56 protein-coding genes, 3 tRNA genes and 1 pseudogene (1 of these 60 only partly in view) are annotated in these 54,987 nt (G+C 70.3%); 26 read left to right on the top strand and 34 right to left on the bottom strand.

Annotation, left to right across the window (positions count from 1 at the left end; all coding sequences use genetic code 11):
* Positions 1-396 carry the 5' portion of a helix-turn-helix domain-containing protein gene (locus tag ACTIMO_RS16135; protein WP_448183044.1) on the bottom strand. 222 nt of this gene lie to the left of the window's left edge, so the window shows 396 of its 618 coding nt (coding positions 1-396); it begins with the start codon at positions 394-396; its stop codon lies off the left edge, out of view.
* Between the two features lie 91 nt (positions 397-487).
* On the opposite strand from ACTIMO_RS16135, the gene ACTIMO_RS16130 reads away from it, so the two are divergent.
* From ACTIMO_RS16130 to ACTIMO_RS16115, 4 genes are all read left to right on the top strand, one after another.
* Positions 488-1,591: an NAD(P)/FAD-dependent oxidoreductase gene (locus ACTIMO_RS16130; RefSeq protein WP_448183043.1), complete on the top strand. Its 1,104-nt coding sequence runs from the start codon at positions 488-490 to the stop codon at positions 1,589-1,591.
* On the top strand, positions 1,581-2,210 hold the full coding sequence (locus ACTIMO_RS16125; protein ID WP_448183042.1) for a class I SAM-dependent methyltransferase: 630 nt from the start codon (positions 1,581-1,583) through the stop codon (positions 2,208-2,210). Before ACTIMO_RS16130 ends, ACTIMO_RS16125 begins: the two co-directional genes overlap by 11 nt.
* Before the next feature lie 70 nt (positions 2,211-2,280).
* Entirely contained in the window at positions 2,281-2,709 is a 429-nt protein-coding gene (locus tag ACTIMO_RS16120) for a hypothetical protein (protein WP_448183041.1), read from the top strand.
* A gap of 29 nt (positions 2,710-2,738) precedes the next feature.
* Positions 2,739-2,912 (top strand): hypothetical protein, encoded by a 174-nt coding sequence (locus ACTIMO_RS16115; protein WP_448183040.1) that lies wholly within the window; start codon positions 2,739-2,741, stop codon positions 2,910-2,912.
* 86 nt (positions 2,913-2,998) lie between these two features.
* Here ACTIMO_RS16115 and ACTIMO_RS16110 read toward each other — a convergent pair whose 3' ends face one another.
* Positions 2,999-3,829: an endo alpha-1,4 polygalactosaminidase gene (locus ACTIMO_RS16110; RefSeq protein WP_448183039.1), complete on the bottom strand. Its 831-nt coding sequence runs from the start codon at positions 3,827-3,829 to the stop codon at positions 2,999-3,001.
* Between the two features lie 118 nt (positions 3,830-3,947).
* Here ACTIMO_RS16110 and ACTIMO_RS16105 point away from each other — a divergent pair, with 118 nt between their 5' ends.
* Complete coding sequence (locus tag ACTIMO_RS16105) at positions 3,948-4,211, top strand: hypothetical protein (protein WP_152812481.1); 264 nt, start codon at positions 3,948-3,950, stop codon at positions 4,209-4,211.
* Positions 4,212-4,278: 67 nt separating this feature from the next.
* On the opposite strand, the gene ACTIMO_RS16100 is transcribed toward ACTIMO_RS16105, so the two are convergent.
* From ACTIMO_RS16100 to ACTIMO_RS16070, 7 genes are all read right to left on the bottom strand, one after another.
* Positions 4,279-4,352: transfer RNA gene (locus ACTIMO_RS16100), tRNA-Met, on the bottom strand.
* 54 nt (positions 4,353-4,406) lie between these two features.
* Positions 4,407-4,478, bottom strand: a tRNA-Thr gene (locus tag ACTIMO_RS16095).
* 128 nt (positions 4,479-4,606) lie between these two features.
* Positions 4,607-6,523: a DEAD/DEAH box helicase gene (locus ACTIMO_RS16090; RefSeq protein ID WP_448183038.1), complete on the bottom strand. Its 1,917-nt coding sequence runs from the start codon at positions 6,521-6,523 to the stop codon at positions 4,607-4,609.
* A gap of 337 nt (positions 6,524-6,860) precedes the next feature.
* Entirely contained in the window at positions 6,861-7,517 is a 657-nt protein-coding gene (locus tag ACTIMO_RS16085) for an MOSC domain-containing protein (RefSeq protein ID WP_448183037.1), read from the bottom strand.
* 36 nt (positions 7,518-7,553) lie between these two features.
* Positions 7,554-8,228, bottom strand: coding sequence for a response regulator (locus ACTIMO_RS16080; RefSeq protein WP_422390473.1), 675 nt, complete (start codon positions 8,226-8,228; stop codon positions 7,554-7,556).
* Complete coding sequence (locus ACTIMO_RS16075; protein ID WP_448183036.1) at positions 8,225-9,838, bottom strand: ATP-binding protein; 1,614 nt, start codon at positions 9,836-9,838, stop codon at positions 8,225-8,227. Before ACTIMO_RS16075 ends, ACTIMO_RS16080 begins: the two co-directional genes overlap by 4 nt.
* On the bottom strand, positions 9,838-11,271 hold the full coding sequence (locus ACTIMO_RS16070) for a glycosyltransferase 87 family protein (protein ID WP_448183035.1): 1,434 nt from the start codon (positions 11,269-11,271) through the stop codon (positions 9,838-9,840). The genes ACTIMO_RS16075 and ACTIMO_RS16070 overlap by 1 nt, the downstream gene beginning before the upstream one ends.
* A 148-nt stretch (positions 11,272-11,419) precedes the next feature.
* Here ACTIMO_RS16070 and ACTIMO_RS16065 point away from each other — a divergent pair, with 148 nt between their 5' ends.
* The gene (locus tag ACTIMO_RS16065) at positions 11,420-12,604 is read left to right on the top strand and encodes an amidohydrolase (protein WP_448183034.1); all 1,185 of its coding nucleotides are present in this window, start codon (positions 11,420-11,422) and stop codon (positions 12,602-12,604) included.
* A 10-nt stretch (positions 12,605-12,614) separates the two neighbouring features.
* Positions 12,615-13,031 (top strand): hypothetical protein, encoded by a 417-nt coding sequence (locus ACTIMO_RS16060; RefSeq protein WP_055767909.1) that lies wholly within the window; start codon positions 12,615-12,617, stop codon positions 13,029-13,031.
* A gap of 214 nt (positions 13,032-13,245) precedes the next feature.
* Here the strand turns inward: ACTIMO_RS16060 and ACTIMO_RS16055 are convergent, their stop codons facing one another.
* Together ACTIMO_RS16055 and ACTIMO_RS16050 are read right to left on the bottom strand one after the other, a co-directional pair.
* Complete coding sequence (locus tag ACTIMO_RS16055; RefSeq protein ID WP_422390477.1) at positions 13,246-14,409, bottom strand: cystathionine gamma-synthase; 1,164 nt, start codon at positions 14,407-14,409, stop codon at positions 13,246-13,248.
* 27 nt (positions 14,410-14,436) lie between these two features.
* A complete protein-coding gene (locus ACTIMO_RS16050; protein ID WP_448183033.1) occupies positions 14,437-15,813 on the bottom strand; it encodes a cystathionine beta-synthase in 1,377 nt (458 codons plus the stop codon).
* 188 nt (positions 15,814-16,001) lie between these two features.
* Here ACTIMO_RS16050 and ACTIMO_RS16045 point away from each other — a divergent pair, with 188 nt between their 5' ends.
* The 4 genes from ACTIMO_RS16045 (at position 16,002) to ACTIMO_RS16030 (ending at position 19,827) form a co-directional block, all read left to right on the top strand.
* The gene (locus ACTIMO_RS16045; protein ID WP_448183032.1) at positions 16,002-17,159 is read left to right on the top strand and encodes an SLC13 family permease; all 1,158 of its coding nucleotides are present in this window, start codon (positions 16,002-16,004) and stop codon (positions 17,157-17,159) included.
* Between the two features lie 135 nt (positions 17,160-17,294).
* A complete protein-coding gene (locus tag ACTIMO_RS16040) occupies positions 17,295-18,371 on the top strand; it encodes a tartrate dehydrogenase (protein ID WP_448183031.1) in 1,077 nt (358 codons plus the stop codon).
* 54 nt (positions 18,372-18,425) lie between these two features.
* A complete protein-coding gene (locus ACTIMO_RS16035; RefSeq protein WP_422390479.1) occupies positions 18,426-19,400 on the top strand; it encodes a DNA-3-methyladenine glycosylase family protein in 975 nt (324 codons plus the stop codon).
* Between the two features lie 136 nt (positions 19,401-19,536).
* Positions 19,537-19,827, top strand: coding sequence for a putative quinol monooxygenase (locus tag ACTIMO_RS16030; RefSeq protein ID WP_055767892.1), 291 nt, complete (start codon positions 19,537-19,539; stop codon positions 19,825-19,827).
* A 111-nt stretch (positions 19,828-19,938) separates the two neighbouring features.
* Here ACTIMO_RS16030 and trxA read toward each other — a convergent pair whose 3' ends face one another.
* The gene (gene trxA / locus ACTIMO_RS16025) at positions 19,939-20,331 is read right to left on the bottom strand and encodes a thioredoxin (RefSeq protein ID WP_448183030.1); all 393 of its coding nucleotides are present in this window, start codon (positions 20,329-20,331) and stop codon (positions 19,939-19,941) included.
* Between the two features lie 96 nt (positions 20,332-20,427).
* Between trxA and ACTIMO_RS16020 the strand changes: the two genes are divergently transcribed.
* On the top strand, positions 20,428-20,862 hold the full coding sequence (locus ACTIMO_RS16020) for a DUF1810 domain-containing protein (protein ID WP_448183029.1): 435 nt from the start codon (positions 20,428-20,430) through the stop codon (positions 20,860-20,862).
* Positions 20,863-20,887: 25 nt separating this feature from the next.
* Here ACTIMO_RS16020 and ACTIMO_RS16015 read toward each other — a convergent pair whose 3' ends face one another.
* Together ACTIMO_RS16015 and ACTIMO_RS16010 are read right to left on the bottom strand one after the other, a co-directional pair.
* Entirely contained in the window at positions 20,888-22,105 is a 1,218-nt protein-coding gene (locus tag ACTIMO_RS16015; RefSeq protein ID WP_448183028.1) for an MFS transporter, read from the bottom strand.
* Positions 22,106-22,257: 152 nt separating this feature from the next.
* On the bottom strand, positions 22,258-22,698 hold the full coding sequence (locus tag ACTIMO_RS16010) for a MarR family winged helix-turn-helix transcriptional regulator (protein WP_448183027.1): 441 nt from the start codon (positions 22,696-22,698) through the stop codon (positions 22,258-22,260).
* A gap of 65 nt (positions 22,699-22,763) precedes the next feature.
* Between ACTIMO_RS16010 and ACTIMO_RS16005 the strand changes: the two genes are divergently transcribed.
* Together ACTIMO_RS16005 and ACTIMO_RS16000 are read left to right on the top strand one after the other, a co-directional pair.
* Entirely contained in the window at positions 22,764-23,696 is a 933-nt protein-coding gene (locus tag ACTIMO_RS16005) for a hypothetical protein (protein WP_448183026.1), read from the top strand.
* Complete coding sequence (locus ACTIMO_RS16000; protein WP_448183025.1) at positions 23,693-24,193, top strand: DUF6314 family protein; 501 nt, start codon at positions 23,693-23,695, stop codon at positions 24,191-24,193. Before ACTIMO_RS16005 ends, ACTIMO_RS16000 begins: the two co-directional genes overlap by 4 nt.
* Here the strand turns inward: ACTIMO_RS16000 and ACTIMO_RS15995 are convergent, their stop codons facing one another.
* Entirely contained in the window at positions 24,194-25,162 is a 969-nt protein-coding gene (locus tag ACTIMO_RS15995) for an acyltransferase family protein (RefSeq protein WP_448183045.1), read from the bottom strand.
* 282 nt (positions 25,163-25,444) lie between these two features.
* Between ACTIMO_RS15995 and ACTIMO_RS15990 the strand changes: the two genes are divergently transcribed.
* Positions 25,445-26,443, top strand: coding sequence for an acyltransferase family protein (locus ACTIMO_RS15990; protein ID WP_422390484.1), 999 nt, complete (start codon positions 25,445-25,447; stop codon positions 26,441-26,443).
* 82 nt (positions 26,444-26,525) lie between these two features.
* Here ACTIMO_RS15990 and ACTIMO_RS15985 read toward each other — a convergent pair whose 3' ends face one another.
* The 3 genes from ACTIMO_RS15985 to ACTIMO_RS15975 all read right to left on the bottom strand — a co-directional run bounded on the left by ACTIMO_RS15985 (position 26,526) and on the right by ACTIMO_RS15975 (position 28,393).
* Entirely contained in the window at positions 26,526-26,849 is a 324-nt protein-coding gene (locus ACTIMO_RS15985; RefSeq protein WP_448183024.1) for a hypothetical protein, read from the bottom strand.
* Between the two features lie 923 nt (positions 26,850-27,772).
* A tRNA-Tyr gene (locus ACTIMO_RS15980) sits at positions 27,773-27,854 on the bottom strand.
* Positions 27,855-27,976: 122 nt separating this feature from the next.
* Entirely contained in the window at positions 27,977-28,393 is a 417-nt protein-coding gene (locus ACTIMO_RS15975) for a hypothetical protein (RefSeq protein ID WP_055767863.1), read from the bottom strand.
* A gap of 163 nt (positions 28,394-28,556) precedes the next feature.
* Here ACTIMO_RS15975 and ACTIMO_RS15970 point away from each other — a divergent pair, with 163 nt between their 5' ends.
* Positions 28,557-29,045: a YajQ family cyclic di-GMP-binding protein gene (locus tag ACTIMO_RS15970; protein WP_191931599.1), complete on the top strand. Its 489-nt coding sequence runs from the start codon at positions 28,557-28,559 to the stop codon at positions 29,043-29,045.
* Positions 29,046-29,121: 76 nt separating this feature from the next.
* On the opposite strand, the gene htpX is transcribed toward ACTIMO_RS15970, so the two are convergent.
* The 4 genes from htpX to ACTIMO_RS15950 form a co-directional block, all read right to left on the bottom strand.
* On the bottom strand, positions 29,122-30,003 hold the full coding sequence (htpX, locus tag ACTIMO_RS15965; RefSeq protein ID WP_448183023.1) for a zinc metalloprotease HtpX: 882 nt from the start codon (positions 30,001-30,003) through the stop codon (positions 29,122-29,124).
* A gap of 117 nt (positions 30,004-30,120) precedes the next feature.
* Complete coding sequence (locus ACTIMO_RS15960) at positions 30,121-31,407, bottom strand: MFS transporter (protein ID WP_055767857.1); 1,287 nt, start codon at positions 31,405-31,407, stop codon at positions 30,121-30,123.
* Between the two features lie 53 nt (positions 31,408-31,460).
* Complete coding sequence (locus ACTIMO_RS15955) at positions 31,461-32,054, bottom strand: hypothetical protein (RefSeq protein WP_448183022.1); 594 nt, start codon at positions 32,052-32,054, stop codon at positions 31,461-31,463.
* 53 nt (positions 32,055-32,107) lie between these two features.
* A complete protein-coding gene (locus ACTIMO_RS15950; RefSeq protein ID WP_448183021.1) occupies positions 32,108-32,812 on the bottom strand; it encodes an esterase/lipase family protein in 705 nt (234 codons plus the stop codon).
* Positions 32,813-32,905: 93 nt separating this feature from the next.
* On the opposite strand from ACTIMO_RS15950, the gene ACTIMO_RS15945 reads away from it, so the two are divergent.
* Both ACTIMO_RS15945 and ACTIMO_RS15940 read left to right on the top strand, forming a co-directional pair.
* Positions 32,906-33,394: a Fur family transcriptional regulator gene (locus tag ACTIMO_RS15945; protein WP_448183020.1), complete on the top strand. Its 489-nt coding sequence runs from the start codon at positions 32,906-32,908 to the stop codon at positions 33,392-33,394.
* Between the two features lie 7 nt (positions 33,395-33,401).
* Positions 33,402-34,889, top strand: a complete 1,488-nt coding sequence (locus ACTIMO_RS15940; RefSeq protein ID WP_448183019.1) for a catalase — start codon at positions 33,402-33,404, stop codon at positions 34,887-34,889.
* 66 nt (positions 34,890-34,955) lie between these two features.
* Here ACTIMO_RS15940 and ACTIMO_RS15935 read toward each other — a convergent pair whose 3' ends face one another.
* Both ACTIMO_RS15935 and ACTIMO_RS15930 read right to left on the bottom strand, forming a co-directional pair.
* On the bottom strand, positions 34,956-35,915 hold the full coding sequence (locus ACTIMO_RS15935) for an SDR family NAD(P)-dependent oxidoreductase (RefSeq protein ID WP_448183018.1): 960 nt from the start codon (positions 35,913-35,915) through the stop codon (positions 34,956-34,958).
* 41 nt (positions 35,916-35,956) lie between these two features.
* Positions 35,957-36,754, bottom strand: coding sequence for an SDR family NAD(P)-dependent oxidoreductase (locus ACTIMO_RS15930; RefSeq protein ID WP_448183017.1), 798 nt, complete (start codon positions 36,752-36,754; stop codon positions 35,957-35,959).
* Between the two features lie 101 nt (positions 36,755-36,855).
* Between ACTIMO_RS15930 and ACTIMO_RS15925 the strand changes: the two genes are divergently transcribed.
* The 3 genes from ACTIMO_RS15925 to ACTIMO_RS15915 all read left to right on the top strand — a co-directional run bounded on the left by ACTIMO_RS15925 (position 36,856) and on the right by ACTIMO_RS15915 (position 39,297).
* Positions 36,856-37,698 carry a helix-turn-helix transcriptional regulator gene (locus ACTIMO_RS15925; RefSeq protein WP_448183016.1) on the top strand — a complete coding sequence of 281 codons (843 nt, stop codon included), beginning with the start codon at positions 36,856-36,858 and terminating at the stop codon, positions 37,696-37,698.
* Positions 37,699-37,779: 81 nt separating this feature from the next.
* On the top strand, positions 37,780-38,790 hold the full coding sequence (locus tag ACTIMO_RS15920; protein WP_448183015.1) for an adenosine deaminase: 1,011 nt from the start codon (positions 37,780-37,782) through the stop codon (positions 38,788-38,790).
* Between the two features lie 117 nt (positions 38,791-38,907).
* Positions 38,908-39,297 carry a hypothetical protein gene (locus ACTIMO_RS15915; protein WP_422390496.1) on the top strand — a complete coding sequence of 130 codons (390 nt, stop codon included), beginning with the start codon at positions 38,908-38,910 and terminating at the stop codon, positions 39,295-39,297.
* Between the two features lie 98 nt (positions 39,298-39,395).
* On the opposite strand, the gene ACTIMO_RS15910 is transcribed toward ACTIMO_RS15915, so the two are convergent.
* From ACTIMO_RS15910 to ACTIMO_RS15890, 5 genes are all read right to left on the bottom strand, one after another.
* Positions 39,396-40,613: a glycerate kinase family protein gene (locus tag ACTIMO_RS15910; RefSeq protein WP_055767828.1), complete on the bottom strand. Its 1,218-nt coding sequence runs from the start codon at positions 40,611-40,613 to the stop codon at positions 39,396-39,398.
* 61 nt (positions 40,614-40,674) lie between these two features.
* Positions 40,675-42,204, bottom strand: coding sequence for an SLC13 family permease (locus ACTIMO_RS15905; RefSeq protein ID WP_082471253.1), 1,530 nt, complete (start codon positions 42,202-42,204; stop codon positions 40,675-40,677).
* Positions 42,201-42,860, bottom strand: a complete 660-nt coding sequence (locus tag ACTIMO_RS15900; RefSeq protein WP_448183014.1) for a response regulator transcription factor — start codon at positions 42,858-42,860, stop codon at positions 42,201-42,203. Before ACTIMO_RS15900 ends, ACTIMO_RS15905 begins: the two co-directional genes overlap by 4 nt.
* On the bottom strand, positions 42,857-44,533 hold the full coding sequence (locus tag ACTIMO_RS15895) for an ATP-binding protein (protein WP_448183013.1): 1,677 nt from the start codon (positions 44,531-44,533) through the stop codon (positions 42,857-42,859). Before ACTIMO_RS15895 ends, ACTIMO_RS15900 begins: the two co-directional genes overlap by 4 nt.
* The gene (locus tag ACTIMO_RS15890; RefSeq protein WP_448183012.1) at positions 44,533-45,096 is read right to left on the bottom strand and encodes a hypothetical protein; all 564 of its coding nucleotides are present in this window, start codon (positions 45,094-45,096) and stop codon (positions 44,533-44,535) included. Before ACTIMO_RS15890 ends, ACTIMO_RS15895 begins: the two co-directional genes overlap by 1 nt.
* Before the next feature lie 232 nt (positions 45,097-45,328).
* On the opposite strand from ACTIMO_RS15890, the gene ACTIMO_RS15885 reads away from it, so the two are divergent.
* The gene (locus ACTIMO_RS15885; RefSeq protein ID WP_448183011.1) at positions 45,329-45,790 is read left to right on the top strand and encodes an NUDIX hydrolase; all 462 of its coding nucleotides are present in this window, start codon (positions 45,329-45,331) and stop codon (positions 45,788-45,790) included.
* A gap of 23 nt (positions 45,791-45,813) precedes the next feature.
* Here the strand turns inward: ACTIMO_RS15885 and ACTIMO_RS15880 are convergent, their stop codons facing one another.
* Both ACTIMO_RS15880 and ACTIMO_RS15875 read right to left on the bottom strand, forming a co-directional pair.
* The gene (locus ACTIMO_RS15880) at positions 45,814-48,369 is read right to left on the bottom strand and encodes an MMPL family transporter (RefSeq protein ID WP_055767820.1); all 2,556 of its coding nucleotides are present in this window, start codon (positions 48,367-48,369) and stop codon (positions 45,814-45,816) included.
* A 44-nt stretch (positions 48,370-48,413) separates the two neighbouring features.
* On the bottom strand, positions 48,414-49,100 hold the full coding sequence (locus ACTIMO_RS15875; RefSeq protein WP_157365746.1) for a TetR/AcrR family transcriptional regulator: 687 nt from the start codon (positions 49,098-49,100) through the stop codon (positions 48,414-48,416).
* A 141-nt stretch (positions 49,101-49,241) separates the two neighbouring features.
* On the opposite strand from ACTIMO_RS15875, the gene ACTIMO_RS15870 reads away from it, so the two are divergent.
* A complete protein-coding gene (locus ACTIMO_RS15870; protein WP_055767815.1) occupies positions 49,242-50,216 on the top strand; it encodes an aldo/keto reductase in 975 nt (324 codons plus the stop codon).
* A 27-nt stretch (positions 50,217-50,243) separates the two neighbouring features.
* Here ACTIMO_RS15870 and ACTIMO_RS15865 read toward each other — a convergent pair whose 3' ends face one another.
* Positions 50,244-50,990, bottom strand: a complete 747-nt coding sequence (locus ACTIMO_RS15865) for a GAF and ANTAR domain-containing protein (RefSeq protein WP_422390503.1) — start codon at positions 50,988-50,990, stop codon at positions 50,244-50,246.
* A 129-nt stretch (positions 50,991-51,119) separates the two neighbouring features.
* Between ACTIMO_RS15865 and ACTIMO_RS15860 the strand changes: the two genes are divergently transcribed.
* The gene (locus tag ACTIMO_RS15860; protein ID WP_055767809.1) at positions 51,120-52,034 is read left to right on the top strand and encodes a cation diffusion facilitator family transporter; all 915 of its coding nucleotides are present in this window, start codon (positions 51,120-51,122) and stop codon (positions 52,032-52,034) included.
* Positions 52,035-52,036: 2 nt separating this feature from the next.
* Positions 52,037-52,360, top strand: coding sequence for an ArsR/SmtB family transcription factor (locus ACTIMO_RS15855; RefSeq protein WP_055769211.1), 324 nt, complete (start codon positions 52,037-52,039; stop codon positions 52,358-52,360).
* A 59-nt stretch (positions 52,361-52,419) separates the two neighbouring features.
* On the opposite strand, the gene ACTIMO_RS15850 is transcribed toward ACTIMO_RS15855, so the two are convergent.
* Positions 52,420-52,845, bottom strand: a complete 426-nt coding sequence (locus ACTIMO_RS15850; RefSeq protein WP_055767806.1) for a DUF779 domain-containing protein — start codon at positions 52,843-52,845, stop codon at positions 52,420-52,422.
* An 11-nt stretch (positions 52,846-52,856) separates the two neighbouring features.
* The gene (gene exaC, locus ACTIMO_RS15845) at positions 52,857-54,380 is read right to left on the bottom strand and encodes an acetaldehyde dehydrogenase ExaC (RefSeq protein ID WP_055767803.1); all 1,524 of its coding nucleotides are present in this window, start codon (positions 54,378-54,380) and stop codon (positions 52,857-52,859) included.
* Between the two features lie 107 nt (positions 54,381-54,487).
* Between exaC and ACTIMO_RS15840 the strand changes: the two are divergent.
* A pseudogene (locus ACTIMO_RS15840) lies at positions 54,488-54,987 on the top strand (hypothetical protein); the annotation flags it as partial.

Genomic DNA, 54,987 nt, shown 5'->3' with positions numbered 1-54,987 from the left:
GATGTAGAGCCACTCGTAGCCCTCGTGGACCTGGGGGTCCGGGTCCGCGCCGCGCGCGTCCCCGGCGAGCACCATCTTGAACGCCTGGACCCCGCCCGGTCGTCTGGTCAGCGGGATCGCCGTGATCCCCCGGTGCTCGATCGGACGGAGGTGGATGCGCGGGTCCCCCGTGGGGGGTGCGCCCACGAGGTCGTCGAGGGGCACCCCGTAGAGCTTTGCGATGGGCAGGAGCAGCTCGAGATTGGGGCGGCGCCGCCCCGCCTCGAGCCGCGAGAGGGTACTGACGGAGACGCCCGACGCCGCGGACACCTCGGTCAGGGTCAGGTTCCGCTGGGCCCTCAGGGCGCGGAGCCGGGGTCCGACGGCCCCGAGGACCGCGTCGAGTTCAGTCGTCATGCTGCCAGTTTGCCATAGCGGCAAGATACTTTGCCCTTCTGGTCGTGACTGCGGATGCTTGGTGGACCAGTACTTCCGAAGGAGAACGCGCATGCCACGCACCATCGACACCCCCAGCGCCCGGTACGACGTCGTCGTGATCGGCGGCGGCGCAGCGGGATTGAGCGCCGCCGTCACGCTGGGCCGGGCGCTACGCCGCGTCCTCGTCATCGACGCCGGTACCCCCCGCAACGCCCCCGCCGACGGCGTCCATGGGTACCTCTCGCGCGAGGGCATGAATCCTCTCGCCCTCCTCGCCGCCGGCCGTGCCGAGGCGGAGGCCTACGGGACGGCCGTCGTGACCGCCGAGGCAGTCGGTGCACGCCGCGTGGCCGAGGGCTTCGAGGTGGAGCTCGACGACGGCCGGACCGTGACGGGGCGTCGGGTCCTCCTGGCCACGGGCCTGCAGGACGGCCTCCCGGACATCCCGGGTCTCCGGGAGCAGTGGGGCTCGGGCGTCGTGCACTGCCCCTACTGCCACGGCTACGAGATCCGTGGGCAGAACATCGGCATCCTCGCGACCGGCGCCCTGTCCGCGCACCAGGCCCTCCTGTTCAGGCAGTGGTCGGAGAACATCACCCTCTTCCTGAACGACACGCTGATCCCCTCCGACGAGGAGTGGGAGAAACTGGCGGCGCGGTCCGTGCGCGTCGTCGACGGCGCCGTCGCCTCCGTGGACTCGATCGACGGCGGACTGACGGGGGTGACCCTGGCGGACGGGACGGGCTTCGACCTCCAGGCCCTCGCCGTCGGGAGCAGGATGAACGCCCGGGGCGGACTCGCCGAGGAGCTGGGCCTCGAGCTCCGGGACCACCCCACGGGCATGGGCACCTTCCTCGAACCCGGCCCCATGGGCACCACGGCGGTGCCGGGCGTCTACGTGGCGGGGAACGTCTCGAACGTCTCGGCCCAGGTGATCGTCGCGGCCGCGGAGGGCATGACGGCCGGGGCGATGATCAACGCCCACCTGATCGAGGAGGAGACGGCCTGGGCGGTCGAGGGCCGGAGCGGGCCCTTCTCCGCGGCGGTGGAGGCCGAGGTCTCGGCCGGTGTCCTTGGCGACCGGCGCCACGGGTTGGATGATGGGGCGGTCATCAGCGCCGCTGCGGGAGCGACGACGCAGTCACTGGACGAAGGAGTACGCCGTGCTGGTTGAGTACACGCAGGAGTTCTGGGACGAGAGGTACCGGCAGCGGGACCGCATCTGGAGCGGGAAGCCGAACCGGCATCTCGTGGCCGAGGTGGATGGCCTGCGGCCGGGCTCCGCGCTCGACGTCGGCTGCGGGGAGGGCGCGGACGCCGCCTGGCTCGCCGATCAGGGCTGGGACGTCCTCGGGATCGACGTGTCCGAGGTCGCCCTGGACCGGGCCCGGGCGCACTCGGCGGCACTCGACCCGTCCCTCGCGGATCGCCTGCACTGGCAGCAGGTGGACCTCCTGGCCTCACCGGACCTGCCCCGCGACCTCGACCTCGTGTCGATCCAGTTCATGCACCTGCCCGAGCCGCACCGCTCACGGGTCTTCGGGGAACTCGCGAGCCGCGTGGCCGTCGGGGGGACCCTGCTGATCGTGGCGCACGATCCCTCCGACCTGCACTCCGGGGTAGGACGGCCGCACCAGGCCGACCTCTACTTCACGGCCCAGGAGATCGCGGCCCTGCTCGACGACTCCTGGGATGTCCGCGTGTGCGAGTCCCGTCCGCGCGTCGAGCGCTCGCCCGACGGTCACGAGCACGCGATCAGCGATGCCGTCCTCCTGGCGGTGCGCACGGGCTGATCGGCGCGGGCGCCCGGGCCGGATGCGGCAGGGGCCCCTGAAGGGCAGGGGCGGAGACTACGCTGGCGCCATGTCCGCCCCAGCTCTCGCCCTGCCGCCGGATCCGATCGTCGTCGACCTGGTGTCCGACGGGCCGTCCTGGTGGGAGGTCGTCGGTGCGCTCGCGCCCTTCGCCGTCCTCCTCGCGGCGGTGCTGGCGACGCTGACGGCATTCGCGACCCTGCGCCAGCGCGCCGCGGCGGACCGCGCCACCCTCGACCAGAGACGGCGCGCGGACGACCGTGCGGAGTGGTGGCGGCGGACGCAGTGGGCGATCGACGCCGCGACGTCGCTCGACCCGGTACGGCAGGAAGCGGGTGTCGAGGCGCTGCTGCAGCTGTCCTACAGCGAGCTGGCCACCGAGGAGGACCGGCTGATCCTGGACGCGATCTGGGTGGGCAACCCCGTGGCCGATCCCGAGGGTGCGGGCGCTGGACTGCCAGACGGCGGTACCGGATAATAGGCGGGACGAGTGGAAGGAGGGGTCGCATGACCGACACGGCACCAGCACGGACACCTCCGCCTGCCGAGGGCACCTACCGACGGCCGGCCGACACACCGCGCGTCACGGCCGCCAAGGCCCGGCTGCGGGTCGCCCTCGACCAGCAACTCGGTCGCCCGACCCCGCAGTCCGTCAAGGACGCCGCCGAGGGCAAGCGCTAGTCATCACCCGAACGCATGGAGCCCGGCAGGAGGACCTGCCGGGCTCCGCCGTTCCCCTGCCCCGGGGCGGATCGCTGCAGACGCGGTCAGCACCTCCGGAACAGATATCCGACGTCGCCGGGCCTCGACAGCTCCCGGTCCCGCACCACCGTCGACGATGGCCGGTCCCCATCCGCACAGGCGTCCGCCGTGGGTCCCGGATACTCGACGGCGAGCACCGCGTCTCCGTACTGCGCCGCGTACTCCCCGCACTCACGGAACTCCACGCACTGCTCGGCGATGGCGAAGTCGAAACCGACGCCGGCGAGCTCCGCCGTGTCCTCCGCCGCGTTCTTCTGGCCCACCAGCAGCCCCAGCCCCTGTGCCGCCGCCACGAGCGTCGTCGCCAGCGCCCTGTTGTCGTCGAGGACGAGCAGCCCGTCCGACCGGACGTAGGAATCGAGATTGTCCAGTTCGACGGCGTCGAAGCCACGGTCCGCGCATTCCTTGAGGACGGCTCCGGTCCGGGCGGCGATGGCGGTCCGCTTCGCCTCCGTCCCCGTGTCCAGCAGGTACTCGTCCGGCCAGTCGGGGTCGGCGAGCGGCTCGCCGTCGATCGTCAGGACGAGGCCGTCGGCCAGCCACCCGGAGGACGCGCCGGGCTGCGTCTGGAAGGCATTGACATAGCAGATCGAGTACACACCGTCGGCCGGTCCGTCGGACAGCTCCCGGACGACGACGCCGGTGCCCTCCGCGGGCGGATAGGATCCGCCGAGCTGGTAGTCCCAGGGCACCCCCGCAGGGAAGGGCCGCACGTCGGCCGCCGCCGAGCAGCCGCCGATCAGCGCCGTCGCGGCGACCAGCACCGCCGTCACCCGCCAGGCCTGCCGTCGATCATCCACCGTGCCACCGTAGCGCTGCCGGGCGGAGGGAGCCACGCGGGTGGATCCCCCTGTCCCGCCGACGCGTGCAGCCGGGGTCGGAGTGCTGCGGTATTGTCTGTCTCGCCTCTAGAAGAAGGGGCACATCGGGTTGAGCGCGTGAATGAGGCAGTTCGTGAGTGATAGCAGCAGGTTGGACCCGGAGAAGGACTTCCCCGAGGACCTCTCGTCCGTCGATCGGGATGACCTCGACATCCTGAACAGCAGGAACCACCGTGACCGGGATCTCCAGTACATCCGCGACGGTGACGTGGATGCGGAGACGGAGGGCCGGCACCATGATCTTCGCGAGGAGCTCGATCGCCGCCAGGTGGATCGCGACGCAGCCCTCAGGGGCGACGCGCCGGCATCCGAGGACGCGGAGAGCGCCGCGGGCTGACGCCGCGGTGGAGTGGACGCAGAAGGCCCCGGAGCCGAAGCTCCGGGGCCTTCCCTGTCCTGCGAGGTAGCGGTGCCGGGACTCGATCCCGGGACCTCACGATTATGAGTCGTGCGCTCTAACCAGCTGAGCTACACCGCCCTAAACGAGGCTGCCCGCACCGATCGGCTGATCGTCACGGGCCCCTCATTTGCGAGCCCCCCACCGGAATCGATCCGGTGACCTCGTTCTTACCAAGAACGCGCTCTACCACTGAGCTAGGGGGGCAACAGCAAGAAACTTTACCAGTTCCCGACCGTTGGTGCGAAATCGTGGACCGCACTCAGGACCGGTACCGCGGTTCCGCGTCGGACCCGTGCCAGGCACGGGTCCGACGGGGTTCTACGAGCTGATTCCTACCACTGCTCGGACTGGGCGCTGGAGCGTCCGGCCCCTGCTCCCGCGCCCTTCGAGCGTGGTTTGCGGTTGGCGTCGCCCGAGAAGCGGGTGTCGCCGTCGCGCTTCGGGAAGTCCTTCTTGAAGGGCTTCTTGAACTCGCCCGCGCCGCGGTTGCCCGCGGGCTTGCGGCCCTTGTCCAGCTCGAGGTGGATCAGCTCGCCACCGATTCGCGTGCGGGAGAGAGCCCGCAGCTGATCGGTCGAGAGGTCCGCCGGGAGTTCCACGAGGCTGTGGTCGGCCCGGATGTCGATGCCGCCGATCTGCGAGGAGGAGATCCCGCCCTCGTTGGCGATGGCTCCGACGATCGAACCCGGCATCACGCGCTGGCGACGTCCCACCGCGATGCGGTAGGTGGCGTTGCCCTCCGTGAGGGTTCGCGTCGGGCCACGGGACCCGAAGGCGTCCTTGCGACCCTCGGCACGCTCACGCTGTCCGGCGGGGGCGACGGGGATGTCCTGAACGAGGATCGGCTGGCCGTTCTGCGCCATGACGGCGAGGGCGGCAGCGATCTCGGTCGCGGGCACGTCGTGCTCGCGCTCGTAGGTGGCGATGAGGTCGCGGAACAGGGCCACGTCCTTGCCGGCGAGCGTCTGCGTGATCTTGTCCGCGAACTTGCTGAGGCGCAGCTCGTTGATCTTGGCGGTGGAGGGCAGCTGCATCTGCTCGACCGGCTGGCGCGTGGCCTTCTCGATCGACCGCAGCAGGTACTTCTCACGCGGGGTGATGAAGAGGATCGCGTCACCCGAGCGCCCTGCACGGCCGGTGCGGCCGATGCGGTGGACGTAGGACTCGGTGTCGTTCGGGATGTCGTAGTTCACGACGAGCGAGATACGCTCCACATCGAGGCCACGGGCGGCGACGTCCGTGGCGACGAGGATGTCGATCTTTCCGTCACGCAGGGCCTCGACCGTGCGCTCACGCTGCTGCTGCGGGATGTCCCCGTTGATGGCTGCTGCCGAGAAGCCCCGTGAACGCAACTTGTCCGCCAGGTCTTCGGTAGCCGCCTTGGTGCGGACGAAGGCGATGATGCCGTCGTAGTCCTCCACCTCGAGGATGCGGGTCATCGCATCGAGCTTGTGCGGGCCCATGACCTGCAGGTAGCGCTGACGCGTGTTGGTGCCCGTGGTCGTCTTACCCTTGACCGAGATCTCGGCCGGATCATTCAGGTACTTCTTGGCGATGCGGCGGATGGCCGGGGGCATGGTCGCCGAGAACAGGGCGACCTGCTTCTCCTCGGGCGTGGAGGAGAGGATCTTCTCGACGTCCTCGGCGAAGCCCATGCGGAGCATCTCGTCGGCCTCGTCGAGCACCACGTACTCGAGGTTGGACAGGTCGAGCGACCCCTTCTCGATGTGGTCGATGACACGCCCGGGCGTTCCGACGACGACCTGCGCGCCACGGCGGAGTCCGTTGAGCTGCGGGCCGTACGGGGATCCGCCGTACACGGGAAGGACGGTGAAACCGTCCATGTGCTTGGCGTAGGACGTGAAGGCGTCGGCCACCTGGAGCGCGAGCTCGCGGGTCGGTGCGAGCACCAAGACCTGCGTGTTCTTGCTGGGACCGCCGTTGACGTCGGCGAGCTCCGCCATCTTCGAGAGCGCCGGGACGGCGAACGCGGCGGTCTTGCCGGTACCGGTCTGCGCCAGGCCCACGACGTCGCGGCCTTCGAGGAGTGCGGGGATGGTGGCCGCCTGGATGGGCGACGGCTTCTCGTAGCCGAGGTCGGTCAGGGCGGCGAGGATGCGGCCGTCGAGGTTGAGCTCGGTGAAGCGGATGCTCACGTCGTCGTCCTCCGGTGCGCCGGCGGGAGCCGCTGCGGTCGCCTCGGTGACGGGAGTGATGTCGATGATCTGCTCGGACAGGTTTTCAGGCACGGGAAGGATCCTCCAGGTAGGTGCCGGTCGGCCCTACGGGGTGGAGCCCGGAGTGCCGAATGAACATAGAAATCCGGCACTGTTTCAATCCCGCGGCAGGACTTCTCGCCACACGTGGTTCGCTGCTCTCACAGCAGTGATGTGTGACTTTTCTTCTAGCCGGCGCTCCCTGATGAATCTGCTCGCGAGTCTGTGCTCCGAGCCCCAACACAACCTATCCGGCCCGATGAGGGGCGGAAATAAAGGGAATACCGGTGTGGGGGATGTTCCAAGTCTACGGCATGCTGGCCCCCGCATGCGCCGGGAGGGCGACATGGGGCGCGTGACCTTCGGCACGTCAGGCGAACGACGCCACTCTCAGGGCCTGCAGCGCTGCCTTCCGCACCTGGGGGGTGAGCTTCAGTCCTGTCGAGTCGGCGGCACCGAGGAGGGACTGCGCCTGCCCCTCCGACAGGCCGGCGTAGACCTGCGCCGCGGTGATGCCGTGGTCGGGGACCTCCGTGACCCGGATGGTGTCCCCGGCCGAGATGATCCCCTTCGTCACGACGCTGAGATAGGTGCCCACGCGGTTGGCCTCGGCGAAACGCCTGACCCACGACCGCTCGCCCAGGTAGCGCGCGAAGTTCACGCACGGCGTCCGGGGCATGGTCACTTCCAGCACCACCTGATCACCGACACTCCAGCGTTCACCGATCACCGCGTGCGAGGCATCGACGCCGGAGACCCGGAGGTTCTCGCCGAACAGCCCGGGCGTGACCTCTCGCCCGAGTTCTGCCGACCAGAAGTCGGCATCGTCCTGTGCGTAGGCGTAGACGGCCTTCGTGGGACCGCCGTGGTGCTTCCTGCTGGCCTGGATGTCCCCCGTGAGACCGAGCGGGTGCACGGTGACGGGACCCTCGACCGGCCGCTTGTCGATGGCGGTCACACCGGTGGAGTCCTTCGTGGGCATGAGCTCGTGCACACGACAGACGGCGAGGAGCGTTCCGGTGGTCATGGGGACCATCCTAGGGGTCGGCTCGCGCAGGCACGGTCAGGGTTCGAAGCGGTACCCCATGCCGCTCTCCGTCACGAAGTGGCGCGGCGCCGCCGGGTCCCGTTCGAGCTTCTTGCGCAGCTGCGCCATGTACACCCGGAGGTACTGCACGTCCTTCGCGTAGGCGGGCCCCCAGACGTCGAGGAGAAGCTGCTGCTGGGTGACGAGCTTCCCGGGATGCGCGATCAGCCGGTCCACGATCTTCCACTCCGTGGGTGTGAGCCGGACGTCCTTGCCGCCCCTGATCACCCTCCGGGCCCCTGCGTCGAGGGTGAAGTCCGGCGTGGTGATGACCGGCGCTTCGGCCTCGACCAATGCACGCCGCGCGGCCGCCCGCAGCCGGGCCAGGAGCTCGTCCAGTCCGAAGGGCTTCGTCACGTAGTCGTCGGCTCCGGCGTCGAGTGCGTCCACCTTGTCCTCGGAACCGTGCCGGGCGGAGAGCACGATGATGTGGACCTGCGACCAGCCGCGGATGCGGCGGATGACCTCGACGCCGTCGATGTCCGGCAGGCCGAGGTCCAGCACGATGATGTCCGGGTGGTGCTCCGCCGCGGCCCCGAGCGCCGTCTCGCCGTCCACGGCCGTCACGCACTGGTAGCCGTACGCGCGGAGGTTGATCTCCAGGGCGCGAAGGAGCTGCGGTTCGTCGTCGACCACCAGCACGCGCGTCACAGCTCCACCGCTCCGGTGGAGATGGGCAGCCTGATGACGAGGGTGAGGCCGCCGCCCGGTGTCTGTTCGGCGTCGAGCATCCCGCCCATGACCTCCGTGAATCCCTTGGCGACCGCGAGGCCCAGCCCCACGCCGGCGCCGGACGGGGCGTCGTCGAGCCGCTGGAACGGCCGGAACATGGCCTCCACGTCGTCGCGCGACACTCCGCGCCCGTGGTCGATCACGCGCAGTTCGCCGGCCGGGAAGCCGTTGACGAGGGCGCGGCCGGTACCACCCGCGGAAGCGGTGATCTCGACGGCGGAGTCCGGTGCGTACTTCACGGCGTTCTCGACGATGTTCGCGACGACACGCTCCAGCAGTCCCGGGTCCGCGTCGACGGCCGGCAGGTTCGGCGGGATGGCCACGTGCACGCGGTCCCCCGGCACGTTGGCGAGCGCGGGGCCGACGACGTCGGTCCACCTGAGCGGCCGCAGGTGCGGGTTGACGGCGTCGCCGCTGATGCGCGACATGTCGAGCAGGTTGTTCACGAGGGCGTCCAGGCGGTCCGAGTAGTCCTCGATGGTCGCGAGCAGCTCGTCCTCGTCCTCCTGCGAGAAGGTGACGTCCGAGCGCCGGAGGCTGCTGACGGCCAGTTTGATCCCGGCCAGCGGCGTGCGGAGATCGTGTGAGACGGATCTGAGGATGGCGGTGCGCATGACGTTGCCCTCGACCAGCCTCCGGTTGGTCCGCGTGCTGGCGAGGAGTTCCTGCCGCTGCAGCAGGGCGCGGAGCTGCCCCGCGAAGGCGCGCAGGAGCCCGCGCTCCCGGGCGGAGAGGGCCGTGCCGAAGAGAGCCAGCGAGACGTCGTCGCCCACCTGCTCGACGGCGGTCGCCGCACCGATCGGCCAGGGATCGGCGGGGCCGGTGGGAGTCCGCCGGACCGCCCGGTCCTGCCGGTCCTGACGGCGGACCGGCTCACCCGCGGCGCTGCCGTCCGGCCCGGGCCGGACGGCCAGTGCCCTGCGCTCCATCCCGGTCCCTCCGTTGCGGCCCTGCTCCGCGGACCCCCCACGGCCCGCCCCACTGACCGCCGACACGCCGTCCGCCGGGCCGCTGTCCGCTGCACCGGCGAACAGGACGACGGCGTCGGCATCGAACTGGGCCTGGACGTGGCGGAGGAAACCCTGCAGCGTGTCCTCCTCGGCGAGCGCTCCCCGCGCGAGGTCGCCGAGCAGCGCGGCTTCCTGCTGCGCCATCGCCGCTTCTCGCGAGCGCCGTGCGGACAGTCCGACGACGAGGGACACCGTCACCGCCACCGCGATGAAGATCAGCACCGTGGCGACGTTCTCGGCCTCGGAGATCTCGAGGGAGCCGAACGGCTCGGTCGAGGTGTAGATCAGGATGATGCTGCTCCAGAGGGCGGCCAGCAGGGCCGGCCACAGTCCCCCGATCAGCGCGACCGCGATGACGCCCGCGATCTGGAACAGGACGTCGACGGCGAGCAGGGAGCCGCCCACCGAGAAGACGGCCAGCTCCAGCAGCGGCGGGAGGACGAGCGCGATCGCGCATCCGGCGGCGACGCGTCCGCGGCCCACGGGGGCCACGAGCGTCCGCCGGGTTGCGGGCACCATCAGTGGCGGCGGGTGCCGGGCGCGACGCCGTCGTACGCGCCGTCCTCGCGTGCCTCGTCCGTGGCGTCCTCGTGCGCGTGGTGACGCGCGGTGTGCTCGGGGAGGGAGTCGTCCGGCAGTGCGTCCTCTGACACGACGCCCTCCCCGCCGGCATCTCCCCCACTCGTGCCGGCTCCCGGCGCGAGCGGTCCCGCGGTGGACAGGCGTGCAGGGATGCGGGAGAGCAGTACCCAGAACACGGTCGTGGCCAGGGCGCAGACCACGCCTGCGCTGGAGGCGACCAGCCAGCCGGTGGTCAGCTGCGAGTCGAGGTCCTCGGCGCCGAACAGCAGGCCGATGGTCTTGGGCGAGTAGATGAACACCACCAGGGTGGGGACGAAGAGCGCGGCCGCCGCCGTCCGGTAGGCCTTCAACTCCGCGGGGAGGCCGGCGGCCTGGCCCGCGAGGACGGCGAGGACCACGACGATGAAGACCCAGTGGTGGGACCAGGAGATGGGTGAGATCAGCAGCATGAGCAACGCCGTCATGGCCATCGGCAGGAAACGGTCCCCACGCTGCTGCGCCGCGCGGATGACGTACGTGGCCGCCGCGACGAGGAGCAGGGAGATGATGAGCCACGGGACGGTCGACGGGAACTCGGGGCCCATCACGTGCAGGATGGCGCCACGGATCGACAGGTTGTCCACATATCCTTCGCCGCCGATGCGGCCCGTATCGCGCAGCATCTGCAGCCAGTAGGTCGCCGACTCGGCGGGCAGCAGGAGGAAACCGAGGGCGATGGTCCCGAAGAAGCCCGCGGCCATGGTGAACAGCTGCTTCCACTCGCCGCGTGCCAGGAAGTAGAGGCCGAAGACGAGCGGGGTGAGCTTGATGCCCGCCGCGATCCCCGTGAGCAGGCCCGTGGGCAGGCGGCGGTGCGGTCCGGACAGGAGATCGGCCGCGATCATCGCGAACAGCAGGATGTTCACCTGGGAGAAGGCCATCGTCTCGCGCCACGGCCCCAGCAGGCACACGAGCCCGGTCCCGGCGATCGCGAGGGGCAGGGCGGACGGATGGGCGAGCACGGCGCGCACCGACCGGAAGCCGCCGAGATACCGGGTGATGAGGAACGAGGTCGCGGCGGCGATCAGGACCGACAGTCCCACGAAGAGCACGGCACCGGTCTCGGCACTCACGAGGGTCAACGCCGTGAAGGCGAGCGCCGCGAACGGCGGATAGGTGAAGAGAAGCGAGCCCTCCCCCTCCCCGAAGGACCGCGTGTAGAGGGAGCCGTCGCCGTCGACCACGGACTGCCCGCCCATCCGGTACACGCGGTAGTCGAGGCCGATGAAGTCGGCCCAGGCGTACGCCCACGTCGCCAGCGCGGCGGCCACGACGAGGGCGGCGACGACGCCGAGCACCCGCCGGGTCACCGGGACAGTGCGCTGGCTCATGCTTGCCTTCCGAAGGACGGGGATGGAGCCGGGCACCGCGGATTCGGCGGGCAACGGCTCATCCAGTGTAGGCACGCCCCCTCGGGAAGCTGCTCCCGTGCGGATATGGTGGAAATCACCCCTCCCGCTGCGAAAGGTCCATCCACCGATGTCCTCCCCCCAGATCGTCGCCATCACGAACGCCCACGTCGTCCCGATCGACGGCGAGCCGTTCGACGGCACCGTCGTCGTCGAGGACGGGCGGATCACCGCGCTCGGCGCTTCCGTGACCGTGCCCGACGGCGCCGTCGTCGTCGATGCCGCCGGCAAGTGGCTGCTGCCCGGTTTCGTCGACGCCCACGTGCACCTCGGGACGCACGAGGAGGGCGAGGGCGTTGCCGGTGACGACACCAACGAGATGACGGACCCGAACACCGCCGGTGTCCGCGCGATCGACGCCATCAACCCCTTCGACCCCGGATTCGACGACGCGCTCGCGGGCGGCGTGACCACGGTCAATGTGAATCCCGGCTCGGGCAATCCGATCGGCGGCCTCGCCGTCGCCCTCCACACGCACGGGCGCTACCTCGAGGAGATGGTGCTGCGCTCCCCCAGCGGCCTGAAGTCCGCCCTCGGTGAGAACCCGAAGCGGGTCTACGGCGCCAAGGGGAAGACGCCGTCCACGCGCCTCGGCACCGCCCTGGTGATCCGCGAGGCCTTCATGAAGGCCCAGAACTACATGGGCAAGGCCGACGAGAATGCCCGCGATCCGCACATGGAGGCCCTGGCCATGGTGCTCCGCCGCGAGATCCCGTGGCGTCAGCACGCTCACCGTGCCGACGACATCGCGACAGCCATCCGCATCGCCGACGAGTTCGGCTACGACCTCGTGCTGGACCACGGCACCGAGGCCCACCTGCTCGGCGACGTCCTCGCGGAGCGGGGCACCCCTGTCCTGATCGGCCCCCTCTTCACCACCAAGTCCAAGGTGGAGCTCCGCGGCCGCTCGATCGCGAACCCGGGCAAGCTGGCGAGGGCCGGCGTCGAGATCTCGATCATCACCGACCACCCGGTCATCCCGATCAACTTCCTGGTGCACCAGGCCACCCTGGCCATCAAGGAGGGGCTGGACCGGGAGACCGCGCTGCGGTCGATCACCATCAACCCTGCGAAGGTCCTCGGACTCGCCGATCGCCTCGGCTCGCTCGCCGTCGGGAAGGACGCGGACCTCGTCCTGTGGAGCGGCGATCCCCTCGACGTCATGCAGCGCGCACTGCAGGTCTGGATCGGCGGCACGGAGGTCTACTCCTACGACACCGAGACGCACAGCGCCACCGTTGCCCCGCGCGTCTAGGCCGTCATCGGTGGCCGCTCCCCTGCCGCCGAGGCCCTTCACGCTGCGGGCGGCGATCATCCTGTGGCTCGTGATCTCGGTGCTCCTCGCCGTCGCGGCCGGCTCGTTCATCGCGTCCGCGGTGATGGAGGACTCGGACCGCGCAGGCTTCATCGGGCTCGGCACACTGTTCGGGGCGCTGGCCGTCCTGCAGCTGATCCTCCTGCTCCCGCTGCGGCGGGGCAGGAGGGGCGGGCGTGAGCTGCTCTCCACGATCGGCATCATCGTCGGGGTCCCCATCATCGTGCGGGGCACCCCGGGGCTGTCCCTGGTCGCGGTGGCCATGCTCGTCGCGGTGCTGCTCATGTGGCTGCCGCAGAGCAGCGACTACTTCCAGCTGACGCAGCCGAAGGCGAAGAAGCGGTTCAGGCTGCCCGGGTCCCGCTAGGGTCTGCCGGGCACTCGACACTCTCCGCGACGTCGTGCGCGCGCTTCAACCGACCCGGCGCGGGTCGGGCCGCGGCACGCCGCAGATCAGCGTCGCCGCGGGCCGAGGACGTGCACGACACCGCAGCCCGTCGCCGAGCCCGATTCCGAGCCCGCGGATCCCGAGAACACGAAGGGCCCCTCCGACCGGAGGGGCCCTTCACGTGCAGCAGCTGTCAGCGCAGTGCCGAGATGGCCTGCTCGAGGTCGCCGATGAGGTCCTCGAGGTCCTCGATGCCGACGGACAGCCGGACCAGGTTCTCGGGAACGGCGAGCTCGGTGCCCTTGACGGAGGCGTGCGTCATGTCCGACGGGTAGTTCATGAGCGACTCGATGCCACCCAGGGACTCCGCGAGGATGAAGACGCTCGTGTTCTCCGCAACCTTCTTCGCAGCCTCCGCTCCACCCCTGAACGTCACGGAGATCATGCCGCCGAAGTCCTTCATCTGCGCCGCGGCGAGGTCGTGGCCGGGGTGCTCGGGCAGGCCCGGGTAGTACACGCGCTCCACCTCGTCCTGCTCCTGCAGCCAGCGGGCGATCGCCAGGGCGTTCGAGGAATGCCGGTCCATGCGGACGCCCAAGGTCTTGAGTCCCCGCGTCGTCAGCCAGGCCTCCATCGGCGCCGACACGGCTCCGACGGCGAACTGCACGAAGCCGATCTTCTCCGCCAGCTCGTCGTCGTCGACGACGACGGCGCCGCCACTGGCATCGGAGTGACCGCCGATGTACTTGGTGGTCGAGTGCACGACGACGTCCGCGCCGAAGGTCAGCGGCTGCTGCAGGTAGGGCGACGCGAAGGTGTTGTCGACGACGAGCAGGGCCCCGGCGTCGTGGGCGAGCTGAGCGGTCGCCGCGATGTCGGTGATCTTCATCATCGGGTTCGACGGCGTCTCGACCCACACCATCCTGGTGTTGTTCGCGCTGATGGCGGCCTGCACGGCGTCGGTGTCCGCCATGTCGACGGCGGAGTTGGTGATGCCCCACTGGGACAGCACGCGGTCGATCAGGCGATAGGTGCCGCCGTAGGCGTCGTTCCCGAGGACGATGTGGTCGCCCGGACGGAGCGCAGCACGGATCAGCGCATCCTCGGCGGCGAGGCCGGATGAGAAGCTGAAGGCGTGCTTCCCGCCCTCGAGCGCGGCGATCTGCACCTGCAGCGCGTCGCGCGTGGGGTTGCCGCCGCGGCCGTACTCGTAGCCGTTGCGCAGTTGGCCGATGCCGTCCTGCGCGAACGTGGTGGTCTGGTACAGGGGCGGGATCACCGCTCCCGTGAGAGGGTCGGGGGTCTGGCCCGCGTGGACGGCTCGGGTGTTGAAACCCTGGGCGTCAGAGTGCGTCACGATGCTCCTGCGAATGGTGGTGGGGGATTACTTGCTCATATAGGTCAGCAAGTCGTGGCGCGTAAGAATTCCCACCGGGGACCCGACGAACGTCACCATCAGCGTGTCGCTGTCCTGGAGCCGCTCGCGCGCTGTCCCGACGGATTCGAGCGACCCGATGAGGGGCAGCTTCGCGTCCATGTGCTCGGAGATCTTGTCGGTGAGCTTGGCCTCGCCGTGGAAGATCTTGGCGGTCAGGGAGCGTTCGTCCACGGACCCGAGCACCTCGCCCATCTTGACCGGCGGTTCCTGGGACAGCACGGGGATGCTGGACACCCCGTACTCGTCCATGATCGAGATGACATCGCGCACCGTCTCGGTGGGGTGCGTGTGCACGAGATCCGGCAGCGAGCCCGACTTCGAGCGCAGCACCTCGCCCACGCTGGCGTCGTCGCCACTGTCCATGAAGCCGTAGGACTTCATCCAGTCGTCGTTGAAGATCTTGCCGAGGTAGCCGCGGCCGCCGTCGGGCAGGAGCACGACGACGACGTCGTCGGCCGTGAGGGTGCGCGCGACGCGCAGCGCCGCGACGACGGCCATGCCGCACGAGCCGCCGACGAGCAGGCCCTCCTCGCGGGCGAGGCGACGGGTCATCTCGAAGCTCTCCGCGTCCGTCACGGCGAGGATCTCGTCGGGGACGGTCGGATCGTAGGAGCCCGGCCACATGTCCTCGCCGACGCCCTCGACGAAGTAGGGACGACCCGTGCCGCCGGAGTAGATGGAGCCATCGGGATCCGCACCGATGATGCGGACGGGGCCCGACGCACGGTCGGCGGAGACCTCCTTGAGGTACCGTCCGGTGCCGGTGATGGTGCCGCCCGTGCCGACGCCGGTCACGAAGTGCGTGAGCCTGCCCTCGGTGTCGTCCCAGATCTCGGGGCCGGTGGTCTCGTAGTGGCTCAGGGGCCCGTTCTGGTTGGAGAACTGGTCGGGCTTGTAGGCGCCCGGGATCTCGCGGACCAGGCGGTCGGAGACGCCGTAGTAGGACTGGGGGCTGTCCGGCGCGACGGCGGTCGGCGTGACGACGACCTCGGCGCCGTAGGCCTTCAGGACGTTGCGCTTGTCCTCCCCCACCTTGTCCGGCACCACGAACACGCACTTGTAGCCGCGCTGCTGCGCGACGAGGGCGAGGCCGACGCCGGTGTTGCCGGAGGTCGGTTCGACGATGGTGCCACCGGGCTTGATCTTGCCCTCGGCCTCGGCTGCGTCGATGATCTTCGCCGCGATGCGGTCCTTCACCGATCCGCCCGGGTTGAGGTACTCGACCTTTGCGAGGACGGTGGCTGCGATGCCGTCGGTGACGGAGTTGAGCTTGACCAGCGGGGTGTTGCCGATCAGCTCGACGATGGAATTGGCGTACTTCATGACCACAACGCTACCGGCTGCGGGAGCGAACCTCCGCGCCCCGGTTACGCCGCGGGACGTTCCCGTGACGCGCGCCCGGTCGGCGCCGGAGCCCCGGTCGTGGCGGTAGGGGCGGCCGATACCTCCGGTCACGCAGGGCTCGCGGCCGACGCCGCGTGGCATACTTTCCGGCGGAACGGAGCCCGCCCTTGAACCTACGCAGTGCCTCCCGCGCGATCCTGCCCGGCCTCGCCGTCCTGTGTATCGTCACCGGCCTGCTGCCGGGGGCCGAGCTCACGGAGCTGTGGGCCCGGATCTGGCCGATCCTGCTGTTCGTGGCCGCCATGACGGTGGTGACGGACCTGCTGTTCTCCGCCGGCGTCTTCGAGCGGGTCATCGCCGCCGCGGCGGGTCTCGCGCGTGGCCGGACGCTCGCGCTGTGGCTCGTGACCGTCCTCCTCGCCGTCGTGTGCACGGTGTTCTTCTCCCTGGACACAACGGCGGTTCTGCTCACGCCGCTCGTCGTCCTCCTCGCCCGGCGCGCCGGGCTTCCGCCGCTCCCCTTCGCCGTGACGATCGTGTGGCTCGCCAACACGGCGTCCCTGCTCCTGCCCGTCTCCAACCTGACGAACCTCCTGGTGCAGGAGCGCCTCGGGCTGAGTCCGGTGGCCTTCGCCGGCCTCGTGTGGGGCCCGGCGATCGTCGGTGTCGTGGTTCCCTGCGCAGTCCTCCTCCTGATCTTCCGGCGCGATCTCGTCGGGCGCTTCAGCCCGGCGCAGGCCCGCGCCACGGAGGATCCGGTGCTGTTGCGTGCGGGGTACGCCGTCCTCGTGCTCCTCCTGCCGGCGCTCGTCAGCGGCGTGCCGGTGGCCCTGAGCGCGACCGTCGCCGCCGCCGTCCTGACCGTCCTGTTCGCCGTGCGCCGGCGGGGCACGCTCACCTTCCGGTTGATCCCGGTGAATCCACTCCTCCTCGCGCTCAGCCTCTTCGTCCTGGTCACCACCGCGCACGCGCAGGGGCTCGACGCCTTCCTCGCACCGGCCGCCGGTGACGGCGAGGGCTTCGTGGACCTGCTGCAACTCGCCGCGGTGGGCGCCGGTGGTGCCAACGCGGTCAACAATTTGCCCGCCTACCTGGCGCTCGAGCCGTCGGGGACGACGCCGCTCCGCCTGGCCGCGCTCCTGATCGGCGTCAACCTCGGGCCACTCGTCACGCCCTGGGGCTCCCTCGCGACGCTACTGTGGGCCGAGCGGCTCCGGTCGCTGGGCGTCACCGTCCGATGGGTGCCCTTCGCCGTCGCCGGGCTGCTGGTGACCGCACTGCTGCTGCCCGCCGCCGTCGCCGTCCTGGCCTGGCTGGGCCCCTGACGCCCACCCGGGCCGGTCTCCCGCGGACCCCGAGGTGTCCGGACCCGCGTCAAGGCCCGCGGACCGGCCGGACCCGCTTCCTCCCGTGCGCCTAGGCTGGAACGGTAAGCACCCTGCCGACGAGGAGCACGAACCATGACGAAGACCTATCGCATCGCCGTCATCGCCGGGGACGGCATCGGCAAGGAGGTCATGCCGGAGGGCCTGCGGTCGCTCCGGGCGGCAGCAGACCGCTACGGCTTCGGGGTGGACGCCGTGGACTTCGACTACGCGAGCGCCGAGTACTACCAGGCGCACGGGCAGATGCTGCCCGACGGCTGGTTCGAGGAACTGCGCGCCTTCGATGCCATCTTCTTCGGCGCGGTGGGCTGGCCTGACGTCGTCCCGGACCATGTCTCGCTGTGGGGCAGCCTGCTGCAGTTCCGCCGCCACTTCGACCAGTACGTGAACCTCCGTCCGGTGCGTCTGCTCCCCGGCATCACGAGCCCGCTCGCCGGCCGGAAGCCGGGCGACGTCGATTTCTGGGTGGTCCGGGAGAACACCGAGGGTGAGTACTCCAGCGTCGGCGGGAGGATGTTCGAGGGGACGGAGCGCGAGACCGTCATCCAGGACACCGTCATGACGCGCACCGGGGTGGACCGCATCCTCCGGTACGCCTTCGACCTCGCACAGAAGCGGGAGAAGAAGCACCTCACCTCGGCCACCAAGAGCAATGGCATCTCCATCACCATGCCGTACTGGGACGAGCGCGTGGAGGCGATGGCCGCGCACTACGACGGCGTCCGCGTGGACAAGTTCCACATCGACATCCTGTGTGCGAACTTCGTCCTGCACCCCGACTGGTTCGACGTCGTGGTGGCCAGCAACCTCTTCGGCGACATCCTCTCCGACCTCGGCCCCGCCTGCACCGGCACCATCGGCGTGGCACCGAGCGGGAACATCAATCCGGACCGCACCTTCCCGAGCCTCTTCGAGCCGGTCCACGGATCGGCGCCGGACATCGCGGGCCAGGGGATCGCGAACCCGGTGGGCCAGATCTGGAGCGCCTCCATGATGCTGGACCACCTGGGCGAGCCCGAGGCGGCGGCCGGCATCCTGGCCGCGATCGAATCGACCCTCGCGACCGGTGGGGACGCGCTCACGCGGGACCTCGGCGGCCAGGGCACGACGGCGTCGCTCGGCGGGAGGATCGCCCGTACCGTCGCGGGGTAGGTGTCGCGCCGTGGCGGCCTCGGCCGGAGGCCGCGCCCGTGGCACCATGGACGCATGAGTATCGCCCCCGCCGTCGTCCCCTCCGGCGCGGAGGCGGCCGAGTGGATCCCCGAGGGGCCCTACGACCTTACGCGGACGATCGGCACGCTGCAGTGCGGCGCCCACGATCCGAGCTTCATCAGCCAGGGCCCCGACCACTGGCTGGCCTTCCGCACGGTGGACGGTCCCGTGACGCTCGCCCTCCGGCAGCGCGGGTCGCTCAACCAGAGCCGTGTGCAGGCGAGGGCCTGGGGCTCCGGCGCTTCCGCGGCCCTCGCCACGCTGCCCCGGCTCCTCGGCGCCGACGACGACTGGAGCGGTTTCGACACCGCCGAGTTCCGCGCCACGCTGCCAGAACTGGCCCGCAAGGGCCGCTACCTCAATCCGGGCCTGCGCCTTCCGGCGTCCGGCCGGATGCTCGATACCGTGGCCCGCGTGATCCTGGAGCAGAAAGTGACCGGGATCGAGGCCAAGAGGGCATGGCGCTACCTGCTGGCACGGTACGGGGACGCGGCGCCCGGCACCGGTGAGGTGGCACCGGCAGGGCTGCGCCTCCCGCCGACCCCCGAGCAGTGGCGCCGGGTGCCCTCCTGGGACTGGCACCGCGCCGGCGTCGACTCCAAGCGGTCGGCGACCATCCTCAAGGCGGCGCTCGTGGCGAGCGGACTCGAACGACTCGCCTCACGGCCGGGCGGTGATGCTGTCCGCGCCGGGCTGCGCTCCGTTCCCGGGATCGGCGTCTGGACGATCGCGGAAGTGGTGCAGCGCACGCACGGCTGCCCCGACTCGATCTCCGTGGGTGACTACCACCTCGCCGCCTACGTGGGCGCGGCGCTCACGGGCCGCAGGACGGACGACGCCGGGATGATCGAGCTGCTCGAGCCCTGGAAGGGGCAGCGGCAGCGTGTGGTGCGCTCGCTCTACTCGAGCGGGTTCCGGAAGCCCACGTTCGGCCCGCGCCTCTCCCCCGAGGACCACCGCAGCCGGTAGGTCGCGATCGGAGGGCGGCGTCCCGTGCCTCGGATACGCCGACGGCACGCCGCCGCCACCCCTGTTCCCGCACCTGTTCCCGCCCCGGTGCCGCACCGATGGGTGGGGTGCCCGGGCCACCACTAGGCTGGGAGGCATGACCCAACCTGTAGACGTCACCGCCGTGTTCACCCCGCTGGACGGAGAGTTCTTCCGCGTCAAGCTCGCCCTCGACATCGCGATCGAGCAGGTGGTGCAGGAGCCGGGCTGCATCCGCTACGAGATCACCGATGCTCAGGAGGAGCGGATCGTCCTCACCGAGCAGTGGGAATCCACCGAGGTGCTCGACACGCACCTGAAGGGTGCCGCGGTCCAGGACCTCGGTGAGTCGCTGAGCGCCCTGCTCGCGAAGCCCGCGGAGGTCGTCCGCTCGGACCAGCCCGCCTGAGGCGCGACGGCCTGACGGCCACCCGCCGTCCCTGGACAGCGAAAGCCCCGCACTCCTCGAGTGCGGGGCTTCTGTGTGGAGACGGAGCGGGCGGAGCCTGTGCGGGTACCGCTACTCGCCGGCAGCGGCGCCGGGCTGCTGCTGCTGCTGCTGCTGGGCGATCTGCTCGTGGACGGCCTTCATGTCCAGGCCCTTCACGGCGTCGACCAGTTCGCCGAACTGCGTGGCGTTCAGCGCGCCGGGCTGCGAGAAGACGAGAACCTTGTCGCGGAAGGCCATCAGCGTGGGGATCGATGTGATGCCCGCTGCGGCGGCGAGGGACTGCTCGGCCTCGGTGTCCACCTTCGCGAAGGTGACGTCCTCGTGCTGCTGCGACACGGCGTCGTACACGGGGGCGAACTGCTTGCACGGCCCGCACCATTCGGCCCAGAAGTCGACGAACACGATGTCGTTGCCCTCGATGGTTTCCGGGAAGCTTGCCTCGGTGATATTGATTGTCGACATCCTTAAAGGCTAGCGAGGACCCGGCGCCGTGTCAGGCCTGTTCGCTACCGATGAAGATTCCACCCCCACCACCACTGCTCTGCCACGGAGGCCCGCATGACCGCCGATCCCTACCGCCTGAGCCGTTTCGTCGAAGCCCAGGACGCGCACGGCACCTACGACCAGGCGCTCGCGGAACTGCGGCAGGGCCATAAGACGGGTCACTGGATGTGGTTCGTCTTCCCGCAGGTCGCCAGCCTGGGAAGCAGCCCGACGTCGGTCCGCTACGCCGTCTCCTCGCTCGACGAAGCGGTCGCCTACCTGGCGCACCCGGTTCTCGGGCCGCGGCTCATGGAGTGTGTCCACGCGCTGCTCGAGCTGGACGGGAACGATCCGCAGGCGATCCTCGGCGGTATCGACGCCCGCAAGCTGCAGTCCTCCATGACCCTCTTCGACGAGGCTGCACCGCAGGAGCCGTGGTTCAGGGCGGTCATCGACCGGTTCTACTCGGGTGAGGCGGACGGCACGACGACGTCGATCCTCGCAGGATGACGCCGTCGTGCCGGAGGCGGAGTGACTATTCCGCCGCGTGGGTGAGCGAGGCCCGACCGGCCAGCACCACGCCCGCCGCGACGAGCACCATGGCCGCGGCCACGCCGTACGTGGCCTGCGGGCTGTAGAGCTCCGCCAGCTTCGTCGCAGCGAACGGGGCCAGCGCCCCACCCAGCCAGCGGACGAAGTTGTAACCGGCCGAGGCGACCGGACGGGGCGCGTCCGAGACGCCCATCGCCAGCTCCGTGTACAGGGTGTTGTTGATGCCGAGCAGGGCTCCCGAGACGATCACGAGGACGACGACGGCGGTCACCGAGCGCTCCGCGGCGAGCGTGAGTCCCGCGAGGACCAGCGCCAGGGCCCCGAGGGTCAGCAGCAGGACGCGCGTGGTGCCGAGCCGCCGCTGAAGGACGGGGGCCACCAGGACGGAGAAGACCGCGACCATGAGTCCCCAGCCGAAGAAGACCGCGCCGATGCCGTAGGCGTCCATCCCGAGGACGAACGGCGTGAAGGCGAGGATCGTGAAGAAGCCGTAGTTGTAGAACAGGGCACTCGAGGCCGCGGTGCGCAGCCCGCGGTGCCGGAGGGCCCGCAGCGGATCACGCAGGGAGGTCCGTGTCGCGGGTTTCGGCGTCGCCGGCAGGAGGACGGCCAGGGCGATGAAAGCCGCGGCCATCAGCCCCGCGGTCCCGAAGAACGGTGCGCGCCACTGCCAGCCGCCCAGCAGTGCCCCGAGCAGCGGACCGAGCGAGATGCCGAGGCCCAGTGCGGCCTCGTAGAGGATGATCGCCGTCGCTGTGCCCCCGCTGGCGACCCCGACGATCACGGCGAGCGCCGTCGCCACGAACAGCGCATTGCCGAGACCCCAGCCGGCGCGGAACCCGACGAGCGTGGCCACGTCGCCGGAGAGGCCTGCGAGGGAGGCGAAGACCACGATCAGCCCGAGACCGAGGAGCAGGGTCCGCTTGCCTCCGATGCGGGAGGAGATGACGCCGGTGACCAGCATCGCGACGGCGGTGACGAGGAAGTAGCTCGTGAACAGGAGCGACACCTGGCTGGGCGAGGCATCGAGGTTCTCGGCGATGGCAGGCAGGATGGGGTCCACGAGACCGATGCCCATGAAGGCGAAGACGGCCGCGAGGGCCGTGGCCCAGACGGCCCTGGGCTGGCGGAAGAAGGACTGCTTCTCCTCGGCGAGGACGGATGCGTTGTCTGGTGCCTCTGCGGAGGCATGGGTGGTCACTGGGGTACTCCTCGATGCGTTGTCAGGTGGTTCGGGCGCCTGGACGGTGCCCGCGAAGGCGCCGTTCACGCGATGCGGCCGCCGGCTCAGGCGGTACGGCGGGGTGGTTGTGCCGGCCGGACCGGCGGAGTCGCCGTCCCTGGCCGTCCGGCTCAGGCGGTTCGGCTCAGTTTGCCGATGACGGGCAGCGCCGCTGCGAGCGTGGCGCGGTCGTCGTCGTCCAGATGTGCCAGGAGTGCGGCGACGCGTTCGTTGCGACGCCGGCCGGCATCCTCCCAGGCGGAGCGGCCCGTCTCCGTGAGCTGCACGAGCACAGCACGGGAGTCCGTGGGATCGGGCGTGCGGCTCACGAGCCCGGCCTGCTCGAGCTTGATGATCTGCTCCGTGGCGGACGGCACCCGGATGCCGAGGTTCGCCGCGATGCGGCTCACGCGGAGCGGCTCCTCGGCGGCCATGCTCAGCGTGCTCATCTGCATGGTCGTGAGCTCGCCGTCACCGTCCATCGAGCGGCTCAGGTACACCGCGTGGCGGAGCGTGGTGCGGAAGGACTGCGCAAGGACCAGCAGATCGGAGTCAATCAGGGGGACGCTCATAGTTAGGTAGCCTAACAGTTTACACGGTGCCGCACAAGGTGCACGGCCGTCCACGACGGGCTAGCGTGGGAGCCGACGACGCCGAGGGGGACGCCATGCAGGACGCCGCACTGCCGGCCAGCGCCCGCGCTGGCACGACCCTACTGGCGCAGGCGGACGCCGCCGCGGACCGGCTCGGATCCCTGCCGTCGACCGGAACCGGCATCGTGACCATCGTGGTTGCCGCCTTCGGCGCGGCAGGATTGACCCTGATGCTCTCGGATGTCCATCCGTCGACAGCGCTGCCGCTCACGCTCGTCGTGCTGCTGGCCCTGATTCTTTTGACCGTGGCCGCCCGCCGCGCACGAAGCACCCTGCCGCGAGGCTGGGACCGCCGGCTCGGGGCAGGCGCCCTCATCCCCTACCTCGCCGTCTTCGTGGTGGACAGCGCCCGGGTCCTGTTCGGTGTCCGGCCCGGTGTTCCGGTCTGGGGCGCGGTGGTGATTGCCGCAGTCCTCATGGCGCCCCTCGCCGCGAGCGGATTGTGGCTGGTTCGCAGACGCCCGGCGCTGCCGCCATCGGCGGACGCCGTGACGTCGAATCCCTTCGTGGTCTTGGCTGCTCTCGCATCCGTCGACGGCGTGGGTCTCCGAGCCCTGCGGGAGGCAACCGGCATGCCGGCGGCGGACCTCGACCGGATCCTCGACGACTTCGACCGGCGCGAGCTCGTGAACCTCGGGTGGGGTGGTAGCCGTCCGGGCCTCAGCACCCCGGTCTCCCTCACGAAGGCGGGCGCCACGGCCTATGCCGACCTGCGGGCGCGACTGGGGCCCGCCGCGGAGCACATCGCGTCACAGGGTTCCGCAACGCCCGAGGGGCCTGCAGAACCAGCAGCACCAGCAAATCCGGCACAACCAGCGGTACCAGCAGTGCCCACACGTTCCGCACGTGGCGCCTGCGAAGTGCATCCGCCGGATGCAGCCGGTCCACCCGGTAGGCGAGGCTCGGTCCTGCCGTGATCCCTCCGCCCTTCGCTGTCCCGGACCCGATCGGCTTCCTCCTGGGCTCATGGACCACGCGGCGGCATCTCCTGGACCGAAGCACGAACGCCGTAGGGACCTTCACGGGGACCACGACGTTCACCCCCGACGCCGACGGCCTGCACTGGGCAGAGCTGGGCACGGTCCGGTGGCCGTCCTTCGAGGGGCCGGCATCGCGCTCCTACCGGGTCATGCCCGGTGTCGGGACGGCGGTGGAGGTGCTCTTCGAGGACGGGCGGCTGCTCTGCCGTCTCGATCTCTCCGCAGGATCCGCCCGCGACCACCACGACTGCCCGCCGGACACCTATCTGGTCGACTTCACCGTGGGGAGCAGTAACAGGATCGACTACCGCTGGGACGTGACCGGACCGGCCAAGGACCTCCTGCTCAGCACGACCCTGACGCGGGGGGAGGCTACGCGCGGCCCGGCAGGACGGACGAGGACCGTATCCGGACCGATCTGCCCGTCCGCATGATCAGGTCCTCGCCCGCCGCGTCCGCCGCGCACGCTCGCGCGGGCGCCGCTTCAGCGCAGGCAGTTCGAACAGCAGGTTGACGGACGCGTGCTTTCGCGTGGAATACATCCAGGCGAGCCCGAGCGGGACCCCCACACCGGCCAGGAGAAGGAGCGGCAGCATGAACCAGGCCTCCGCGACCCCGAGGGCATCGGCGAGCGCCAGCGTGATCATGATGGGACCCAGGTGGGCGACATAGAACACGATCGAGTAGCGCCCCGCGAACTCGAGGGCCGACGTCGCCCTGTTCCTGCGGAGCCGCGGGAACATCCAGCACACCACGGCCAACCCACCGACGACGCCCCACACGTACTCCGCGCGGTAGAGGACCTCGTGGCCGGAGACGTTGAGCAGACCGACCGCGACAGCGGATCCTGTCGCCACGGCCAGAACCCACGGGCGGTTGATCGCGCGCTCGACACGGCCCGGATGCTGCGCACACCAGGCACCGAAGAAGAAGAACGCCGACAGGAAGGCCATGGTCTCGGGGCGGCTGCCGTCCGGGAGCAGGAGGGACACACCGAGCCCGACGGCGGCGACGGCGAGCGGCGGTACGCGGCGCAGCGGGTAGGCGAGCGCGTAGAACACGAGGATGAACCACAGGTACCAGAGGTAGGTCGGCGAGAGGTAGAAGATCTGCAGCACGGACACCGGGTGGATGTCCCCGCTCGCGGCGAGGATGATGACCGACCACAGCAGATAGGGCCAGGCCACCATGGAGACCTTGCCGGCGAAGTACCGCCCGCCCGGCTTCGCGACCGACTGCGGGAGCAGGACGCCCGAGAGGAACATCAGCACGGGCATGCGAAACGGCTCGAGGAAGAGATTGACCTCGTCGACCCCGGCGGTCGGCCCCACGGCGACGCGGATCGCCTCGCCCGCGTGCAGCAGGACGACGAGCAGGATGGCGGCGCCCCGCAGGCTGTCCAGCCAGCCGACGCGTGTGTGTGCGGTGTCCCCGATCGTGGCCTCCCCTGCCGTTACGTCTCCACCCTAAGTGGGCTTACCGACTCTTCGTGGAGAACGCCCGCGGGGATGGCCGGGTCGACGGGAGATCGGAGAAGTGCTTGGACCGGCGCGGCCCGGCATCCCCGCTCGAGGTCACAGCGGCGCGGGACTATAGCGCGCCGTCGGGCGCCGGTGCGGACCGACTTCGGTGACCGGGCCGAGCCTAGAATCGATGAGGGGGCACCTGAGACCTCGGAGGATGACGTGGCAACCCTGTATGCGCCCGGCACGACGGCGTCCCGGTCCGGTGCCATCGATGCGCTCCGGGTCCTCGCGGTCGTCGGGATCGTCGCCGGACACGTGTGGTCCGGGCCGCTCGTCGACGCCGGCCTGTACACGTGGCACGTGCCCGCCTTCTTCCTGCTCTCGGGGTACCTCTGGAAGCCTCGCGAGCCGGGCAGTCGTCGGACGGTCTCCGCGGAAGCCAGGAAGCGGTTCGCGACCATCATGGTTCCCTACATCGCCTGGCTCGGGCTGACCCTCGTCGTGCATCTCGTCATGCTCGATCACCGGGGCCAACTGACGGGCGACGGGGTGGCCCTGCCCCTCGTGGGCGGCTCGGAGAATGCGGGGCCCTTCGGCGCCTACTGGTTCATGCCTGCCCTGTTCCTCTCGGCGATCGCCTACCGCGCGCTCGAAGCCGTTCCCCTCGCGCTCCGGATCGGGATCATCATCGGGATCACCGCGGTCATCCACCGCTTCGGCGACGTCCTCGCTCCGCTACCCCTGTCGGTCGGGGTCGCCGGTGCGGCCCTCGTCTTCATGCTCGCAGGCCAGGGACTGCAGCACGTCCGCGACCACGTCCGGCATCCGGTCCGCACGGGTGGTGCGTGCCTGCTGGCCGGTGCGGCCCCGATCCTCGCGGGGGCCTCGGCGCATCTGGACATCAAGTACGGCGAACTCGGCACCCCGGTCCTCAGCATCGTGGTCGCGGTGCTGATCAGTGGCGGGCTCCTCCTGATCCTCGAAGGCGTGTTCACGCGGCTGCCCGAAGTGGTCCATGCGGGAGCGACCCGCCTTGCCGTCGGGTGCCTGATGGTCGTCCTGACCCACACGTACGTCCTCTGGCTACTGGACATCCCCGACGCGGAACGCTCCGCCTGGGTCCTCGTCACGGCACTCGTTGCGCCGTGGACCGTCGCCCTGGCGCTCAACCGGTCGGCCCTGTCCCGCCCGCTGCTCGGGACGCCCCGCCTCCGGTAGGCCCCCGGCCTGATCCGGGCGGGGCCGGCGCCGCTGGACACCGTACTCGTCACCGATCGTTCATGTGCCCCTTGGATTCTTCTCATCTGGTTCTCATCTTCGCCGCGTAGACAGGTGATGTGGTCTCACCAGCGTCGAAGTCGAAGGTCAGGTACGGGAAATGGTGATCGTGTCGAAGAGTGTGGGCATCGTCCGGCGTTGCATCGAGCGCGTACAGGAGAATCTCGCCGTACTCGCCGGCCCCGACGAGTTGAGCTACTGATCCGTTCCTGACGATCGCTGGAAGCCCTCCCCCGGTGGGCTCGTCGGCGCGTCCGGGCGGCACTGCCGACGGCGCAGCCGGGCACGTGGATCGAAGCCCCGCGTAGAACCGGCAGGCACACGCGGCAACGGTGGAGGTGGTCACCCGTCCACCCGGAACGGTGCGGGAACGTCATGTCTCGGGCGGTGAGTGCAGGCAGAGCCATGGTCACTTCACCACGGAAGGCCGGTACCTCACTGTTTCCCGTGGTCCGAAGCCGAAGGGTAGATCATCGCGGAGGAAAAGAATCCCGGCTACTACGTCGTCATCATCCGTTCATCCGCCACGGTCGCTGTTGTCACCCAGTTCCCATGTTCGTCGGGTAGACAGGTGTAGTGGTCTCACTGGCAGTACGACAAGGAAGTTGGTTTCAGCCATGGTGATTGTGAAGAAGAGCATGAGCATCGTCCGCCGGTGCATCGAGCGGGTTCAGGGCAACCTTGCGGTCCTTGCAGGCCCAGACGAACTGAACTGCTAGCCGACGGTCGATTCCAGGTGGGGCCCGCCCGGTGAGCGGCGGGCCCCACCTGGTTTTCTGCGCGATGGAGACGGCGCTGTCGAGCGACCACACTGGACCGGGTGCGGCTCCTGCTGGTCGCGTGGTGACCCTGGCAGCGAGTATCCCTGGAACAGGGACCAAGTCACCGACGATCCACCCCGTACGCTGCGCCCGCGGCCGATGCCGGAACGGCAATCCCCCTGATGCTCACCGCTGTCACCGCCGACCCGGTAGAGACCGCCCGACGCGAGACCGGAGGCGTTCACCGTGTCCCCCTTGGTGATGGATACGTCCTGGTCGGCGCCCGTCCACCCGGAGATGGTGAGCCCGGTACGGTTCACGTGCCCTGTGACGCGGCGTGGATGGCCATGGCGACGGCAGCGTGCCCGCCACGATCGATAGCGGTGCGGCGGGCCACAGTGACTCCAGGGTCGGCGCTGGTGCAGACCGTGGGCTCGGCCCTGGAGTCTCAACGCGAGAGGCCGGCACCTCCACCGTTTCCAGTGGCTGTACCGGCCTCTCCTTGCTGTGGCAGATGAGGGATTCGAACCCCCGTAGGCGTTGCCAGCTGATTTACAGTCAGCCCCCTTTGGCCGCTCGGGTAATCTGCCGAACGTCTTCACAGGAAGACCGCCCGCAGCAAGCGCGGGCAAGACAACTTTACAGACAAACCAGCCCGGTGACGAATCGGCCCGAGGTACCGGGCCAGGAGGCTGCCACGGGACGGCGCAGCTCAGAGACCGGCGGCGACCCGGCGCTGGATCTTCGCGTAGAACCCGTCGGCCTGCTCGGACGTCACGAGGCGGAGGAGGACGGCCTGGTCGAGGTCGGATCGCACCCCGGCCAGGCGCTCGGCCGCTGTTGGGCCGGCGTTCGCGGAACCGGCGACGGCAGGACCGGCCAGTACGAGCGGTGCAGGCACAGCGAGACCCACGGTCGACCCCGTGTCGAACCCGCGGACCAGGCCGTCGGTGTCGTAGTCCGGCGACTCCGCGAGGTCGGAGGTCTCGATGACGGACGACGGCGCGACGGCGAGGGCCGGCACCGGAGCCATTCCCGAGAGGGCCGCCGCACTCGCGGCGGCCAGGAACGAGCCGGCCACGGCTCGCCGAAGGCGGACCCGGTAGCGGCGGCGGGCGGTTTCGAGCATCGTTCTGGCTCCTTGGATCTCAGGTGGTAGGACCAACCGTTTCACCCGTCCGTGTGGACGTACCCGGAGACGGCTGTCCGCTTCCTGTGAGACCGCGCGCGCTCCGCGACAGGCGTTGCGGATAGTCTTGGGGGCAAGAATCCCCATCACCCCAGGAGGCATCGTGGCTAGCGAATCCACGTTCGACGTCGTCAGCAAAGTGGACAAGCAGGAGGTCGCCAACGCGCTGAACCAGGCGCAGAAGGAGATCGCCCAGCGGTACGACTTCAAGGGGGTCGGCGCGGAGGTGGACTTCAGCGGCGAGAAGATCCTGATGAAGGCGAACTCCGAGGAGCGCGTACTGGCCGTCCTCGACGTCCTGCAGTCCAAGATGATCAAGCGCGGCATCTCCCTGAAGTCCCTCGACACCGGCGAGCCGTTCCCGTCGGGGAAGGAGTTCCGCCTGGAGACCTCCATCAAGGAGGGGATCGCCCAGGACATCGCGAAGAAGATCAACAAGCTCATCCGCGACGAGGGCCCCAAGGGCGTGAAGTCCCAGATCCAGGGCGACGAGCTGCGGGTCAGCTCGAAGTCCCGTGATGACCTGCAGGAGACCATGACCCTCCTGCGCGGCTTCGAGGAAGCCGACCTCCAGTTCGTCAACATGCGCTGATCCGCGCCATCCGACGATGACGGCGGCCCACCTCCTCGGGGAGGTGGGCCGCCGTCGTCGTGCCGGATCGTCGGGTTCAGCCCCGCGGCCGCCCGGCCATGCCCTCGAGGCGTGCGATGCGCTGGTCCATCGGCGGGTGCGTCGCGAACAGCTTGCCCACCCCGCCGCCCTTGAAGGGGTTGGCGATCATGAGGTGCGAGGTGTTGACGAGGCGCTGGTCCTGCGGCAGCGGCGCCCGCTGGGTGCCGGCCGCCAGCTTGCGGAGGGCCGAGGCGAGGGCCAGCGGATCGTCGGTGAGGATCGCGCCGTCCTCGTCGGCGTCGAACTCACGCGTCCGACCGATGGCCGTCTGGATGAGGCCGGCCGCGAGAGGTGCCAGGATGGCCAGCAGCAGCGCGCCGATCGCGTTCCCGCCGCCCTGGTTCCGGTTCCCGCCCATCATGCCGGTGAAGGCGAACATCTGTGCCACCGAGGTGATGACGCCGGCGACCGCCGCCGCGATGGATCCGGTGAGGATGTCGCGGTTGTACACGTGCATCAGCTCGTGGCCGAGGACACCGCGCAGCTCGCGCTCGTCGAGCAGCTGGAGGATCCCCTCGGTGCAGCAGACCGCTGAGTTCTCGGGGTTGCGGCCCGTGGCGAACGCATTGGGCGCCTGCGTGGGCGAGACGTAGAGCCTCGGCATGGGCTTCTGCGCCCGCATGCTCAGCTCGCGGACGATGCGGTACATGGCTGGCTGCTGCTGCTCCGTGACCTCGACGGCGCGCATGCTGCGGATGGCGATCTTGTCGCTGTTCCAGTAGCTGTAGGCGATCGAGCCGACGCCGAGCAGGGCGAACAGCCAGATGAACATGGAGCTGCCGATCGCTCCCGCGATGACCGCACCGAAGACGAGGAAGATGCCCATGAGGGCGCCGAACAACAACGCCGTCTTGGCACCGTTGAAATGGTTGTGCACGTCGTACTCCTTGCGCTGTGGACGCCGACCGCTCCGTCCGGGTGAACGGCGCACGGTTGTTGCCTGTCCCCTCATGGTAGGACGTGGCTCTGCACGCGCGCTGGGAGGGCGAGGGGGTCAGGGCTCGGGGCGCCGCGAGTCGTACTGCGCGAACCGCGGTTGCCACCGGGCGACGGCGAGCACCAGGAGGATGCACGCGAGGCCCCCGACGACGGCGGTCCAGCCCTCGCCGAGCCATGAGGCCTGGCCGCCCGCCACCATGTCCCCGAGGCGCGGCCCCCCGGCGACGACCACGATGAAGACGCCCTGCAGGCGCCCGCGCATCGCGTCCGGCGTGGCGGACTGGAGGATGGTGTTGCGGAAGACGCTGCTGATGGAGTCCGCGATGCCGGACAGCACGAGGCACGCCGCCGCCGGGAGCACCCAGACGGACAACTCGCCCTCGCCGGGGGTCGGCAGGGACGAGGACCCTGCCATCACGACGACGAGGCCGAACCCCGACACCGACGCCCCCCATCCGACGATCGACCAGATGACGGCCTGGCCCTGCCGGTGGATGCGACCGAGGGGTCCGGAGAAGAGACCCGCCAGGACCGATCCGAAGGCGGCGGAGGCGAGGAGGATCCCGACGGTCAGCTCGCCGCCGCCGATCAGTACCGCCCCGACTGCGGGCAGCAGCGCCCGGGGCTGTGAGGTGATCATGGCGATCAGGTCCAGCACGAACGTCATGCGGATGTTCGGCCGTGTTCCGAGGAAACGGAAGCCCTCGAGGACCGTGGCGAGCCCGGCGCGCCGCTGCGGACCCTCCGGGGGCAGGGGCGGCAACCGGTAGAGCGCCCACAGCGCGAAGGTGAACGTGACGACGTCGACCGTATAGGTCCAGGCGTAGCCGACCTGCGCGACGAGCAGGCCCGCGAGCAGCGGGCCGACGGTGAACGCGAGGCCGAAGGTGATCATGCTGAGGGCGTTGGCCGCAGGCAGCAGTTCCGGCCGGACGAGGCGCGGGATGATCGAGCTGCGCGTGGGCTGGTTGATGCCGGCCGCACCGGACTGGACGGCGATCAGTGCGTACAGCAGCCAGACGCTGTCCACGCCGATCCAGGCCTGCGCCGCGATGGCCATGGTGGTGGCCCAGAGTGCGAAGCCGGAGTACAGCGCGACCTTGCGGCGGTCCTGCGCGTCGGCGATCGCGCCGCCGTACAGTCCCGCCACCACGAGGGGCACGAGGGCGAAGAGGCTGAGGAGGCCGACGCTGAGGGTGGACTGCGTCAGCGAGTAGATCTGCAGGCTGACGGCCACGATGGTGAGCTGCGTGCCGATCGCCGAGAGCGCCGTGCCGACATAGAGCCGACGGAACGCCGGCGACTCCCGCAGCGGGGTGATGTCGGCGAGGAGTCTGGGCACGGAAGAAGTCTAGCGGCGGGATGATTCACTCCAGCAACTATCCGACGTGCCTGCTACGGCTCGTCCGGAACGACCGCTCCGTCCGGCAGGCGGACTCCCATGAGTTCGAGCTGCCCGGGCGGCACCGTGCGGTAGGCGTGGCTCTCTCCGTGGTCGGGAACCCCGGGCTCCTCGTCCGCCGGGAGCTGCCGTGTGCGCGGCGCATCGCCGTCCGTGGAGGGCCGGCCCAGCGGTCTGCAGGCTCTTGTCGACGGCTCGCAGATGATCACGGAGCCCGTGGTCCCGGTCAGCTCGTCGGGGAGGAACCGCGCCGTCCCGTCCGGGCCGGCTCCGGGCGGCGAGGGGCAGGCCCCCGGGTGGACGGAGCAGACATTCGGGGGCACGCCGACACCGCCGGGAACCGCAGGTCCGGCATCCGCGTGGCGCGCCGGCATACCCGGCGCGGACGGACCCACCGACGGCGGCACGGCCGCCGTCGCACTGTACGCGGCTCCCGTCAGGGCCAGGATCCCGGCGACGGCGAGGAGCGGACGGCGTCGTGGCCGGGCCGGCCGCTTCCCCGCCGGCACCGGTCCATCGACGGGAGCGCGGAGGTCGCCGATCAGCGCGTCCGCCGCCCCGGGCGTGCCGTCCTCGACTCCTCGCATGCCCCTACCCTGCCCGCCCCGTAGCCCGGCCGCAAGGAACGGCCGCCGGCCGGTCAGGCGCTGTCGCGCTCCCCCGCCTCGATGGCCCGGTCGATCTCCTGCAGGACCCGCGCATCGGCGATCGGACGGAAGTGGCCCATGGTGTCGAGCTGGATGTTGCGCGCACCGTCGACGAAGCTGCCACCGGGGATGTGCGGATCGAAGCGGCTGTAGATCGACGTGATGCGGCCGTTGAGCTCGAGGTTGTTCCGCAGGCTCAGCAGCGTCGGGTTGTGCGGGGAGAACGCGCGGATGCTCGGCAGGATGAAGAAGTTGGCCCAGACGGACCCGGAGAAGGGCGAATTGACCGCCACCAGTCGGCTCACGCGCCCGGTGGAACCGGACATGGTCATGAGGAACTTGCCGATCAGGCCGCCCTTGCTGTGGGCCACGACCACCACGTCGGTCAGGTCGTGCTCCTCCAGGTAGGCCGCGGCGAGCTGCGCCATCGCCTCGACCGTTCCGCGGTTGTAGCCGAGCTTCTGCACCACGTGGACGGGATGCCCCGCGGCGTGGAGGTGCTTCGCGACGGGCCGCATGAACTGCCAGGTCTCGTAGATGCCCGGGATCAGCAGGACGGGCGCCTTGCCCGCGGGGGCATCGGGGTCGGGGATCAGGTACTGCGCGGGGTCGGCCCGGACGAGGAAGGCGTGTGCCTGCCAGAACCCGACGTACGCGTAGTCCAGCGCCCAGGCCCAGCCGCGTCTGATGAGGTTCACCCCGTCCACGGTACCGACCCGCGAGGGTGGATGGGGGCACAACTTAGCCGAGCCTTGTTGTGAGTTATTCAGATCTACTGGTTCACTGGTCCCATGACGCACACAGCGATGGCCCAGCAGGACCGGGAGGCCCTGTGGTCCGCCGCCCTGCATTCCGCCGGGCGCCGCGTGACGCGCCAGCGGCTCGCCGTCCTCACCGCCGTCGACCGACTTCCCCACGCGACGGCGGACGACGCAGCCGCCGCCGTCCGGGCCGGCCTGCCCCACATCACCGTGCAGTCCGTCTACGTGATCCTCGCCGACCTCACCGACATCGGCCTGCTGCGCCGCGTCGAGACGCCGCACTCCCCTGCCCGGTACGAGACCCGCGTGGGAGACAACCACCACCACGCGGTCTGCACCGGGTGCGGACGCATCGAGGACGTCGACTGCGCCGTCGGCCACGCCCCCTGCCTCACCCCCGAATGGTCGCCCGGGGCATCCCGGATGACCATCCAGATCGCGGAGGTCCTGTACCAGGGCCTCTGTGACGACTGCCGCTCGGCAGCCCACAGCCGTCCACGATCCGCACCACAGGAATAGGAGCACCATGTCCGCCAACTTCAGCACGACCCAGTCCGGCGCACCCGTCATCGACGACAGCAACTCGTCGGTCCTCGGCCGCGACGGAGCCATCCCGCTCACCGACCACTACCTCATCGAGAAGCTCGCGCAGTTCAACCGTGAGCGCGTCCCCGAGCGCGTGGTCCACGCCAAGGGCGGCGGAGCCTTCGGTGTCTTCGAGACCACCGAGGACGTCAGCATGTACACGCGCGCCGCACTCTTCCAGAAGGGCACGACGACGGAGACCCTCCTGCGGTTCTCCTCCGTGGCAGGCGAGCAGGGCTCCCCCGACACGTGGCGCGATCCCCGCGGCTTCGCCCTGAAGTTCTACACCTCAGAGGGCAACTACGACCTCGTGGGCAACAACACGCCGGTGTTCTTCATCCGGGACGGCATCAAGTTCCCGGACTTCATCCACTCCCAGAAGCGCCTGCCCGGCACCAACCTGCGCGACGCCGACATGCAGTGGGACTTCTGGACGCTCAGCCCGGAATCGGCCCACCAGGTCACGTGGCTGATGGGTGACCGCGGCCTGCCGAACTCGTGGCGCACCATGAACGGCTACGGCTCGCACACCTACATGTGGATCAACGAGTCGGACGAGAAGTTCTGGGTGAAGTACCACTTCAAGTCCAACCAGGGCCACGAGGTCCTCACCGTCGACGAGGCCGAGGCGCTCGCCGGATCGGACGCCGACCACCACCTGCGCGACCTCTCGGAGAACATCGCGAAGGGCAACCACCCGAGCTGGGACCTGAAGGTCCAGATCATGCCCTACGAGGATGCGAAGGCGTACCGCTTCAACCCGTTCGACCTCACCAAGGTGTGGCCGCAGGGCGACTACCCGCTCATCCCGGTCGGCAAGCTCACGCTGAACCGCAACCCGGAGAACTACTTCGCGCAGATCGAGCAGGCCACCTTCGCGCCGTCGAACTTCGTCCCCGGCATTGCCGCGAGCCCCGACCGCATGCTGCAGGCCCGCATCTTCTCCTACGCCGACGCGCACCGTTACCGCGTGGGCACCAACCACGCGCAGCTGCCCGTCAACATGCCGAAGAACGAGGTGCGGAACTACTCGAAGGACGGCGCCGCGCGCTACCACTTCAACTCCGCCGCCACACCGGTCTACGCACCGAACTCGGTGGGCGGACCCGCGGCCGACCCGGCGCAGTACGGCGCGCACGGCGGCTGGGAGAACGACGGCGACCTCGTGTACGCGGCGCACTCGCTGCACGCCGAGGACGACGACTTCGGCCAGGCGGGGACCCTCTACCGCGACGTGTTCGACGACGCGCAGCGGGCCCGCTTCCTGGAGACGATCACGGGTGCCGTGGGTGGCGTGCAGAGTGACGACATCCGCGCCCGGGCCGTCCAGTACTGGGCGAACGTGGACGCAGAACTCGGTGCGAAGCTGGCCGCCAACCTCGGCCACGGCGTCACGCCGGCCACCGAGTCCGAGGCAGCGCTCTACTAGAGCCTTCCGCGGCGCGGCAGGACCACCAGGAGGGCGGGCCCACAGGGTCCGCCCTCCTGTGTGCGTTCAGGACACGGAGCGGCGTGCCCCGGCCAGCAGGTCGAGCGTGACGTCCCACAGCCGGTCCGCGTTCTCCGGGTCGATCGCATAGGGCCGTACGCCGGAGATGCCGTCGATGATGGCGGGGACGACCTCCGCCTCCCGGCAGTCCTCGAGGTAGAGTCCGCCCACGCCGTCCAGGAGCGGCGAGGTCGCGGCGAAGACCGAGGTCGCCGCACCCTGCTCCGGGGTCTTGGCGCTCATCCCCGCGGCGATCACCCGTTCCTTCGTCGCGGCGAGGACGTCCTGATCCCAGTGGCGCTGCAGGTTCGTCCAGATACCGCCCGGCATGACGGCGTTCGCGGTGATCCCGTCCGCCGCCCAGCGGTGCGTCGCCCCGACGGCGAAGAGTGCATTCGCCGTCTTGGACTGCCCGTAGGCGTGCCCCGCGTCGTAGGGCCGCTGCCGGAAGAAGAGGTCCTCGTACACGATGTCCGACATCCCGTGCCCGCTGGAACTCAGCGAGACGATCCGCGCTCCGCCGGCCGCTGCGAGGGCGCCGTGCAGACCGATCGCGAGCGCGGCGTGACCCAGGTGGTTGGTCGCGAATTGGAGCTCCCACCCGAGCGGCGTCCGCAGTTCGGGGGTCATCATGATCCCGGCGTTGTTGACCAGGAGGTGCAGGGGACCGGACCACCCACCCGTGAAGCGGTCGACCGCGGAGAGGTCCGCGAGATCGAGCGGACGCACGTGCACGACGGCGCCGCCGCTGGACCGGGCGATGTCCCCGGCGACGCGACGGCCGGCGTCGACGTCCCGGACCGCGATCGTCACCTCGGCGCCGGCATGGGCCAGCGCCCGCGCGGTCTCGATCCCGATCCCCGAGGCCGCACCCGTGACCACGGCGGTGCGGCCGGTCAGGTCGATGCCCCGCACCACCTCGAGGGCGGTGCTCGCTGCGGTGAAGGGCGAGTCGAAGGTGTTCATCGTGATGTTCCTGACCGTCGTCGTGGCATGGCGGTCGGCCCTCACGCTGCGCGCGTCGAGGAGATACCGCCGTCGACCGCGACGATACTCCCGTGCACCATGCGCGCCGCGTCCGAGGCCAGGAAGAGCACGCCGTCGGCGATGTCCTGCGGTTGCACCACGACGCCCGCCGGGGTGCCGGCGGTCATCGCGTCCAGCACGGCGCGCGCCCCCTCGTTGCCCGGCGTGAGCGTCGCGCCGGGGGACACGGTGTTCACCCGCACTCCCCGGGGGCCGAACTCCGCGGACCAGGACCGTGTCAGTTGCTCGACGGCGGCCTTCGTCGCCGTGTACAGGGCGGCGAACGGATGCCCGACCGAGGCCATCCACGACCCCACGTTGATGACCACCCCGCTGCCGCGCTCCGCCATCGCCGGCAGGATCTCCGCCGCCAGGACATGGGGGGCGCGGATGTTGACGGCGAGCATCGCGTCGAGGTCCGCATCGGCTAGGCCGGGCGTGCTGGGTGCCGGGTAGATACCGGCGTTGTTGACGAGGATGTCGATCCGGCCGCCGAGCAGGGCGGTCGCCGCTGCGGTGAAGGCGCGGAGGTCGGCGTAGGACCCACCGAGGTCGACGGCGAGGAAGCGTGCACTGCCGCCTCCGTCGTCGATCTCCTGCACGACCTCCCGGCCGCGCGTCTCGCTGCGGCCGGCCACCAGGACGGTGGCGCCCGCCGCTGCGAGGGTCCGGGCGATGGCCGCACCGATACCGCTGGTGGCTCCGGTGACGAGGGCCGTCCGGCCGTCGAGGAGGGCGTGCGTCGCAGGGGACGGTGAGGGTGAAGCGATGGATGTCATGGTCCTGTTCTAGTCCGGGAGGCGCGACAGGAACCAGAGCAGGACCAACCGGGGCACGGCAGGACCATGCCGGGCGAGCGCGTACGACCTAGGGTTGGACCATGTCTGCAGACCGGTCCCAGCTCGGCGCCTTCCTCCGCGCGCGCCGCGACGGCCTGACACCGGCCGACGCCGGCATGCAGGCCTTCCCCGGCCCCCGGCGGGTCCCCGGCCTCCGCAAGGAGGAACTGGCCGTCCTCGCGGGCGTGAGTGCCGACTACTACAGCAGGCTCGAGCAGGGCCGGCAGGCGAACGTCTCCCGCAGCGTGCTGGACGCGCTCGCGCGGGCGCTCCGGCTCGACGAGGTGGAACGCGCGCACCTGTTCGCGCTGGCCGACCCGACGCCCGCGCGGCGCACGCACACCCGCGACGCGCAGCGGCCGGATGCCGGACTGCTCCGCCTCATGACCACGCTCGACCACGTGCCCGCACTGATCCTCGGGCGCCGCGGGGAGGTCCTGGCGACGAACACCCTGCTCACCGCGGTCCTCCGCGACCTGCCGCCGTCCTCGTCGCTGGTCCGGTTCATGTTCTTCGACCCCGTGGCGCGAGAGCGGATCGTGAACTGGGAGCACTTCGCCGCCACCACCATGGCGGCCCTGCGCGGCGAGCTCGGCCGTCATCCGGAGGACTCGCAGCTGGTGGCCCTGATCGACGAGCTCCGCGCCGGGGATCCCGACGCCGCCCGCTGGTGGGCGGACCACAGCGTCCAGGACTACGCCTCGGCTCCCAAGCGCATCCTGCACCCGGTGGCCGGTGAACTGTCCTTCGACATCGAGACCGTCCTGCCTCCCCGGACCGCCGAGCAGGTACTGATCGTCTACACCGTGCAGCCGGACTCCCCGACCGCCCGCACCCTCCCGTTCCTCGCGAGCTGGAACGCGGACCAGCCGGCCGGGCGCTGACCCCGCTGCCCGTGCAGGGCCGGCACGGGACCACGACGGGCACGGCGCCCCCTGCCTCGCAGGCTCTCGTAGGCTGGGGTGATGCCCTCCCTGCCGCCCTGCGCCGAACTGCACCTCCACATCGAGGGGACCCTCGAGCCCGACCTCGTGTTCACACTCGCCGCCCGCAACGGCATCACCCTCCCCTACGCGGACGCCGCCGACCTGGCCGCACGGTACGACTTCAGCGACCTGCAGTCCTTCCTGGACCTGTACTACGCCACCATGGACGTGCTGCGGACCGAGGAGGACTTCGCGGACATGACGCGCGCCTACCTGCGCAGGGCGGCAGCAGCGGGCGTGCGCCATGCGGAGATCATGATGGACCCGCAGGCCCACCTAGCCCGCGGGATCCCGCTGAAGACATGTGTCGACGGCGTGGCCTCGGCCCTTGCCACGAGCGAGACCGAGTTCGGCATCAGCACCCTCCTCATCGCGGCTTTCCTGCGTGACAGGCCCGCTGCGGAGGCCCTCGTGGTCCTGCGTGACCTCATCGCGATGAAGGCGCCGATCGTGGGGATCGGCCTCGACTCGGCGGAGGTCGGCTACCCGCCCTCGCTCTTCGCGGAGGTGTACGACGTCGCCCGTACAGCCGGCCTCCGGTGCGTCGCCCACGCGGGTGAGGAGGGGCCGCCGTCGTATGTGTGGGAGGCCCTCGACGTCCTCCGCGTGGACCGGATCGACCACGGCATCCGGTGCCTCGAGGACGAGGCGCTGGTGGAGCGGCTCGTCGGGGACCGGGTGCCGCTCACCGTGTGCCCGCTCTCGAACGTCCGGCTCCGGGCGGTCACCGGCCTCGCCGACCATCCCCTCCCCCGCATGCTGGAGCGGGGCCTCAACGTCTCGGTCAACTCCGACGACCCCGCCTACTTCGGCGGATACGTGGACGACAACCTCGCCGCGGTGGAGGAGGTGTTCGGGTTCGGCCCCGCCGACCTGGCCCTGCTCGCCTCGAACTCCGTCCGGTCCGCCTTCCTCGGCCAGGCACGACGCGACCTGCTGCTCGGCGAGATCGAGGCCTGGCGCACCACGCGGTCGCCGTCCCCGATGTAGCGCGCCGGGCAGGACGGTGGAAGACTTCAGCTGATCACGCCTGCCGGCCTGCGCCCTGATGAAGGAGACACCATCGAGAAGGACTTCACGATCACCCAGGACGCCGGGATCGCCGAGGTGCTCTGGCGTCCGGGCATCGTGATCGGGCCTCCGGAACTCGACGTGCTCGCCAACACGATCACGCACGCGCCGCGCTGGCGGTCCCGTCCCTTGCTCATCCACCTGGACCTGGTCCGGCACATCACGCCGGACGCGCGCCAGATGCTCGTCGCCTACCACCACGCGGGACCGATCGCCCTCACGGGGAGCGATCCCGTGGACAGGGTGCTGGCCGCCTTCATCGCGCAGTCGAGGAGCCACACCCGGTACTTCGCCCGGACCGGTGACGCCCGGGTCTGGTTGTCCGGCGGGCATCTCGCAGGACTGCCGGTCAGGCTCCTGGACGGTCCGTCCGATCAGTTCCCGGCGGCGCACGGGGTCCTCGTGCCGGCGTCGGCCGAGTGGTGACGGACCACCACCGGGCCGGGTGCGGCGCGCGCCAGGGCCAGGGCCGGAGCCAGGGGTACCGCACCCACGGCGGGCCGGCAGGAGACCCCCGGTCGGTGTCAGGCGGACGGGCGGACGAGGCGTCGAGCGTCGATGGACGAGGACACCGCCGCACCCAGGAGGAGCAGCCGCATGGTGCGTTCCGTCGCCTCGATGAGGAGCTGCTCGCCGTTGGCCACGGCGTCCTCGAGGTTCATGGGGATGGTCATGATGGAGGCGATGGCGTCGATGCCGATGTCATGCACGTCCGGTGCTCCCTTGCCCAGCGACCCGGCGAGGGCCAGGACGGGGACTCCTGCGAGCTGTGCGCGGCGGGCGATCACGGCCGGCACCTTGCCGTTGGGGGTCTGGAAGTCGATCGCGCCTTCAGCGGTGATCACGAGGTCGGTGCCGCGCATCAACGTCTCGAGATCCAGCCCAGCGAGGCCGCTGTCGATGAGAGCTTCGAAGCGCGGCACCAGCTTCGCTCCGAGGGCGGCGAGTCCGGCACCGAGGCCCCCCGAGGCTCCCGTGCCCGGACCCGAGCGGTAGTCGACGCCGGTGGCCAGGCCGTCCCGCCCGAGCACCCGGGCCCACTGCCGCATGGCCTTGGCGAGGTCCTCCACCTGCTGCGGGGAGGCTCCCTTCTGCGGCCCGAAGACCCGTGCCACGCCCTTCTTGCCGCAGAGGACGTTGTGCTGGTTGCAGGCCACGATCAGGGTGGCCTCCTGCACGGCGGGGTGCAGGTCGGAGAGGTCCAGCCGGTCGGCGTCGATGAGCGCGGAGCCGCCGGCGGGGAGGACCCGGCCCTTGCTGTCGAGGACGCGGGCGCCGAGGGCCTGCAGGGCACCGGCGCCGCCGTCGCTCGTCCCGGAATCGCCGCACCCGATGATGATCGTGCGGAGTCCCTCGTCCAGCGCTGCGCGGATCAGCTCACCCACCCCGTAGGTGGTGGTGGCGCCCGGATCACGCAGCGTACGGGGGACGAGCCGGAGCCCGGCAGCGGCCGCCATCTCCACCACGGCCGTCCCCGCGGCACTGCCGCCGAGTCTCGCAAAGTGGGACTCCACCGGTTCGCCCACCGGACCGGTGACGTTCACCGGTACCAGCACGCCACCCGTTGCCGCGGCGAGGGTGGCCGCGGTGCCCTCACCGCCGTCGGCGATCGGCACCGCCGTGATCTGCACGCCGGGGAGGACGCGCCGGACACCGGCGGCGATGGAGCGGGCCACCGTCTCGGCGCTGAGGGATTCCTTGAAGCCGCTCGGGGCGATGAGTACGCGCTGGGGAACTGACATGGTGGTTCTCCTCGGGATGTGGCGGTCGGGATCGACGATGCAGGATCTGTCGTGCGGGTGGTCAGGGGAAGAGCGGGAGGCCCAGGAGCGGCCAGACGAGGAAACTGAAGAGCAGCACGAGGGCCACGTTGACGGGTGCCAGGAGCGAGGACAGGCGGAGCAGATCCCTGGCCGCATAGGTCTCGACGTCGTCCACGGCGGCGAACATGGCCACCGGCTTGGCCGAGCTCGTGAGGGTGTGGCAGAACCCGGCTGCGGCGGTGGAGGCGAAGGCCGCGGCCATCGGGTCCACGCCCACGGCCGGAGACAGGGCGATCACGATCGGGATCAGGACGGCCGAGCGCGCGGACCTGCTCTGGATGACCAGGTGGGCGAAGGTGGACAGCAGCACCACGAGGACCACGAAGAGGGGTGCCGCAGCCGCTCCCAGGGACCGGATCGGCTCCAGCACCCCGCCGGCCAGCCACTCGGCGGCACCCGTGGACACCAGGGCGTTGCCGAGGGCGAGGGTCGCGGCCATGAAGAGCAGGAGTGACCAGGGCACGGACTTGAGTCCCTTGGCCAGTTCCACGGAGCCGTAGCTCGGCGAGGCCGCGATCAGGGCCCCGATCAGTGCCACGAGGGCCGGGTCCAGCCCGTGCAGTGGCTCGGTGCACCACAGCACGACGACGGCCCCGAGCAGGAGGGCGGCCCGGGACTCGGCGACGGTCAGGGGCCCGGTGACGGGAGTGGCGGAGTGCCGCTCGAGGTCCCGGGCACTGATGCCCAGTCGCTCGGTGCGATCAGCAGCCGAGGTGAACATGCGCAGCACGATCTCGGCGCAGACGTGCGAGGCGACCAGCGCCAGCGGGAGGCCGAGCAGGAGCCAGGTGGCGAAGTCGAAGCTCTCCCCCGTGGCCGTCTCGAGGATCTGGCTCGTGATCAGGTGCGCTCCGGCCCCGAGGAACGATCCGACGGCCGAGAGCAGGATCACCGAGGGGAAGAGGATCGCCAGAGCCTTGATCAGGGCCTCCCGCTCCCCCAGGGCGTGCCGCAGGGCGAGGAAGACCGGCAGCGCCAGCGCGGCGCGGCCGGAGGTCGACGGGACCGCGAAGGTGGTGACCACGAGGGCGAGGGTGGCCAGGTGGGCGAGCTGCCGTGGCGTGGTCGCTCCCGCGATGATGAAGGCCGCGCCCCGGTTGGCGAGGCCGGAGGCTCGTACCCCTGCCGCGATCACGAAGGCGGCCAGGAGCAGCCAGATCGTCTCCTCACCCAGGGTCGAGAAGAGCGAGGCGGTGTCCATCGTGCCCGTGAGGACCAGGACGGTCGCCGCTCCCAGTGCGATATAGGTGTCATCGATGGCGGTGAAGATCCAGAACCACACGGCGAGGATGAAGACCATCAGCGTGACGGCCCCCTGCGGGGAGAGTCCCGTCCCGGGTTGCTGGGCGGCCAGGATGACGCCTGCTGCGATCAGGAGGCCTGCCAGGGCCGCCACCGCCCGGACGACGGTCCGGCGGACGGAGCCACCGGTCGTGGTGGACGACGGTGCAGCTCCGGAGGTCCCCGATCCTCGTGGCGGGGGCGTGGTGACGTGTTCGATCATGCTCATGGCAGCCGGTACCCCGCTCCCCTGATCGTCTCGATCCGCGCGGCACCGATCTTGCCGCGGAGGGCCCGGACGTAGACATCGACCACGTTCGATCCGGGGTCGAAGTTGTAGCCCCAGACGTGGTTGAGCAGCTGTTCGCGGGAGATGACGCGGTCCGGATGGCGCAGGAAGACCTCGAGGATCGCGAATTCGCGCGCTGTCAGTTCGACGGCCTCGTCGCCGATCCGCACGCGCCGGGAGTGGAGGTCGAGGGACAGCCCGCCGTGCTCGATCACGGCACCACCGGTCGCGGGAGCGTGGTCGACGAGGCGCAGCCGGATCCGGGCGATGAGCTCGGCGACGTGGAACGGTTTCGTGACGTAGTCGTTCGCGCCGCCCTCCAGCCCGGCCACCGTGTCCAGCGCACTGTCCCTGGCGGTCAGGACGATCACCGGTGTCGACACCCCCTCACCCCTGATCTGGGCGAGGACCTCGAACCCGTCCAGCAGTGGCAGGCCGATGTCGAGGATGATGAGGTCGAAGCCGGACGCCCGTGCCAGGAAGAGCGCGGTCTCGCCGTCGGCGGCGTGCTCGGTCGAGTAGCCGGCCGCCTGCAGTCCCTTCTGCACGAAGGATGCGACGTGAGGATCGTCCTCGGCGACCAGAATGCGGCTCATGGTGCTCCTTGCGGTGTCGTGCTCCCGATGGCGGGGAGCGAAGCGGTGACGGGCGTCGACTCGTGGTGCCCCGGCGCGCCGTCGCCGGCCGCCCGGACCCCGGGTGGGCCGGGCGGACCGGACGGCGGTTCCACCGCGGGCCGGTCCGTCGTGTTCTCCGGTGCGGGAAGCAGCAGCCCGAACGTCGCGCCGTTGCCGGGTTCGCTGCGCACCCAGGCTGAGCCGTCGTGGCCGTCGGCGATCGCCCGGACGATCGCGAGACCGAGACCGGCGCCCCCACGCTGGCCGGCGCTGCGTCTGTCAGCAGGCAGGGAGTTGGCAGAGCCGTGCTCGAAGCGTTCGAAGATCGCGGCAGCTTCCTCCTCGGTGACCCCAGGCCCGGCATCCGCGACCCAGATCCGCAGCCGGCGGTCAGGGCCGGTGCCCTCATAGGCGGAACCGATCCTGACGTCGGAATCCCCGGGGGTGTACTGCACGGCGTTCGCCCCGAGTTGGAGCACTGCCTGGGTGATCCGTTGGCTGTCGAGCGCGACAGTACCCTCCGCGACCTCCATGAGCAGCCAGCGCCGGTCACCGAGGGCCTGCATCTTCGCCTCGAGGTCCAGCATCAGGACGGCGACGTCCACCGGTGCCCTCTGGACGAAGTCGGGCCGTTCGGCCTTCACCAGCAGCAGGAGGTCGGACACGATCCGCGCCATCCGGGACAGCTCGCCGTCGACGAGCGCCAGGGTGGCGGCACGGCTCCGGGGATCATCGTCGATGAGCTCGAGGTGGCCGCGGATCACGGTGATCGGCGTCCGTAGCTCGTGGCTGGCGTCGTCGATGAAGTTCCGCTGCGTCACGTAGGCGTGCTCGAGCCGGTCCAGCATGTCGTTGAAGGTGGAGGCGAGGGCTGCGACATCGTCCCGGCCCTGCACCGGCACGCGCGCCGTGAGATCGGATTCGGTGATCTCGGTGGCCACGCGCCGCACGTCCCTGATCGGCCGCAGGATCTGGCCGGCGACCAGCCAGGCGATCCCCGCGGTGAACAGCAGTCCACCGAGCGCGACGAAGAAGATCACGGTGACGGTCTCCTGGACCTGTGCGTACCCGCCGCGGGTGAAGGCGGCGGTGATGAGCGTCCCGTCCTCGGTACCGGCCTCGACCTCCACCTTCCCCCAGCGCATGGGGCCGGCAGCCGTCTCCCGGACACCGGAGGCCGAGGGATCCTCACGGAGGTCCTGCAGCAGGTCCGTGTCGGCGGACAGCCGGTAGGCCTCGTTGTTGCCGCGTCCGGACGATCCGAGGTACAGCACCTCGTCACCGGTGACGCCGAGGATGACCTCCCCGGCCGACGCGTTCTGACGCGAGAGATACCGCTCGAGCAGCTCGCTGACGGACATGTACGGCTGCGCGGTCAGGGGATCCACGGCCTCACCGGCGAAGGTGGTGAACTCCTGGATCTCCTGCACCACGTCGTCGTTCGCATCCCTGTCCACGCCCGCGATCAGCAGTGACCGGACGGTGACGAGCAGCGCGATCAGCGCCAGGGCCGTGGTGAGGACGATCCATCCGACGATCCGCCACCGCGCGGACACCGGGGACCCACCGAGGGGTTTGGCGACCCGCCCGGCCGGGGACGGGTCCCTTACCGGGGCGGCCGCAGACCCGGGACCACCCGGTGGGGAGGCCATCAGTCCTCCCCGGTCGTGGCTGCGTCGTCGTCGATCTTCCCAGGGGCGAGCCCGTCCTCCGTGCCGTCATCGCCGTCGCCGGCTCCGTCGTCGCCGTCGTCGTCGCCCAGCACCTGCCGTTCCACCAGGCCGGGAGTCTCCTGCTGCGGCGGAGCGACGGGGGCGGGCACCGGTGCCGGCACCGGGGGGACCGGTGCCGGGCTCGGCTGAGGTGCGGCGGACGAGTCCGGAGCCGGGGCCGGCGGAGGCGTGGACGGTCCTGACGGCGCGGCCGCAGGTGGTTCGGACGCGGGCGGCGTCACGGCGGCGCCGTCGTCCACCCCGGAACCTGCCCCGGTGGTCCGGGCGAGATCGACCACCACCGTGCGCGGTTCCACCGGCGGCACCTCCGCGGGTCGGCTCAGGGCCTGGCTTCCCACGGCGAGGAGTGCCGGGACGGCGAGCAGCCCTCCTGCAGCGAGCACGCGGGGGATGAGGGACATCGGGACTCCTGGATGGTGGTGCGGTCGGGGCGTGCCGGCGACGGTCCCGATGCGGACGATCATCCACAGCAGGCGCTTCATCGCCATCACCTACTGTCGCGTACTCCCGTGACACCCCGATGAACCACGGATGAGGATTCCTTCATCCGGCGCCGGTCCAGCGGATTCCCGTCCTCCGCGCACCAGGACCCCGGTCGCTCACGCCACGGGCCGCTCCGTGGGCGGCAGGTACGCCCGGCGGCTGTCCACGCCCAGGACCATGTCCCCCGGGGCAGCGGGTAGCGTGGCAGGACGACGAGGGGAGGATCCACCGGTGGCCGATCCGTTGAAGCCCACGCGGGTCCGGGCCGCCGCCTACGTGCTGCGCGGCGAGGGCGCCGGACGCGAGGTCCTGGTCTTCGACCACGTGGACCACCCGGAGGCGGGCACGCAGGTACCCGGTGGCGGCGTCGACCCCGGGGAGACGCTCGACGAGGCAGCCCGCCGGGAGGTCCTCGAGGAGACGGGACTCACGGTGCGTGGCCCCCTGCTGGCCGTAGGCGTCTGCGCGACACCACCCGCCCCGCCGGTCCCGGACCAGATCACCGTCTTCTTCGCGGTGGAGACGGCGGAGCGGCGATCGTCCTGGGAGCACCGCGTCACCGGAAACGCGGCGGACCCCGGCTCGGACACCGGCCTGCTGTTCCGCTGCTTCTTCGTGCCGCTGGCGCGGGCACAGGAGGTCGGACGGGCGACGGGCAACGACCACCTCGCCTTCGCGCACCTGCTGCGCTGACGCGGGCAGCAGGTGCGCGTGACTCACGCCGGTACGGACTCCTTCGCCCGCTCCGGCTCCTCGCCGAGCAGCTTGGCGCCCTCCACGTCGACGTCGGGCAGGATGCGCTGCAGCCAGGCGGGAAGCCACCAGGCGTGCTTGCCGAGCAGGTACATGGCGGCCGGCACCAGCGTCATCCGGACCACGAAGGCGTCCAGCAGCACGCCGAAGGCCAGCCCGAAGCCGATCGGCCGGACCATGGCCAGGTGGGAGAAGACGAAGCCGGCGAACACCGACACCATGATGATCGCCGCCGCGGTGACCACGCGGGCGCCGTGGCTGAACCCGATGCGGACTGCGGCCTTCGGATCGTCGCCGTGGACGAACGCCTCGCGCATGCCGGACACGAGGAACATCTGGTAGTCCATCGCGAGACCGAAGAGCACGCCGATCAGGATGATGGGCAGGAAGCTGAGGATGGGCCCGGGGTTCGTGACGCCGAAGAAGCCGCCGAGCCAGCCCCACTGGTAGATCGCCACGGTGGCCCCGAAGCTCGCGAGCAGTGAGAGCAGGAAGCCCGCTGTGGCGATGATCGGGACGAGGATGGAGCGGAAGACGAGCAGCAGCAGGATCAGCGAGAGACCCACGACGATCCCGAGGTACACCGGCAGCGCCTCCATGAGCTTCGCGGAGACGTCGATGTTCGCCGCCGTCTGCCCCGTGACGGCGATGGCGACCCCCGTCTCCTCCTCGAAACGGTTGGTCTCGGCGCGGAGATCGCGGACGAGGTTCTCCGTGGTCTCGCTGGCGGGGCCCTCCTCCGGGATCACCTGGAAGATCGCCGTGCGGCCGTCCTCGCTGACCGTCGCGGGGACGGAGGCGGCGACGTCGGGCACGTCGAGCAGGAGGTCGTTGACGTCCAGGCGCAGTGCCGTCTGCTCCGCCTCGGTGGCGGTCTCGGGTAGCGAGCCGACGACGATCAGCGGGCCGTTGGTGCCGGCGCCGAACTTCTCGCCGATGGTGCTGTAGGCCTGGAACGCCGTGGAATCGGCGGGTTCCGTTCCGCCGTCGGGCAGACCGACCCGCAACTGGGCGGCGGGGATGGCGATGACGCCGAGCAGCAGGACGCCGGCGAGAACCGTCAGGACCGGCTTCCGGGTGACCAGCCCGCCCCAGCCGGCGCCCCTGGCGGCACGCTCGTCGGCGAGGGAGGTGCCGCCGTCGGCCGCGACCGGCGTGGCCGCCGAGTGCTTGTGTCCGCGGGCCTTGGCCCAACGGCGCTTGGACACGACACGACGCCCCATCAGGGCGAGCAGGGCCGGGGTCAGGGTGAGGGCCACCAGGACCGACACGGCGACCGTCCCGGCTGCGGACAGGCCCATCACGGTCAGGAAGGGCAGACCGGGGACGGCGAGCGCGGCGAGCGCGACGATCACGGTGATCCCGGCGAAGAGGACGGCATTGCCCGCCGTACCCGTGGCCCGGGCGATGGACTCCTGCAGCTCCATGCCGTGCAGGAGCTGCGTCCTGTGCCGGTTGACGATGAACAGCGAGTAGTCGATACCGACCGCCAGCCCGAGCATGAGCGCGAGGACGGGCGAGATGCTGTTCATCTCGATGATGCCGGACAGCGCGAAGGTCAGGCCGACGCCGACACCCACGCCGATGACCGCCATCAGCAGCGGCAGCCCGGCGGCGATGAGCGTGCCGAGCATGAGGACGAGGACCACGGCGGCGACGGCCAGGCCCACGGCCTCGGTGGCGCCGACGATCCCGGAGACGTCCTCGACGATCTCCTTGCTGTAGTCGACGGTGACACCGGACGCCTCCGCCTCCGCCGCTGCCGCCTGCACGGCCTCCCGCAGTTCCGGCGAGACCCCGTTGATCTGCTGCTCGAACTGCACGCTCGCGACACCCGTGGACCCGTCCTCCGAGAGGAGGCCGACGCCCGAAGACGCGTCGAGCTGCCGCTGCGCCAGATCGAGTTCCGTGCGGCCGGACTCGAGCTGCTCGCGGCCCGCCTCGAGTTCCGTGCGGCTCGCATCCAGCTGGTCCTGGCCCTGGGTGAGCTGCTGCTCGGTGGCGGTCACCTGCTGCCGTGGCAGCTGCGCGCGGGCCTTCTCGAACTGGTCACGCTGTGCGTCGAGGTCCGCCTGGCCCTGCGCGAGCTGCTGCTCGCCTGCGGTCAGCTGCTCCTCGCTCGCCTCGAGCTCGGTGCGTCCCGCCTCGAGCTCCTCGGCACCGGCCGCCACCTGGTCGGCGACATCGAACGGATCGACGACGCCGCGGATACCGTCGAGGTCGGCGGTGTCCGCGAGGGCCGACTGCACGCCCTCACGCTGTTCTGCGGAGAAGGGTGCACCGTCGTCGGTCGTGAAGACCACGGTGCCGGTGCCGCCCACCGCCTCGGGCAGCTCCTCCCTGAGCCTGTCGGAGATCCGCTGCGACTCCGTGCCGGGGATGGTGAAGTTGTTCGTCAGGGTGCCCGAGAACGCCACGGCGGCGCCACCCACGGCGAGCATGATGGCGAGCCACGCGGAGATGACCCACCACCGCCGACGGAACGCGAAGGAGCCGAGCCGATAGAGCAGGAATGCCATGGGGGTCCTCAGGGGAAGAAGCGGTGATGCGGACGGGTGGAGGGTCAGACGGGCTGACCGGGCGAAGCGTGCGTGTCCCGAGCGGTGGACGGGGCACCGGAGGCGACGGGTTCGGAGAACCCGTCGCGGAGCATGGAGAGCGCGGCGAGGATGCGGGCCTCGAGCTGTTCGCCGGAGTCCTCCGCATCCTCCGCGGTGGTGGCAGCCCAGTCACGCACGGCCGCCTTGGTGCAGGAGAGCACCGATCCGACGAGCGCGGTCAGGTACAGGTCGCCGGTGACGGACCCGAGCCTGCGGCGGAGCGCTTCCGCGATCAGCACCTCCGCACGTTCCCAGGAGTGGAGCTGCGCCCGCAGGAGTTCCGGATTGGTGTCGGCCATGCGGAAGAGCTCACCGTGCTGGGACAGCCCCTCCATCCGCGTGGTCTCGCTGAAGGCCCGGATGATGGATTCGAAGAGGGGCTCGCCGGCCGGCATGCTCCCGAAGACACCGAGGGCCAGTTCGAGGAAACCGTCCATGCGCACGGTGAGGGCATCCTCGGCGCTGTGGAAGTAGTTGAAGAAGGTACGGCGGGAGACACCGGCGCGTTCGGCGATCTGGTCCGCGGTGAAGGCACCCGGGCCCACGGAGCGAGCCAGGTCGAAGGCGGCGTCCGCGATGGCACGCCGGGTGTCGATCTTGTTCCGCTCGCGGCGGCCCATGGGCTCCGCATCATCCGTCGTTCTCAGCACGGTCCCAGCGTAGGCGAATAATTGCACACCGTGCAATCAGGGCTCGGCGGGGGAACTCCCGGCCCATGGTCGGGCCGCCGGGCGTACTCTGGCCCGGAGTGCTGACACCTCCCCTCCTCCCCATCAATGAAGGCGAATCCCATGAAGACCATCACCCTCGGCGCCGGCCTCGGCGTCTCCCGGCTCGGACTCGGCTGCATGGGCATGTCCGCGTTCTACACCGGCAGCGGCATGGACGACGCCGGGGCGACGACGACGCTGCACCGCGCGCTGGACCTCGGCGTCACCTTCTTCGACACCGCCGAGATGTACGGCCCCTACGCGAACGAGGAACTGCTGGGCCGGGCGTTCCGTGGCAGGCGTGACGGGATCGTCATCGCGACGAAGTTCGGGACCATCCGGCATACCGTCGACGACGCGCGGGGCCTCGACGGCAGCCCGGAGAACGTGCGCCTCTCGGTCGAGGGCTCGCTGCGGCGGCTGGAGACGGACTACATCGACCTCTACTACCAGCACCGGATGGACCCCTCGGTCCCCGTCGAGGACACCATGGGGGCCCTCGCCGATCTCGTGCACGAGGGCAAGATCCGGCACATCGGACTTTCGGAGGCCGCGCCGGACACGATCAGGCGGGCGAACGCCGTGCACAGGGTGACCGCGCTGCAGACCGAGTACTCGCTGTGGAGCCGCGATCCGGAACGCGAGATCCTGCCCCTCGTGCGGGAACTCGGCATCGGGTTCGTCCCCTACTCGCCGCTGGGTCGGGGATTCCTGACCGGCACCATCCGATCGGTGGACCAGCTCGACGCCGAGGACTTCCGGCGCAACAACCCCCGGTTCGCCGGGGAGAACCTGCAGGCCAACATCCGCATCGTGGAGCAGGTGGACGAGGTCGCACGCCAGATCGACGCGACGCCCGGTCAGGTGGCGCTCGCCTGGCTGCTCGCGCAGGGGGACGACATCGCCCCCATCCCCGGGACCAAGCAGGTGCACTACCTCGAGGAGAACGTCGCGGCCGACGCCCTCGCCCTGACGGCGGATCACCTCGCCGCGCTCGACGACGTCGCAGCGCCTGTCGGCGACCGCTACGAGGACATGTCCGGCGTCGACCGCTGAGAGGGTCCTGCGCGGCGATCGTCCGCCTCAGCCCTGGCCGCCCCGCGTGAGGGGCAGGCGCCCCGAGTGGGCGAGTTCGTCGGCCACCGCGAGCAGTTTGACGTTGGTGTCCGCCGAGACCTGGACCAGCATGATGAACGCCTGCCCGGCGGTGATGGCGTACCGCTCCATCAGGATGCCCTTCGCCTGGCCGATCAGGTCACGCGTGGCGATGGCGTCCTTGAACTGGTGCAGTTTCTGGGCATCGGCGAAGGCGACGGCAGCGTGCGCCGCGACGAGCAGCCCCACGTACTCGGACTCCTCGGTGAAGGCGTTCGGCGCCCGCCCGACGAGGTTGAGGGCGCCGAGGTTGTCCCCTTCCACGAAGAGCTGGAAGGAGAGCATGCTCCCGGCGCCGGCCCGGGCGGCTTCCGCCGAGAACTCGGGCCAGCGGTCCTCGTCCCGGAGATCCGGCACCCTGACCGTCTGCTCGTCGTAGACGGCGCTGAGGCAGGGACCTTCCCCGGTGCGCTCCTGCAGTTCGTCGAGGACCTGTGCGAGCCGGCCCGACGGCGCCCGCGACTCGACGCGCCGCCGCCCGGTGACGAGGGTGATCGAGGCTTCGTCGGCCCCGGGGACCAGGTCGATGGAACCGGGGACCAGGCGTTCGAGAACGGCGTCCTCGGAGTCCTCCCGCTGGAGGGAACGTGCGAGTTCGCTCAGCCTGCCGGCGACGTCGTCCTGCGGCAGGGTCCAGCCGTCGCCACGTCCGTCCGGGCCGTCGTCGGGAACCATCGAGTTCTCCTGCCATGATCGGCACCTCGCTGTGGGTGGACGAGCCACCCGGCCGGCGGCCGCGGACCCTCACCGTACCAGCGCACGCAATCGGTCGCCGCGATTCAGCTGTCGCTGTACTATCGGGGGATGGGCTCCCATCACCACCACGCTCCGGCCAGGGCACCCCGCGGCCCGCTGGCCGGCGCCCTCGGTATCACCCTCGCCGTCTTCGTCCTGCAGGTCGCGGGCGCTCTCTGGACCGGGAGCCTCGCGCTGCTCTTCGACTCCGTCCATGTCCTGACGGATGCCGCCGGCCTCGCGATGGCTCTCGGCGCGGCGTCGCTGGCCCTGCGCCCCGCGACCCCGCAGCGTTCTTGGGGCTTCCGGCGCGCCGAGGTGATCGCAGCCCTGCTGCAGGCGGCCTTCCTGCTCGCCGTGGGTGCCTATGTCCTCGTCGAAGGGGTCCGGCGCCTCATCACACCGGAGGACGTCGCCGCACCGCAGATGATCGTGTTCGGCGTCGTCGGGCTCGCGGGGAATCTCGCCGCCCTCGGGATCCTCTCCCGGCACCGTGCGGCGAACTTCAACCTGCGCGCAGCCTTCCTCGAGGTCCTCAACGACGCCCTCGGGTCCGTCGCGGTGATCGTCGCGGCGGTGGTCATCACCCTGACCGGCTGGATGAGGGCCGACGCCGTGGTCGCGATGCTCATCGGGGCGCTGATCATCCCCCGGACGGTCCGACTCCTGCGCGAGACCATCGACGTCCTGCTCGAATCGACGCCGGCGGGGATCGACCTGGCGGAGGTGCGGGACCACATCGCCCGCCTGCCGCAGGTCCGCGATGTGCACGATCTCCACATCACGCAGATCGCGACCGGCCTGCCCGTCCTGACCGCGCACATCGTGGTCGACGACGCCTGCTACCGGGACGGATCCGCCCACGCGGTGCTGGACCAGCTGCAGGAATGCGTGGGCCGGCACTTCGAGGTCGGCATCGACCACTGCACCTTCCAGATCGAACCCGCCGGGCATGTCCCCCACGAGACGGAGCTGTCCCACTGATGCTGCTGACCCTGACCTCCACGTCCGTGCTCGAACGCGTGGGCACGGCCCTCTCGGACCCAACCCGCGTCCGCATCCTGGTGGTACTACGGGACTCCCCCGCGTACCCGAGCGACCTCGCGGACGCCCTCGGCGTCAGCAGGCAGAGTCTCTCCAACCACCTCTCGTGCCTGCGGGGGTGCGGGTTGGTCGTCTCGGTCCCCGAGGGCCGTCGGTCCCGCTACGAGCTCGTGGACCCGAAGCTCGGCCACGCACTCACGGACCTCCTCGGGATCGTGCTCGCCGTGGACCCGGGCCACGAGGGGCACGCCCACCCCACGGACTGAGCCATGACGGCAGGAGGACCCGGAGGGTTCGGCCCTCCGGGTCCTCCTGTCTCCGTCCCCTACTGCATCAGCCGGGACCGGATGAGGAACCTCTTTCCCTCCGGCGCCTCGACCGAGAACCCGCTGCCCCGACCCGGCACCACGTCGACGGTCAGGTGGGTGTGGCGCCAGTACTCGAACTGCTCCCGCGACATCCAGAACTCGATGAGGCGGGACCCGCCGTCGCCCTCGGCCGATGCGGCATCCCTGCCGGCCGGGCCCGCGGAGATGTCCAGCACCCCCAGGAGCACGTCGGCCTCCGCGGTGATGAACTCCCCTGCCGGGTAGCACATCGGTGACGAGCCGTCGCAGCACCCGCCGGACTGGTGGAACATGAGCGGCCCGTGGATGAGCCAGAGCTTGTCCAGCAGCTCGACGGCGCTGTCCGTCAGGGCCACCCGGGAAACGGTGTCACCCGGGATGGTCACTGATGCCTCGACGGTCATGGCGTCTCCTCCTAGAAGAACCCGAGCTTGGATTCCGAGTAGCTGACCAGGAGGTTCTTGGTCTGCTGGTAGTGGTCGAGCATCATGGCGTGGTTCTCGCGGCCGATGCCCGAGGACTTGTACCCACCGAACGCGGCTCCCGCCGGATACGCGTGGTAGTTGTTCACCCACACCCGGCCGGCCTGGATCTCGCGGCCCGCCCGGTAGGCCACGTTCCCGTTCCTCGACCAGACACCCGCGCCGAGCCCGTAGAGGGTGTCGTTGGCGATCTCCATCGCCTCGGCATAGTCGTTGAACCGCGTGACCGAGACGACCGGCCCGAAGATCTCCTCCTGGAACACCCGCATGTTGTTCGTCCCCTCGAACACGGTGGGCTTCACGTAGTAGCCCTCGGCGAGGTCGCCGTCGAGCATGTTGCGCTCGCCGCCGATCAGGACCTTCGCGCCCTCCTGCGTGCCGATGTCCATGTAGGAGAGGATCTTCTCCAGCTGGTCGTTCGAGGCCTGGGCGCCCACCTGCGTGTCCGTGTCCAGCGGGTTGCCCTGCACCATCTTCTCCACACGGGCGATCGCGTCACTCATGAAGGAGTCGTAGATGGAGCCCTGCACGAGGGCGCGCGACGGGCAGGTGCACACCTCGCCCTGGTTGAGCGCGAACAGGGCGAAGCCCTCGAGGGCCTTGTCGTAGAAGGAGTCATTGCTGTCCGCGACGTCGGAGAAGAAGATGTTGGGGCTCTTGCCTCCGAGTTCCAGCGTCACCGGGATGAGGTTCTGGCTCGCGTACTGGCTGATGAGGCGGCCCGTGGTCGTCTCCCCCGTGAAGGCGATCTTGCGGATGCGCTTGCTGGAGGCGAGCGGCTTGCCGGCCTCGACCCCGAATCCGTTGACCACGTTCACCACGCCTGCCGGCAGGATGTCGCTGATCAGCTCCATGAGGACCAGGATCGACGTCGGCGTCTGCTCGGCGGGCTTCAGGACGACGGCGTTGCCTGCGGCGATGGCCGGCGCCAGCTTCCAGGTGGCCATCAGGATGGGGAAGTTCCACGGGATGATCTGCCCGACGACACCGAGCGGCTCGTGGTAGTGGTAGGCCGTCATGTCCTCGTCGAGCTGGGACAGGTGGCCCTCCTGCGCGCGGATGGCGCTGGCGAAGTACCGGAAGTGGTCGACGGCCAGCGGCATGTCGGCCGCGAGTGTCTCACGGACGGGCTTCCCGTTGTCCCAGGTCTCGGCCACCGCGAGCATCTCGAGGTTCTCCTCCATCCGGTCCGCGATGCGGTTGAGGACGGACGCACGCTCGGCGACGGAGGTCTTGCCCCACGCGGGAGCGGCCTTGTGGGCGGCATCGAGGGCGAGGTCGATGTCCTCGGAGGTACCGCGGGCCACCTCGCAGAAGGCCTTGCCCGTCACGGGCGAGATGTTCTCGAAGTACTGGCCCTTGATCGGTGGTGCCCACTCACCGCCGATCCAGTTCTCGTAGCGCGGCTTGAAACTGACCTTCGATCCATCCTGGCCAGGCTGGGCGTAAACAGTCATTGTCCAACTCCTTGAACTCCGTGTGTGCAGGACGTCGTCGTCCCTGCTGCACAGCGTAGGAGCCCGATGGTTGCATCAACGTTGCATCCCCGGATCAGCCCTCGGTGGTGGATCCCTCGTCCGGTTCCTCCGCAGGTGCGCCCGGCTTCCTCGCCGCCGGGTCATCGGCCGGAGCACCCTCGACGGGAGCCTCCGGATCGGCGCAGGGATCCTCGCTGGCCGGCTCCACCCCGGGATCGGTTCCGGCGGGATTCGTGGCGGGCGAAGCACCAGCGGTCGGTGCGGCGGCGACGGGTTCCGCCGGAGCATCTGCCGTCCGCTGCTCGGCGTCGACGGGATCCGTGGCGCAGGGCGGCTCGGTCGGGTCGACGACGGGCGGCTCCGTCGGGGCCGGGGTCACCGGCTCCGTCGGGGCAGGCACCGGCGTAGCGGTCGGGCTCGGCGCCGGCGTAGCGGTCGGGCTCGGCGTCGGTGTGGCGCTCGGCGTCGCAGACGCGGTCGGCTTCGGCGTCGCAGACGCGGTCGGCTTCGGCGTCGCAGACGCGGTCGGCTTCGGCGTCGCAGACGCGGTCGGCTTCGGCGTCGCAGACGCGGTCGGCTTCGGCGT

It is taken from the genome of Arthrobacter sp. CP30 (genome assembly GCF_053470025.1).
The sequence above is the reverse complement of the archived record's forward strand: the minus strand, read 5'-3'. Positions and strand labels throughout refer to the sequence as shown.

Excerpts from the sequence above, each read along its gene's own strand:
- ACTIMO_RS16130 (WP_448183043.1), top strand. The coding sequence starts at position 488 with ATGCCACGCACCATCGACACCCCCAGCGCCCGGTACGACGTCGTCGTG.
- ACTIMO_RS16120 (WP_448183041.1), top strand. The coding sequence starts at position 2,281 with ATGTCCGCCCCAGCTCTCGCCCTGCCGCCGGATCCGATCGTCGTCGAC.
- ACTIMO_RS16115 (WP_448183040.1), top strand. The coding sequence starts at position 2,739 with ATGACCGACACGGCACCAGCACGGACACCTCCGCCTGCCGAGGGCACC.
- ACTIMO_RS16085 (WP_448183037.1), bottom strand. The coding sequence starts at position 7,517 with ATGACCACCGGAACGCTCCTCGCCGTCTGTCGTGTGCACGAGCTCATG.
- ACTIMO_RS16075 (WP_448183036.1), bottom strand. The coding sequence starts at position 9,838 with ATGGTGCCCGCAACCCGGCGGACGCTCGTGGCCCCCGTGGGCCGCGGA.
- ACTIMO_RS16070 (WP_448183035.1), bottom strand. The coding sequence starts at position 11,271 with ATGAGCCAGCGCACTGTCCCGGTGACCCGGCGGGTGCTCGGCGTCGTC.
- ACTIMO_RS16065 (WP_448183034.1), top strand. The coding sequence starts at position 11,420 with ATGTCCTCCCCCCAGATCGTCGCCATCACGAACGCCCACGTCGTCCCG.
- ACTIMO_RS16050 (WP_448183033.1), bottom strand. The coding sequence starts at position 15,813 with ATGAAGTACGCCAATTCCATCGTCGAGCTGATCGGCAACACCCCGCTG.
- ACTIMO_RS16040 (WP_448183031.1), top strand. The coding sequence starts at position 17,295 with ATGACGAAGACCTATCGCATCGCCGTCATCGCCGGGGACGGCATCGGC.
- ACTIMO_RS16035 (WP_422390479.1), top strand. The coding sequence starts at position 18,426 with ATGAGTATCGCCCCCGCCGTCGTCCCCTCCGGCGCGGAGGCGGCCGAG.
- ACTIMO_RS16030 (WP_055767892.1), top strand. The coding sequence starts at position 19,537 with ATGACCCAACCTGTAGACGTCACCGCCGTGTTCACCCCGCTGGACGGA.
- trxA (WP_448183030.1), bottom strand. The coding sequence starts at position 20,331 with ATGTCGACAATCAATATCACCGAGGCAAGCTTCCCGGAAACCATCGAG.
- ACTIMO_RS16020 (WP_448183029.1), top strand. The coding sequence starts at position 20,428 with ATGACCGCCGATCCCTACCGCCTGAGCCGTTTCGTCGAAGCCCAGGAC.
- ACTIMO_RS16010 (WP_448183027.1), bottom strand. The coding sequence starts at position 22,698 with ATGAGCGTCCCCCTGATTGACTCCGATCTGCTGGTCCTTGCGCAGTCC.
- ACTIMO_RS15975 (WP_055767863.1), bottom strand. The coding sequence starts at position 28,393 with ATGCTCGAAACCGCCCGCCGCCGCTACCGGGTCCGCCTTCGGCGAGCC.
- ACTIMO_RS15955 (WP_448183022.1), bottom strand. The coding sequence starts at position 32,054 with ATGCGAGGAGTCGAGGACGGCACGCCCGGGGCGGCGGACGCGCTGATC.
- ACTIMO_RS15945 (WP_448183020.1), top strand. The coding sequence starts at position 32,906 with ATGACGCACACAGCGATGGCCCAGCAGGACCGGGAGGCCCTGTGGTCC.
- ACTIMO_RS15940 (WP_448183019.1), top strand. The coding sequence starts at position 33,402 with ATGTCCGCCAACTTCAGCACGACCCAGTCCGGCGCACCCGTCATCGAC.
- ACTIMO_RS15935 (WP_448183018.1), bottom strand. The coding sequence starts at position 35,915 with ATGAACACCTTCGACTCGCCCTTCACCGCAGCGAGCACCGCCCTCGAG.
- ACTIMO_RS15930 (WP_448183017.1), bottom strand. The coding sequence starts at position 36,754 with ATGACATCCATCGCTTCACCCTCACCGTCCCCTGCGACGCACGCCCTC.
- ACTIMO_RS15925 (WP_448183016.1), top strand. The coding sequence starts at position 36,856 with ATGTCTGCAGACCGGTCCCAGCTCGGCGCCTTCCTCCGCGCGCGCCGC.
- ACTIMO_RS15920 (WP_448183015.1), top strand. The coding sequence starts at position 37,780 with ATGCCCTCCCTGCCGCCCTGCGCCGAACTGCACCTCCACATCGAGGGG.
- ACTIMO_RS15910 (WP_055767828.1), bottom strand. The coding sequence starts at position 40,613 with ATGTCAGTTCCCCAGCGCGTACTCATCGCCCCGAGCGGCTTCAAGGAA.
- ACTIMO_RS15905 (WP_082471253.1), bottom strand. The coding sequence starts at position 42,204 with ATGAGCATGATCGAACACGTCACCACGCCCCCGCCACGAGGATCGGGG.
- ACTIMO_RS15900 (WP_448183014.1), bottom strand. The coding sequence starts at position 42,860 with ATGAGCCGCATTCTGGTCGCCGAGGACGATCCTCACGTCGCATCCTTC.
- ACTIMO_RS15895 (WP_448183013.1), bottom strand. The coding sequence starts at position 44,533 with ATGGCCTCCCCACCGGGTGGTCCCGGGTCTGCGGCCGCCCCGGTAAGG.
- ACTIMO_RS15890 (WP_448183012.1), bottom strand. The coding sequence starts at position 45,096 with ATGAAGCGCCTGCTGTGGATGATCGTCCGCATCGGGACCGTCGCCGGC.
- ACTIMO_RS15880 (WP_055767820.1), bottom strand. The coding sequence starts at position 48,369 with ATGGCATTCCTGCTCTATCGGCTCGGCTCCTTCGCGTTCCGTCGGCGG.
- ACTIMO_RS15870 (WP_055767815.1), top strand. The coding sequence starts at position 49,242 with ATGAAGACCATCACCCTCGGCGCCGGCCTCGGCGTCTCCCGGCTCGGA.
- ACTIMO_RS15865 (WP_422390503.1), bottom strand. The coding sequence starts at position 50,990 with ATGGTTCCCGACGACGGCCCGGACGGACGTGGCGACGGCTGGACCCTG.
- ACTIMO_RS15860 (WP_055767809.1), top strand. The coding sequence starts at position 51,120 with ATGGGCTCCCATCACCACCACGCTCCGGCCAGGGCACCCCGCGGCCCG.
- ACTIMO_RS15850 (WP_055767806.1), bottom strand. The coding sequence starts at position 52,845 with ATGACCGTCGAGGCATCAGTGACCATCCCGGGTGACACCGTTTCCCGG.
- exaC (WP_055767803.1), bottom strand. The coding sequence starts at position 54,380 with ATGACTGTTTACGCCCAGCCTGGCCAGGATGGATCGAAGGTCAGTTTC.